The organism is Rhizobium sp. BIGb0125, from assembly GCF_024810055.1.
Lineage (GTDB): Bacteria > Pseudomonadota > Alphaproteobacteria > Rhizobiales > Rhizobiaceae > Agrobacterium.
On the sequence record NZ_JANUDV010000005.1, the window covers coordinates 519043 to 572146 of the forward strand.

General features: G+C 54.8%; 52 protein-coding genes, 1 tRNA gene and 3 pseudogenes (1 of these 56 cut by a window edge). 29 read left to right on the forward strand and 27 right to left on the reverse strand.

The window, feature by feature from the left end:
* Together rdgB and hemW are read left to right on the forward strand one after the other, a co-directional pair.
* Positions 1-445, forward strand: partial view of an RdgB/HAM1 family non-canonical purine NTP pyrophosphatase gene (gene rdgB / locus M2418_RS16835; protein ID WP_259147949.1) — the 3' portion only. 200 nt of this gene lie to the left of the window's left edge; the window shows 445 of its 645 coding nt (coding positions 201-645); its start codon lies beyond the left edge, outside the window; the stop codon is at positions 443-445.
* Positions 445-1650, forward strand: coding sequence for a radical SAM family heme chaperone HemW (hemW, locus tag M2418_RS16840; protein WP_250983682.1), 1206 nt, complete (start codon positions 445-447; stop codon positions 1648-1650). The genes rdgB and hemW overlap by 1 nt, the downstream gene beginning before the upstream one ends.
* Positions 1651-1668: 18 nt before the next feature.
* Here the strand turns inward: hemW and M2418_RS16845 are convergent, their stop codons facing one another.
* Positions 1669-1980 (reverse strand): SelT/SelW/SelH family protein, encoded by a 312-nt coding sequence (locus M2418_RS16845; protein ID WP_250983297.1) that lies wholly within the window; start codon positions 1978-1980, stop codon positions 1669-1671.
* Positions 1981-2110: 130 nt separating this feature from the next.
* Here M2418_RS16845 and M2418_RS16850 point away from each other — a divergent pair, with 130 nt between their 5' ends.
* Together M2418_RS16850 and M2418_RS16855 are read left to right on the forward strand one after the other, a co-directional pair.
* Positions 2111-2560 carry a DoxX family protein gene (locus M2418_RS16850; RefSeq protein WP_250983296.1) on the forward strand — a complete coding sequence of 150 codons (450 nt, stop codon included), beginning with the start codon at positions 2111-2113 and terminating at the stop codon, positions 2558-2560.
* Positions 2561-2681: 121 nt separating this feature from the next.
* Entirely contained in the window at positions 2682-3437 is a 756-nt protein-coding gene (locus M2418_RS16855; RefSeq protein WP_250983295.1) for a type 1 glutamine amidotransferase, read from the forward strand.
* Positions 3438-4050: 613 nt separating this feature from the next.
* Here M2418_RS16855 and M2418_RS25805 read toward each other — a convergent pair.
* The gene (locus tag M2418_RS25805) at positions 4051-4143 is read right to left on the reverse strand and encodes a hypothetical protein (RefSeq protein WP_352230562.1); all 93 of its coding nucleotides are present in this window, start codon (positions 4141-4143) and stop codon (positions 4051-4053) included.
* Here M2418_RS25805 and M2418_RS16860 point away from each other — a divergent pair.
* Together M2418_RS16860 and M2418_RS16865 are read left to right on the forward strand one after the other, a co-directional pair.
* Positions 4142-4876 (forward strand): GH25 family lysozyme, encoded by a 735-nt coding sequence (locus tag M2418_RS16860; RefSeq protein ID WP_405049440.1) that lies wholly within the window; start codon positions 4142-4144, stop codon positions 4874-4876. The two genes, M2418_RS25805 and M2418_RS16860, sit on opposite strands and share 2 nt — an antisense overlap.
* A 150-nt stretch (positions 4877-5026) precedes the next feature.
* Positions 5027-5380, forward strand: a complete 354-nt coding sequence (locus M2418_RS16865; protein WP_192486625.1) for a hypothetical protein — start codon at positions 5027-5029, stop codon at positions 5378-5380.
* Positions 5381-5515: 135 nt separating this feature from the next.
* On the opposite strand, the gene lepA is transcribed toward M2418_RS16865, so the two are convergent.
* The 3 genes from lepA to M2418_RS16880 form a co-directional block, all read right to left on the reverse strand.
* Positions 5516-7354: a translation elongation factor 4 gene (lepA, locus tag M2418_RS16870; RefSeq protein ID WP_259148043.1), complete on the reverse strand. Its 1839-nt coding sequence runs from the start codon at positions 7352-7354 to the stop codon at positions 5516-5518.
* Between the two features lie 61 nt (positions 7355-7415).
* Complete coding sequence (locus M2418_RS16875; RefSeq protein ID WP_259147956.1) at positions 7416-8285, reverse strand: carbon-nitrogen hydrolase family protein; 870 nt, start codon at positions 8283-8285, stop codon at positions 7416-7418.
* A 3-nt stretch (positions 8286-8288) separates the two neighbouring features.
* The gene (locus M2418_RS16880; RefSeq protein ID WP_259147958.1) at positions 8289-8888 is read right to left on the reverse strand and encodes a GNAT family N-acetyltransferase; all 600 of its coding nucleotides are present in this window, start codon (positions 8886-8888) and stop codon (positions 8289-8291) included.
* Positions 8889-8996: 108 nt separating this feature from the next.
* On the opposite strand from M2418_RS16880, the gene M2418_RS16885 reads away from it, so the two are divergent.
* The 3 genes from M2418_RS16885 (at position 8997) to M2418_RS16895 (ending at position 10670) form a co-directional block, all read left to right on the forward strand.
* Positions 8997-9398 carry a ketosteroid isomerase-related protein gene (locus M2418_RS16885; protein ID WP_259147960.1) on the forward strand — a complete coding sequence of 134 codons (402 nt, stop codon included), beginning with the start codon at positions 8997-8999 and terminating at the stop codon, positions 9396-9398.
* Between the two features lie 111 nt (positions 9399-9509).
* Positions 9510-10079, forward strand: a complete 570-nt coding sequence (locus tag M2418_RS16890; RefSeq protein ID WP_259148045.1) for a helix-turn-helix domain-containing protein — start codon at positions 9510-9512, stop codon at positions 10077-10079.
* 72 nt (positions 10080-10151) lie between these two features.
* Positions 10152-10670, forward strand: coding sequence for an N-acetyltransferase (locus M2418_RS16895; RefSeq protein WP_259147961.1), 519 nt, complete (start codon positions 10152-10154; stop codon positions 10668-10670).
* A 45-nt stretch (positions 10671-10715) separates the two neighbouring features.
* Here M2418_RS16895 and M2418_RS16900 read toward each other — a convergent pair whose 3' ends face one another.
* Positions 10716-11789 (reverse strand): dienelactone hydrolase, encoded by a 1074-nt coding sequence (locus M2418_RS16900; RefSeq protein ID WP_259147962.1) that lies wholly within the window; start codon positions 11787-11789, stop codon positions 10716-10718.
* Between the two features lie 183 nt (positions 11790-11972).
* Here M2418_RS16900 and M2418_RS16905 point away from each other — a divergent pair.
* Positions 11973-13098 (forward strand): annotated as a pseudogene (locus M2418_RS16905) (helix-turn-helix domain-containing protein).
* Here M2418_RS16905 and M2418_RS16910 read toward each other — a convergent pair.
* Positions 13062-14165 (reverse strand): TRAP transporter substrate-binding protein, encoded by a 1104-nt coding sequence (locus M2418_RS16910; RefSeq protein WP_250983287.1) that lies wholly within the window; start codon positions 14163-14165, stop codon positions 13062-13064. The pseudogene M2418_RS16905 and the gene M2418_RS16910 overlap by 37 nt on opposite strands.
* A 416-nt stretch (positions 14166-14581) precedes the next feature.
* Between M2418_RS16910 and M2418_RS16915 the strand changes: the two genes are divergently transcribed.
* Positions 14582-16975, forward strand: coding sequence for a phosphoketolase (locus M2418_RS16915; RefSeq protein ID WP_259147963.1), 2394 nt, complete (start codon positions 14582-14584; stop codon positions 16973-16975).
* A gap of 54 nt (positions 16976-17029) precedes the next feature.
* Here the strand turns inward: M2418_RS16915 and M2418_RS16920 are convergent, their stop codons facing one another.
* A complete protein-coding gene (locus M2418_RS16920) occupies positions 17030-17497 on the reverse strand; it encodes a group III truncated hemoglobin (RefSeq protein WP_259148046.1) in 468 nt (155 codons plus the stop codon).
* A 150-nt stretch (positions 17498-17647) separates the two neighbouring features.
* On the opposite strand from M2418_RS16920, the gene mbfA reads away from it, so the two are divergent.
* Positions 17648-18631: an iron exporter MbfA gene (gene mbfA / locus M2418_RS16925; protein ID WP_259147964.1), complete on the forward strand. Its 984-nt coding sequence runs from the start codon at positions 17648-17650 to the stop codon at positions 18629-18631.
* Here mbfA and M2418_RS16930 read toward each other — a convergent pair.
* Both M2418_RS16930 and M2418_RS16935 read right to left on the reverse strand, forming a co-directional pair.
* A complete protein-coding gene (locus tag M2418_RS16930) occupies positions 18571-20196 on the reverse strand; it encodes an ABC-F family ATP-binding cassette domain-containing protein (RefSeq protein ID WP_259147966.1) in 1626 nt (541 codons plus the stop codon). The genes mbfA and M2418_RS16930 overlap by 61 nt on opposite strands.
* 247 nt (positions 20197-20443) lie before the next feature.
* Entirely contained in the window at positions 20444-20842 is a 399-nt protein-coding gene (locus M2418_RS16935) for a RidA family protein (protein WP_259147968.1), read from the reverse strand.
* 205 nt (positions 20843-21047) lie between these two features.
* Between M2418_RS16935 and M2418_RS16940 the strand changes: the two genes are divergently transcribed.
* A complete protein-coding gene (locus tag M2418_RS16940) occupies positions 21048-21641 on the forward strand; it encodes a TetR/AcrR family transcriptional regulator (protein WP_259147969.1) in 594 nt (197 codons plus the stop codon).
* A 36-nt stretch (positions 21642-21677) separates the two neighbouring features.
* Here the strand turns inward: M2418_RS16940 and M2418_RS16945 are convergent, their stop codons facing one another.
* Entirely contained in the window at positions 21678-22292 is a 615-nt protein-coding gene (locus M2418_RS16945; RefSeq protein WP_259147971.1) for a transglutaminase-like cysteine peptidase, read from the reverse strand.
* Between the two features lie 97 nt (positions 22293-22389).
* A complete protein-coding gene (locus M2418_RS16950) occupies positions 22390-23202 on the reverse strand; it encodes a carboxylesterase (RefSeq protein WP_259147972.1) in 813 nt (270 codons plus the stop codon).
* A gap of 181 nt (positions 23203-23383) precedes the next feature.
* Here M2418_RS16950 and infC point away from each other — a divergent pair, with 181 nt between their 5' ends.
* From infC to pheT, 6 genes are all read left to right on the forward strand, one after another.
* Positions 23384-23920, forward strand: a complete 537-nt coding sequence (gene infC / locus M2418_RS16955) for a translation initiation factor IF-3 (protein ID WP_250983679.1) — start codon at positions 23384-23386, stop codon at positions 23918-23920.
* Between the two features lie 159 nt (positions 23921-24079).
* The gene (rpmI, locus tag M2418_RS16960; protein ID WP_192486610.1) at positions 24080-24283 is read left to right on the forward strand and encodes a 50S ribosomal protein L35; all 204 of its coding nucleotides are present in this window, start codon (positions 24080-24082) and stop codon (positions 24281-24283) included.
* A 40-nt stretch (positions 24284-24323) separates the two neighbouring features.
* Positions 24324-24728 carry a 50S ribosomal protein L20 gene (rplT, locus tag M2418_RS16965; RefSeq protein ID WP_192486609.1) on the forward strand — a complete coding sequence of 135 codons (405 nt, stop codon included), beginning with the start codon at positions 24324-24326 and terminating at the stop codon, positions 24726-24728.
* A gap of 226 nt (positions 24729-24954) precedes the next feature.
* Positions 24955-25833 carry a serine/threonine protein phosphatase gene (locus M2418_RS16970; protein ID WP_192486608.1) on the forward strand — a complete coding sequence of 293 codons (879 nt, stop codon included), beginning with the start codon at positions 24955-24957 and terminating at the stop codon, positions 25831-25833.
* Positions 25826-26908, forward strand: coding sequence for a phenylalanine--tRNA ligase subunit alpha (gene pheS / locus M2418_RS16975; RefSeq protein ID WP_259147977.1), 1083 nt, complete (start codon positions 25826-25828; stop codon positions 26906-26908). Before M2418_RS16970 ends, pheS begins: the two co-directional genes overlap by 8 nt.
* Before the next feature lie 12 nt (positions 26909-26920).
* Positions 26921-29344 carry a phenylalanine--tRNA ligase subunit beta gene (pheT, locus tag M2418_RS16980; RefSeq protein ID WP_259147979.1) on the forward strand — a complete coding sequence of 808 codons (2424 nt, stop codon included), beginning with the start codon at positions 26921-26923 and terminating at the stop codon, positions 29342-29344.
* Between the two features lie 79 nt (positions 29345-29423).
* Here the strand turns inward: pheT and M2418_RS16985 are convergent, their stop codons facing one another.
* Positions 29424-30317, reverse strand: coding sequence for a DMT family transporter (locus tag M2418_RS16985; protein WP_250983279.1), 894 nt, complete (start codon positions 30315-30317; stop codon positions 29424-29426).
* Positions 30318-30597: 280 nt separating this feature from the next.
* On the opposite strand from M2418_RS16985, the pseudogene M2418_RS16990 reads away from it, so the two are divergent.
* Positions 30598-31347 (forward strand): annotated as a pseudogene (locus tag M2418_RS16990) (helix-turn-helix domain-containing protein).
* A 9-nt stretch (positions 31348-31356) separates the two neighbouring features.
* Here the strand turns inward: M2418_RS16990 and M2418_RS16995 are convergent.
* Positions 31357-32358 (reverse strand): aldo/keto reductase, encoded by a 1002-nt coding sequence (locus M2418_RS16995; protein WP_259147981.1) that lies wholly within the window; start codon positions 32356-32358, stop codon positions 31357-31359.
* 115 nt (positions 32359-32473) lie between these two features.
* On the opposite strand from M2418_RS16995, the gene M2418_RS17000 reads away from it, so the two are divergent.
* Positions 32474-33364 (forward strand): LysR family transcriptional regulator, encoded by an 891-nt coding sequence (locus M2418_RS17000; RefSeq protein WP_259147982.1) that lies wholly within the window; start codon positions 32474-32476, stop codon positions 33362-33364.
* Here M2418_RS17000 and M2418_RS17005 read toward each other — a convergent pair whose 3' ends face one another.
* The 4 genes from M2418_RS17005 to M2418_RS17020 all read right to left on the reverse strand — a co-directional run bounded on the left by M2418_RS17005 (position 33365) and on the right by M2418_RS17020 (position 36441).
* Positions 33365-33808, reverse strand: a complete 444-nt coding sequence (locus tag M2418_RS17005) for a GNAT family N-acetyltransferase (RefSeq protein ID WP_259147984.1) — start codon at positions 33806-33808, stop codon at positions 33365-33367.
* Entirely contained in the window at positions 33808-34758 is a 951-nt protein-coding gene (locus M2418_RS17010; protein WP_259147986.1) for an aldo/keto reductase, read from the reverse strand. The genes M2418_RS17005 and M2418_RS17010 overlap by 1 nt, the downstream gene beginning before the upstream one ends.
* Before the next feature lie 118 nt (positions 34759-34876).
* A complete protein-coding gene (locus tag M2418_RS17015; protein ID WP_405049441.1) occupies positions 34877-35884 on the reverse strand; it encodes a GlxA family transcriptional regulator in 1008 nt (335 codons plus the stop codon).
* Entirely contained in the window at positions 35881-36441 is a 561-nt protein-coding gene (locus tag M2418_RS17020) for an isochorismatase family protein (RefSeq protein WP_259147990.1), read from the reverse strand. Before M2418_RS17020 ends, M2418_RS17015 begins: the two co-directional genes overlap by 4 nt.
* Before the next feature lie 184 nt (positions 36442-36625).
* On the opposite strand from M2418_RS17020, the gene M2418_RS17025 reads away from it, so the two are divergent.
* Complete coding sequence (locus M2418_RS17025; RefSeq protein ID WP_259147991.1) at positions 36626-37612, forward strand: Gfo/Idh/MocA family protein; 987 nt, start codon at positions 36626-36628, stop codon at positions 37610-37612.
* A 25-nt stretch (positions 37613-37637) separates the two neighbouring features.
* Here the strand turns inward: M2418_RS17025 and M2418_RS17030 are convergent, their stop codons facing one another.
* Positions 37638-38024 (reverse strand): GtrA family protein, encoded by a 387-nt coding sequence (locus M2418_RS17030; RefSeq protein ID WP_259147992.1) that lies wholly within the window; start codon positions 38022-38024, stop codon positions 37638-37640.
* Complete coding sequence (locus M2418_RS17035; protein WP_259147993.1) at positions 38021-39025, reverse strand: glycosyltransferase; 1005 nt, start codon at positions 39023-39025, stop codon at positions 38021-38023. Before M2418_RS17035 ends, M2418_RS17030 begins: the two co-directional genes overlap by 4 nt.
* A gap of 123 nt (positions 39026-39148) precedes the next feature.
* Here M2418_RS17035 and M2418_RS17040 point away from each other — a divergent pair, with 123 nt between their 5' ends.
* Positions 39149-40993, forward strand: a complete 1845-nt coding sequence (locus M2418_RS17040) for a hypothetical protein (protein WP_259147994.1) — start codon at positions 39149-39151, stop codon at positions 40991-40993.
* Positions 40994-41022: 29 nt separating this feature from the next.
* On the opposite strand, the gene M2418_RS17045 is transcribed toward M2418_RS17040, so the two are convergent.
* Positions 41023-41253, reverse strand: a complete 231-nt coding sequence (locus M2418_RS17045) for a hypothetical protein (protein WP_250983269.1) — start codon at positions 41251-41253, stop codon at positions 41023-41025.
* Between the two features lie 189 nt (positions 41254-41442).
* Here M2418_RS17045 and xseA point away from each other — a divergent pair, with 189 nt between their 5' ends.
* On the forward strand, positions 41443-43044 hold the full coding sequence (xseA, locus tag M2418_RS17050) for an exodeoxyribonuclease VII large subunit (protein ID WP_259147995.1): 1602 nt from the start codon (positions 41443-41445) through the stop codon (positions 43042-43044).
* Between the two features lie 49 nt (positions 43045-43093).
* On the opposite strand, the gene M2418_RS17055 is transcribed toward xseA, so the two are convergent.
* Positions 43094-44296 carry a mandelate racemase/muconate lactonizing enzyme family protein gene (locus tag M2418_RS17055; RefSeq protein ID WP_192486594.1) on the reverse strand — a complete coding sequence of 401 codons (1203 nt, stop codon included), beginning with the start codon at positions 44294-44296 and terminating at the stop codon, positions 43094-43096.
* A 62-nt stretch (positions 44297-44358) separates the two neighbouring features.
* On the reverse strand, positions 44359-45066 hold the full coding sequence (locus M2418_RS17060) for a FadR/GntR family transcriptional regulator (protein WP_259147996.1): 708 nt from the start codon (positions 45064-45066) through the stop codon (positions 44359-44361).
* A 542-nt stretch (positions 45067-45608) separates the two neighbouring features.
* Between M2418_RS17060 and M2418_RS17065 the strand changes: the two genes are divergently transcribed.
* Positions 45609-46472 (forward strand): EamA family transporter, encoded by an 864-nt coding sequence (locus M2418_RS17065; RefSeq protein WP_259147997.1) that lies wholly within the window; start codon positions 45609-45611, stop codon positions 46470-46472.
* Positions 46473-46475: 3 nt separating this feature from the next.
* On the opposite strand, the gene M2418_RS17070 is transcribed toward M2418_RS17065, so the two are convergent.
* The 3 genes from M2418_RS17070 to M2418_RS17080 form a co-directional block, all read right to left on the reverse strand.
* Entirely contained in the window at positions 46476-47723 is a 1248-nt protein-coding gene (locus tag M2418_RS17070; RefSeq protein ID WP_259147999.1) for an aminopeptidase, read from the reverse strand.
* Positions 47724-47875: 152 nt separating this feature from the next.
* Positions 47876-48352: a Cys-tRNA(Pro) deacylase gene (gene ybaK / locus M2418_RS17075; protein WP_259148000.1), complete on the reverse strand. Its 477-nt coding sequence runs from the start codon at positions 48350-48352 to the stop codon at positions 47876-47878.
* 11 nt (positions 48353-48363) lie between these two features.
* Positions 48364-48714 (reverse strand): ArsC family reductase, encoded by a 351-nt coding sequence (locus tag M2418_RS17080; protein ID WP_259148001.1) that lies wholly within the window; start codon positions 48712-48714, stop codon positions 48364-48366.
* 181 nt (positions 48715-48895) lie between these two features.
* On the opposite strand from M2418_RS17080, the gene M2418_RS17085 reads away from it, so the two are divergent.
* From M2418_RS17085 to M2418_RS17100, 4 genes and pseudogenes are all read left to right on the forward strand, one after another.
* The gene (locus tag M2418_RS17085; protein WP_192486587.1) at positions 48896-49063 is read left to right on the forward strand and encodes a hypothetical protein; all 168 of its coding nucleotides are present in this window, start codon (positions 48896-48898) and stop codon (positions 49061-49063) included.
* A 298-nt stretch (positions 49064-49361) separates the two neighbouring features.
* Positions 49362-50000, forward strand: coding sequence for a 5'-methylthioadenosine/S-adenosylhomocysteine nucleosidase (locus M2418_RS17090; RefSeq protein WP_259148003.1), 639 nt, complete (start codon positions 49362-49364; stop codon positions 49998-50000).
* An 82-nt stretch (positions 50001-50082) separates the two neighbouring features.
* On the forward strand, positions 50083-51645 hold the full coding sequence (gene guaA / locus M2418_RS17095; RefSeq protein WP_259148004.1) for a glutamine-hydrolyzing GMP synthase: 1563 nt from the start codon (positions 50083-50085) through the stop codon (positions 51643-51645).
* A gap of 800 nt (positions 51646-52445) precedes the next feature.
* Positions 52446-52670 (forward strand): annotated as a pseudogene (locus tag M2418_RS17100) (LysR substrate-binding domain-containing protein); the annotation flags it as partial.
* A gap of 340 nt (positions 52671-53010) precedes the next feature.
* On the opposite strand, the gene M2418_RS17105 reads toward M2418_RS17100, so the two are convergent.
* Positions 53011-53087: transfer RNA gene (locus M2418_RS17105), tRNA-Met, on the reverse strand.
* Positions 53088-53104: the final 17 nt, after the last annotated feature.

A 53104-nucleotide genomic window follows, 5' to 3' on the forward strand; every position in this document is an offset into this window, starting at 1 on the left:
TCTTCCAGCTCTGTCCGATGACTCCGGTCTGGTGATTGATGCGCTCGACGGCGCCCCCGGCGTTTACACCGCCAATTGGGCAGAAACCGCCGATGGTACGCGCGATTTCGCCATGGCCATGGAAAAGGTTGAAAAGGCGCTTGCTGACAAAGGTGTGACAGATCCAAAGGATCGTGCTGCCCGCTTCGTCAGTGTTTTGTGCCTTGCTTGGCCTGATGGTCACACGGAAATGTTCCGTGGCGAGATCGAAGGAACTGTTGTGTGGCCGCCACGCGGCACGGCAGGTTTCGGTTACGATCCGGTGTTCCAACCGGAAGGTTTTGACACGACGTTCGGTGAAATGCCGTCTGAACAGAAACATGGCTGGAAGCCAGGCGACGCGACTGCACTTTCGCACCGTGCCCGCGCCTTCAAGCTTTTTGTTGAAAGCTGCCTCGAAGCATGATGACCAGCGCCGGGAGCGGTACTCTATCTGCACCCGGTGCTACTCTATTGCCTGATACCGGGGAACCCGGTTTCGGAATATATGTGCATTGGCCATTTTGCGCGGCCAAATGTCCTTACTGCGATTTCAATAGTCATGTCCGCCACAAGCCGGTCGATCAGGAGCGTTTTACAGCTGCGTTTCTGAAGGAAATGCAGACCATGCGCACGCTTGGTGGCCCTAAGGTTGTCAGCAGCATCTTTATGGGTGGCGGCACGCCATCACTCATGGAGCCTTCGACCGTCGGCGCCATTCTTGATGGCATCGCCAAATACTGGCATGTGCCCGACGGGATTGAAATCACTATGGAAGCCAACCCGTCCAGCGTCGAGGCTGAACGCTTCCGCGGCTACAGGGCCGCGGGCGTCAATCGCGTGTCGATGGGCGTTCAGGCTCTCAACGATCGGGATCTGAAGTTTCTGGGACGTCTGCATGACGTCGCGGATGCGCTGAAAGCCATCAAGCTGGCGCGCGAGATTTTCCCACGCATGTCGTTTGACCTGATCTATGCACGTCCCAATCAGACGGTGGAAGAGTGGGAAAAGGAACTGGCCGAAGCAATTTCCTACGCGGTGGACCATCTGTCGCTTTATCAGCTGACAATCGAAGAAGGCACAGCCTTTTACGGGCTGCACAAGGCCGGAAAACTGATTGTGCCGGATGGGGAGCATTCTGCCGTGCTTTACGAGGCAACGCAGGAGATTACCGCCCGTCACGGCATGCCGGCCTATGAAGTTTCCAATCATGCCCGCCCCGGCGCTGAAAGCCGCCATAACCTGACCTATTGGCGTTATGGTGACTATGCTGGCATTGGTCCCGGCGCGCACGGACGCCTTTCGCAAAGCAAGGTGAAACTGGCGACCGCCACAGAGCGCAACCCGGAAGCGTGGCTTGAACTGGTTGAGCGGCAAGGCCACGGCATGATCGATCAGGAAATGCTGGGTTATGACGAGCAGGCAGACGAATTGCTGCTGATGGGCCTGCGCTTACGCGAAGGGATCGATCTGGTGCGCTGGCAGTCGCTGTCCGGGCGCGAACTGGACCCGGACCGCGAAGATTTCCTCATTCAGCATGGTTTCGTCGAGCGTCTCGGCAATTCGCGCATTCGCTGCACGCCGTCAGGTATGTTGATCCTCGACAGCGTGGTTGCAGACCTCGCTTCGTGAGGTCATACATTCCGCAAGTCAGGTATCCAGCCCCTCATCGGCTTTCCGATCCGTATGGCCAAGATCACGTTCGGGATCGATCACGTCACGAATACGCTGCTTTAGATCTTTGGGTCCGGGAAACCCGCCATCTCGCTTGCGCTCCCAGATAAGAGTGTCATTTACCGTGATCTCAAAACGGCCACCGGTCGAGGGAACGAGTGCAACTTCGCGGAGGTCCTGACCAAAGGTTTGCAGCAATTCCTGCGCCATCCAGCCGGACCGCAGCAGCCAATTGCACTGTGTGCAATAGACGATGGCAACACGGGGTTTGGCGGTCGTATCGTTCACGGGCTTCTCCATCATCAAATCTCGTTCACGGAAATATTAACAAAAATAATCATGTTTTGACACGATGCTTGATTGTCTTCACGTCATACAGCTTTAGAGAAAACACCATGTTCAATTCATGGAGTTTCTTATGACGAATAAAATTCAATCATCGCAGCGTCTCATCGTTCCGGCTATCGCACCCGTCTATAACAGCACCCATCAAATCGTTGAAACCATTCTGCGTGTTGCTGCCGGTGTTCTTCTTGTGACGCATGGCTACGGCAAGATCATGGACCCCTTTCGCGCCGTTGGCATGGTGGAAAGCCTTGGTTTTTACCCCGGCGTGTTCTGGTCACCTTTGCTGGCCGCGACAGAGTTTTTCGGCGGCATTCTGATTGCCATTGGTCTTTTCACGCGTCCTGCAGCTTTTGCCGCAACTATCGTTTTGCTTGTGACCGTTTACTTCCACGGCATCGTCAAAGCCGAGGGCTTGGCGGGCAGTGAGAAGTCGATCCTGTGGGCCGCTATCTTCCTGTTCTTTGCAGTGCGTGGCGGCAACAGCCACTCCGTGGATGCCAAGCTGAAAAAAGTGTTCTGATCTTTCTGACGCGCACAGAAAAATAGCTTCGACCAAAGGTGGCCAGCGCTGCCTTTGGTCTTGTCAAGCGACCAGTCGCATGGTCAATTTAGCGCGCTAAATTCGCTTACAGGTAGACTTCATGCGCGTCGCAATCATTGAGAACATGGCAGGTACACCCCACGGACAAGTGGGCGCCGCCCTGGCCGAGGTTAACGCCGAGCTTGACGTGATCAGCGTTTATCTCGGCGAGGCTGTGCCTGACAATGCAGACAGTCACGATGCGCTTGTGGTGTTCGGCGGCGAACAAAGCGCCGTGGACGACGAAAAATATCCCTACCTGCCCAGACTTGCTAAATTGATGCGTGACTTTACCGAAGCGGATAAGCCGGTTCTCGGTATCTGTCTCGGCAGCCAGTTGTTGGCGCGTGCCCATGGCGGCGAAAACCTGCTGAAGGTGACGCGTGAATTTGGCTGGGAAAATATAGAGGTCAACGAAGAAGGCCGACAGGATCCAGTGTTTTCCAGTGTTGGCGATAACTTCCGTATTTTCCAGTGGCACTATGACAGCTTTACATTGCCACATGATGCGGTGCGGCTAGCCTCCAATGGCGCAGCAATCAACCAGGCTTTCCGGATTGGCCGCGCCTCCTACGGTACCCAGTTTCACTTCGAGGCAGACACCTCGGTGGTTGAGGGTTGGCGCAGCAATTTTGCCGACAGCATTGAAACGATTTCACCGGGCTGGCTGGCCGGTTATGCCGACCAGAAGGCACAAAACGGCACACAGGCTGACGTGGCGGGACTTGCCCTGGCCCGCGCCTGGGTAAAGCTGATCGAGCAGAATGACAACACCACGCAAAAGCAGGATCAGCAACCGGTTCTCGCCGGCTCGTAACGCTCAAAAACCGCGGTTCCGGCCTTATTGTCATTTTTTCAGCAAGCTTTGCGTGTGGTTGACAAGGCCTTAACGGCGTTCACCCACATTCATCAATCCTGCCACATTTCGCGGGCCTGAATTTCAAGTCTCTAAAAATGAATGGATTTTTACCATGTGGTCTCGCCACATTTCCTAACAGATCATCATGGTTGGCAGGTTCGGTTTCCGCTGAATGCGGCGCCGAAACCTCGGAAAATAGCCGTTTTACGGCCATAAACACATTCTGGTCGGACGCAATTTAATCTTTCTTGATAATTGTTCTTTAATCCTAGCAGAACGTTAGCGAGGAGGCTTTTCTCGTATTTTCTGTTTTGTTTTGAGTACGGATTCCCATGCGTTCATCTGTTGTGCCAGCATTGCTCCTTGCCTGCCTGACACTGTCCGGCTGTACATCCAGTTCTGGGCCAGAGAGCATCATGACAGGTGTTTCCTCTCCGTCCAGAGAAGTCACCAGCTCTGTAACTCCGACATCCGGCCCCATTCCTTCGGCGACAGTTGGCGCCGCACAGGCCTCCGGCTCGAATGAGCATCAGGAACTGCTGGCATGGGGCGGTCCCGTGCCGGAAGAACCTCAGGCATTTTCCGTTGTCGCGCCAAACGTTGGCATGCCGGTTCCCGACCAGCGCCCGGTCACGATGGCGATGGCAGCAAGCCCGGCGATCATGGCAGGCCCACAGGTACGCTCTCGGATCTATAGCCGCCAGTTCCGTGACGCTAAGCCGATCAATTTCGGCAAGGTTACGCCTAATCATTACGCCGTGCACGGCGTCGACGTTTCGCGCTGGCAGGCCAATATCGATTGGCAAAAGCTGCGCACACAAGGCGCAAACTTTGCCTATATCAAAGCAACCGATGGCGGCGACCATCTTGACCCGATGTTCAAGACCAATTGGAGGCTGGCCAAGGAAGCAGGTATTCGTCGCGGTGCTTACCACTTCTTCTACTGGTGCCGCCCGGCCAGCCATCAGGCCGAATGGTTCATTCGCAACGTGCCGCGGGACCCGGATGCCCTGCCGCCGGTGATCGACGTTGAATACAACGGTGAGTCCAGTTGCAAGATGCGTCTTCCACGCGCCAAGGTTCTGGAAAAGATGCAGGTGTTTATGGACATGCTGGAACGCCATTACGGCCAGCGTCCGGTTATCTACACCGCACCTGACTTCTACAAGGATCACCTGTCCGGCGAATTCCTCAACTATCCATTCTGGCTTCGTGCCGTTGCCCAGCATCCTTCCAAGGTTTATCCGGGCCGCAAGTGGGTGTTCTGGCAGTATTCCGGTTCGGGCCTGTCACAAGGCGTGTCCGGCAAGATCGATCTGAATGTGTTCAACGGCAGCATCGAAGACTGGCATCGCTGGGTCGCCAGATCCGGCCCGGCTCGCACCGCCAGCCGCTAGGGTTACCATTAAGACAAACTAAAAGCGCCGTGGATAGCCCCGGCGCTTTTGTCATTTATGGCCAACGTTCCTCATGTTTTAAACCCTTGTTGACCGCAACTGGAACTCTTTTGCCGATCACGCGTTCTTGATCCAGAAGGAGGAAGTAACATGACGTATGATCCAAATGACAGAAATCCTGAACTTCGCCCACGGCCGGATTTGAATCCAAATGTGCCACCGCATATTGATCCAAATCTGGCACCGCCAGCACGCTCATCATCATCATGGGTTCCGTTCGGCGCTCTGATTGTGCTCATTCTGGCGGGTGTATTTATCTGGTCGCAGATGGGTGGTCCAACAACGGACCCAACAACAACATCGTCAACGACCACACCGCCAGCCGCAACGGAGCAGGCTCCCGCAGTTCAGCCTATGGCACCAACAACGCCAGCTGAGCCGCCAGCCAACAATGCTGCGCCTGCTGCCCCAGCAACGGGTGGTGGCACATCGACCACCCCATAACCTAACGGTTACCGGGAGGAGCGAGAGCTGTCCGTCTTTCGAGGCGGGCAGTTTTCTTTTTACAGACTGTCTATTCGGAACAAAAAAGGGAGGCGTTCACCTCCCTTTTTTGTTGTGGATTTTGATGTGTAACGCTTAGTCGTCGCTCATCTTCAGGGCAGCAATGAACGCTTCCTGCGGAATATCAACCTTGCCGAACTGACGCATGCGCTTTTTGCCTTCCTTCTGCTTGTCCAGAAGTTTGCGCTTACGGGTGGCGTCACCACCATAGCACTTGGCTGTCACGTCCTTGCGCATGGCTGAAATCGTTTCACGGGCGATGACGTTTCCGCCAATAGCCGCCTGGATCGGGATCTTGAACATGTGGCGAGGGATAAGATCCTTCAGCTTTTCGCACATGTCGCGACCGCGCTTTTCGGCAGCGGTACGGTGCACCAGCATAGAAAGCGCATCCACCGGTTCGCCGTTGACCATGATCGACATCTTGACGAGGTTGCCTTCACGATAACCATCCAGATGGTAATCGAAGGACGCATATCCCTTGGAGATGGATTTCAAGCGGTCGTAGAAGTCGAACACAACTTCGTTCAGCGGCAATTCATAGGTAATCATCGCACGCTTACCGACATAGGTGAGTTCGGTCTGGACGCCGCGGCGATCCTGACAGAGCTTCAAAATGCCACCAAGATAATCGTCCGGCGTCAGAATGGTCGCCTTGATCCATGGTTCACGAATTTCGGCAATCTTCACCACATCCGGCATATCAGCCGGGTTGTGCAGCTCGCGCTCGGAGCCATCGGTCATCGTCAACTGGTAGACCACCGAAGGTGCAGTCGCGATCAGATCGAGATCGAACTCACGTTCGAGGCGCTCCTGAATAATTTCAAGGTGCAGAAGACCAAGGAAACCGCAGCGGAAACCGAAACCGAGAGCGGCGGACGATTCCATTTCAAACGAGAACGACGCATCGTTGAGGCGCAACTTGCCCATGGCGGCACGCAGGTCTTCGAAATCTGCCGCATCGACCGGGAACAGTCCGCAGAAAACCACAGGCTGGGCGGGCTTGAAGCCCGGAAGAGCCTTTTCGGTCGGGCGCTTATCTTCAGTGATGGTATCGCCAACGCGCGTATCCGCCACTTCCTTGATCGAGCCGGTGATGAAACCGATTTCGCCCGGGCCGAGGCTATCGACAGCGACCATCTTAGGTGTGAGGACGCCGACGCGCTCCACCTGATATTTCGCATCCGTGCCCATCATGCGGATGGTTTGACCCTTGGTCAAAACGCCATCAAGCACGCGCACCAGAACCATGACGCCGAGATAGGTGTCGTACCAGCTATCGACGAGAAGCGCCTTCAGCGGGCCCTTTTCACCAAGCTCACTCTTCGGTGGAGGCAGCTGATGGACGATGGCTTCCAGCACGTCTGGAATACCAAGGCCGGTCTTGGCCGAGATCAAAACAGCTTGGCTGGCATCAATGCCAATGACTTCCTCGATCTGTTCCTTGATACGATCCGGCTCTGCAGCGGGCAGATCGATCTTGTTCAGAACGGTAACGAGCTCGTGGTTGTTATCGATCGCCTGATAGACGTTGGCCAGCGTCTGGGCTTCTACGCCCTGCGATGCATCCACCACCAGTAGCGAGCCTTCGCAGGCAGACAGAGAGCGCGAGACTTCATAGGCAAAGTCGACGTGGCCGGGGGTGTCGATAAGATTGAGAACATAGGTCTCACCATTGTTGGCCTTATAGTGCAGACGCACGGTCTGGGCCTTGATGGTAATGCCGCGTTCGCGCTCGATATCCATATTGTCGAGCACCTGCTCGGACATATCGCGTTCGGCAAGACCACCGGTCGACTGGATCAACCGGTCGGCCAATGTCGATTTGCCATGGTCGATATGGGCAACGATCGAGAAGTTGCGGATATGGTCAAGCGGGATGCGGTTCGGATTTGTGCTCATGCCCCGGGCTATAGCAGGGGCTTCGATAGTCGAAAAGTGGGAATTCGTTAAAAGGCCACTAAATATGGGCCTTTCATACGTCAAATTGCTCCGGCCAGTCACGGCGGGTGGCCACCTGCCCGTCGGTTCGCAGTTTTGCGACGGCGCCGAGATCGATGTCAGTGATCAGCCAATGGCTATCGACCACATTGTCGCTTTCGCTTTCTGCCACAATGCCCGAAGGCGGCATGCCGTAGTCAGAGGGAACGTAGAGAGCTGCGCGGCCACGATTTTCATCAACCGCTGGTGACCAAGGTGCTTCACCCGCTGTTGGGGAGGACAGTACGGCATACTGATTTTCCAGCGCGCGGGCCTGCGCGCCGATGCGCACCCGGAATGCACCAGCCAGCGTGTCAGTGCAGCTGGGTGCCAGAACTAACTCAACACCCAGTTCCGCCAGCTTGCGTCCAAGCATCGGGAATTCGTTATCGTAACAAATCAGGATGCCGAGTTTGCCAACCGGCGTGTCAAAGGCCTTAAGCCCCTCGACACCGGCGGCAATGTTCCATTTTTCCCGTTCAAACCGGGTCATGATCTGCTTGTCCTGATACCCGATGAGCCCGTCCGGTCCAAACAGCCAGGCACGGTTGCGGTATTTGCCATCTGGGTCCTTGACCGGCGCGCTGCCCGGCTGAAACACGATACCGTGGCTGCGTGCCAGTTCTTCACACAGTTCCAGCCAAGCCGGCAGCAGGGGCTGCAGCGCATCGATGGACTTGTGCAGATCGGAGCGGATATCAGCCGGCAGCAGGCCGGTCAGTGTCAGCGCGGAATATTCAGGTAAAAGCGCAAGTTCGGCACCGTCCTGCGCCGCTTGTCGTATCAAAGCGCTTAAATGTGCAACGTAATCTTCCCAGCTTTCGATGAGTTCAATGGCGTATTGGCAAGCGGCAAGTCTGGTCATGAATTACGCCTCGATCTTTCGCATCCAGAAGGAAAGGGTTTTCGGGCTTTTTGCCGTTTCATCCAGATCCTGCCAGGTGAATGTGGTGCTCAGTTCCGGCTTATGGACGTAACCGCGATTTTCCCAGAAACTGTTGAGTGGTTTGTAGTCTGTGGGCCGTCTTGGATGATCCACAGGACGTTCCACCGCACAGAAGGTGCAATAGTCAAAACCGCCAAGCCGTTTTGCCTGCGCCTCTCGCTCTTCAAAAAACCGAACACCAGCGCCCTGCCCGCGATATTGTGGCAGAAGCACGCTCTCACCGAAATAGAAGATTCGATCAGGATTATAACCGGCTGCGATGAAAGGCTTTTTCACCTCATCGGTCTCTGACGCCATTGGAATTCCCGTCGACATACCAACGACTTTGCCGTCATCCAGCGCCAGCACCACAACGGCACCTTGTGAATTGGCATAGGTGGCCAGATATTCCCGCTCATGCTCGATCGTGCCGTCATACAGATAGGGGAATTCCCGGAAAACACCGATACGCAAACGGGCGAGGTCATCAAAATAAGGTGCAATATCGGCACCGGATGCGGATTTGATTTCGAGTGCTTTCATGTCAGTTGAGATACTTTCCGATATACAGCATTTTCACCTTGGTTGTGCCCGGTTATATCGTGACGACCAAAGTGAGCCAAGTTCTGTTGCAGACCCATGGAGATAAAGATGACAGCAGTCGCCACCATCCACGCCTATTACGATGCTTTCAACCGTCAGGACATGGATGCTTTCCTGGCCCTGCTCGACGAAAACGTCGTTCACGACATTAATCAGGGTGAGCGCCAGACTGGCAAGGCGGTGTTTGCGAAGTTCATGGATCACATGAACCGTTGCTACAAGGAAACCCTGACCGACATGGTGATTATGGCCAGCGAAGACGGCAAACGCGCGTCTGCAGAATTTGTCGTCAACGGTGAATATCTGGTGACCGATGAAGGTCTTCCAGAGGCCAATGGACAGAAATACGTGCTTCCGGCGGGTGCCTTCTTCGAATTAAAGGACGGTAAGGTTAGCCGGGTAACAAACTATTATAATCTGAATGACTGGATAGCTCAGGTCGGCGCATAAGACTATCAAGAACGACGAACCTGCTTTCACGCAGGTTCGTCACTTTTCGAATATTCCACTATAATACCAATTGACTCCATTATAAGAGAATGCAAATCTCTGATCATGGACATGGAAAACGACATTCTCGAAAAATCGATTGGCGAGCGGGTCCGCACGTTGCGTGCTGAAAACGATATGACGCTCGACCAGCTCAGTATTGCTTCGGGCGTCAGCCGGGCGATGATCTCGCGTATTGAACGCGGCGAGGCGAGCCCTACCGCGTCGCTCCTGGCCCGGATTTGCGCCGCACTTGGCCTTTCGCTGTCAGGCTTTTTTGCTGAAGACGAGACAGTCACTCCAATTGTCCGCAAGGCAGAACAGAAAATCTGGCAGGATCCGGAAACCGGATATGTACGCCGCGCCATTTCACCGCCGCGCGTCGGCTCGGATGTCGATATTGTTGAGGTGGAGTTTCCGGCTGGCGCAAAAGTCAGTTTTCCACCGCACTCTGCTTCGCATGGCATGACCCAACATGTCTGGCTGCTGCAAGGCACGCTGGAAATGACGACACAACAGGATGTCTATCTCCTTGCGCCGGGCGATTGCCTGTTCATGCCGGTTGGCGAAGGTCACGTTTTTCACAATCCGGGTGAGCAGCCCGCCCGCTACTGCGTCGTTTTGGACCGGCGAGCCCGCTGACACGCCGATAAAACTCATCACAAATTTCTCAACGACACTCCCTCATCGATTTACATTTATCGACAGGTACCTATGGCAACGATCCGAATTCTAGATGCAGCAAATACATTAAACGCCCTGCCTCACCTGTGCGAGGTTTTGTCGGATTGTGTCAATGACGGGGCATCGGTTGGTTTCATGCTGCCCTTCACTCCGCAAGACGGGGCAGACTTCTGGCGGAATGTGGCTACTGGCGTCGATATAGGTGACATCATCCATGTCGTCGCGGAGGTTGACGGCGTTGTTGTCGGAACCGTTCAGGTGGGTCTGGCGTCAAAACCAAACCAGCCACATCGCGGCGACCTGATGAAACTGCTCATTCATCGTTCGCAACGCAGACAAGGACTTTCTCGTCTGCTGATGGATGCGGTAGAAGCAGAAGCTGCCAAACGCGGGCGCACGCTTCTCGTTCTTGATACGGCAACCGGTAGCGATGCTGAAGCAATCTATCCACGGTTCGGCTGGCAACGGGTAGGCGTTATCCCCGATTACGCTCTGTTCCCCGATGGCCGGTATTGCAGCACGACGATCTTTTACAAACGCATCGCATGATAAAACGCCGGGTTTTCCCGGCGTTTTGATTTACTGACATTTGGTTCAATGGCCGTTTTTCAGGGTGCGGGTGAAGGTATTGACAATGGTTTTAATCAGTTCCTGATGAATTTCAGCACGGTCCCGCAGACCGGTATCGCTGCAAATGGGGTCCAGTTCACCAATGGATTCAAGAAAAGCATTGGCGTCCTTTTTGCAAACCGGCAGAAAGCTAAAATGGTCAGCACCGCCGAGCCGAACATAATTTGCCGAGGAGATCTGATGTGACAGCTCATCCGCTTTGACGGCAACCGGAACCTTGCCCTCATCGCCGAGATTGATGAAAGTCAGTGGGATGGTCACGTCCTTGATGCTGTCGGGCTGGATGACTGTGGCCAGAGCGGGATCAACAAGAACCGCCGCCTTTATGCGCGGGTCCCTGTTGGATTGCTCAAACCGTCCCTTGTCGACGGTGCGCAAATCAAGCTTTGGCACGGATACCGCTTCATCATTCACATAACCGCGCCCACCGGCAAACCAGCGGCAATCCATCATGTCTGAATAGTCTTCACAATAACGCACAAACGAATCAAGATCGGCACGCAAACCGGAAATTTCCATGGCCGCCGCACCACCCAGCGAAAAACCCAAGACACCGACACTGCTCTGGCTGATGGAAGACACCCAGGCGTTGTCGGTGGTCAGGCTTGTGACAAGGTTTGAGAGGTCTTGCGTACGCTCCCAGATTTTTGGCGTGTCCTGTGGTGTCGAATAACCGCTCGTGGTGCCGGGATGGTTGGTGCCAGCCACGATGAAACCGGCCTCAGCCAGTTTCACCGCAATCCATGCCATGCCTTCGACCCTCGAACCTGAGCCATGAGACAACAGGACGAGCGGAAACTGGCCAGTTTTGATGGTGGCATCCTTGAAAGCCTGTGAACCTTCAAAAATTCGGTTATCGCTAACCAGTGTTTTTTCGCCGTCCCCCGCTGACGGGTACCACACCGTCACCTCGAGATTGCTGTTACGCTGTGGGGAAAAAACATTGATGTCGCGCACACCGACCTGCTCTGCAGAAAAGGCACCCGAGCCAGCCGTGCAGGCCATAAAAAGGGCAGCGATGGGAAGTTGAAACCGCATGAAAAACCTCGTTGAGTTGGATGAACGATGGCTCATGCTGGCAAAAATCAGATATTTAGCGTCCTTAATCATGATCAAGGTCGTACCGGAACGCGATCTGGTCCATTCATTGAATACTCAACCGGAGCAATCGGCTCATCTGCTGCACTTCGCGCATAAACTTCGTTCGTCAAGGCCTTTAACGTGCTGTTTATTCCCCTGCCCTTTGTCGTTGCCCTGTTGCTCGGTCTCACCCTGATCACATTGTTCAGGGCCCGTGAAAAAAAAACGAACCGGCCATTTCTGGCGCTGATCGGCCTTTGTGTGCTGCAATCGATTTCCGTCGGAGTGCGCTGGGGTTACGGTGTCGAGGACGTGCGTTATGTTTTGCCTATTATTGCCGGATGCCTGCCACCGCTTGTCTATGCCAGCTTCCGCAGCCTGATGAATGACCAACCTGCCACCCGCAATTTTACCCTGACCGGTATTGTCGTTTCTCCGCTGATCATTCTGTTGCTGATGCTGGTTTATCCGCTGGCGATCGACTTTGCGCTGATTACTCTGTTCGTCGGCTATGCGGTTGCCATTATCGCATTGGGTCGTTCAGGCCCTGATGGTTTGGACGAGGCGCGTTTTGCGAGTGTAGTGCCTGCCCACCGCGCGCTTTACATCGCCGCGGGCGCGCTGTGCCTGTCTGCCTGCTTCGACTTTCTAGTGCTGCTGGACTTCGAGTGGACACGCGGTGCCAATGTCGCCGCCATCGTCAGCAATGCCAATCTTCTAGGCCTTTTCTTGATCGGTCTGACGGCGTCGGTTGCAGAAGGCAGCAAGGTCGAGCCGGAGGCTGGCACAGAGGCGCTCAGCGAAGCGTCTATTCCACCTTCCACTGAAGACCGTGAAGTGATGGAGCGGCTGGAGCATATCATGCAAAAGGACAGGCTGTACCGCGATGAGAATCTCAATCTCACACGGCTGTCGCGCCGACTTGGCCTACCCAGCCGACAGATTTCCAATGCCATAAACCGGTCTGCCAATATGAGCGTATCGCAATACGTCAATCAGCTGCGTATCCGGGAAGCCTGCCGTCTTTTGGAAGAAACCGAGCAATCGGTGACCTCGATCATGCTGGATGCCGGTTTCCAGACCAAATCCAACTTCAATCGCGAATTTCGCCGCATAACCGGCCTGAGCCCGGTAGCATGGCGCGAGCGTGAGGTGTGGAAACTGGTCTCCACCCACAAAAACGGTCACCCGGATCAAACCGGGTGACCGCATAACAATTACCGTCGATGATTACAGCGTGCCATTGCGCTGCTGGATCATCATGTAGGTGTCGTAGGTGTATTCAGCGATCTGCGCCCAGAGATAGGCGTCCTTCTTGAAAGCCTGCTGGCTGTCATAGATTTTCTTGAAGGCTGGGTTGGATGCGGAAATTTCAGCGTAGGTTTCCAGTGCTGCCTTGTGGCAAACATCGAGAATTTCCTGGCTGAACGGACGCAGCACAGCACCCTGTGCGACCAGTTCCTTCAGTGCCTTCGGATTATGAGCGTCGTAACGCTCCAGCATGCTGGCGCTTCCGGCCGCGCAGGCGTCTTTCAAGATGCGCTTGTAGTTTTCTGGCAGGCTGTTGAACTTTTCGAGATTGACGAAAGCATGAACAGCCGGGCCGCCCTCCCACCAGGCAGGGTAGTAATAATACTTGGCGACCTTGTAGAAGCCGAGCTTCTGGTCGTCATACGGCCCAACGAATTCGGTCGCGTCGATCGTGCCCTTTTCAAGCGCTGCATAAACATCACCGCCCGCGATCTGCTGCGGCGTGACGCCTACCTTCTGCATGACCTGACCGGTCAGGCCGGCGATCCGCATTTTCAGACCCTTGAGGTCATCGATGGTGTTGATCTCCTTGCGGAACCAGCCACCCATTTGCGCACCGGTGTTGCCGAGCAGGATAGAGTAAATGTTGTGCTGGGCTAGGAATTCGTTGAGCAGTTCATTACCGCCAGCCTGATTGAACCAGGAGTTTGTCTGGCGTGCATTGAGACCGAACGGAACCGACGTGCCAAGCGCGAAGGTCGGGTCCTTGCCCACGTAATAATAGGAGCAGGTATGCGCCATTTCGACCGTACCGGCCGTCACCGCATCAGCAGCCTGCAAAGCTGGAACGATCTCGCCGCCGGCAAAGTGTTGGATGGTAAAGTTACCGCCGGTAGCTTCCTTCACATGGTCAGCAACAATCTGGCCCGCGCCAAACAGAATATCCAGACCCTTGGTAAAGGATGAGGTCATGCGCCATGTGATTTTAGGGTTTTCTTGAGCGATGGCCGGAGCGGCCAATGCAGTTGCCGTGACACCGGCGCCAACCGCGCCTGCATTGCGGATAAAAGATCTGCGATCCATGTTGGTTTGCCTTGTTATGAAGAGTTTCATAAGGCGAACCGCCGGGTACGCCTCCCACAGTTTACTAATCATTTCTTCTTCGTTGCTTCAAGTGGGAAAATCGATCCTTTCGCAAAAGGCGGCTTTGGTGTTCCGAATCTTGCGCGGACAGCATTTTAACAGCCGAGGATTGCAAGACTACGCCATATGATTGTAGCCTTCGGTCGCTAATCATAGACAAACCGCAACGTCACTTGATTTGCGTCAAGGAGAAGCCGGCCCAAGCAGTATCTTCTACGCATGGAACTGCACCAGCCCGCAAAGTGGGTTACGATTTTTGGGACCAGTCTGGTGCGTCGCAGTGAATTTTCTGGAGAATTTTGTTGCGTCCAATCGGGGCGTAACTCTCCAAAACATCACCAGAGTGAGGAGCACGTATGACGCAGGCAACAAAAGCAGTATCCGGTGAAAAAACATTGACGGCAGATGAGCTTTCGCTGATCGATCGCTACTGGCGCGCCGCTAACTATCTGTCCGTCGGGCAGATTTACCTTCTCGGCAATCCCCTTTTGAAAGAGCCTCTACGCGCAGAACACGTCAAACCACGCCTGCTGGGACACTGGGGCACCACCCCCGGTCTCAATTTCATCTATGCTCATCTCAATCGGATCATCAAAGCGCGCGACAGCAACGTCATCTATATCTGCGGCCCGGGCCACGGCGGGCCAGGCATGGTAGCCAGCACCTATCTCGAAGGGATCTATTCGGAAATCTATCCCGGAATTACTGAGGATGAAGCCGGGATGCTGAAGCTGTTCAAACAGTTCTCGTTCCCCGGCGGTATTCCCAGCCACGCGGCACCGGAAACACCGGGTTCGATCCATGAGGGCGGCGAGTTGGGTTACGCGCTGGTTCACGCCTATGGCGCAGCCTTTGACAATCCTGATCTGGTCGTTGCCTGCGTGGTGGGGGACGGCGAAGCCGAAACCGGACCACTGGCGACCGCCTGGCATTCCAACAAGTTCCTGAACCCGGCAAGTGATGGGACCGTGCTGCCAATCCTGCATCTGAATGGCTATAAAATTGCCAATCCGACCGTGCTGGCACGCCTGTCCGACGAAGAACTGACACATCTGTTTACCGGCTATGGCTATGAGCCGTTTTTTGTCGAGGGGCATGAGCCGGAAGCCATGCACCAGCAAATGGCGGCAACGCTGGATGTCATTTTTGATCGCATCAAGACAATCAAACAGAACGCGCAAAGAGACGCGTCCCAGCGTCCGCGTTGGCCGATGATCATCCTGCGTTCGCCCAAGGGCTGGACCGGGCCCAAGATGGTGGACGGCAAGATCGTCGAAGGCCATTGGCGTTCGCATCAGGTGCCGGTGGCCAATTGCCGGCAGGAAGCCGGGCACCGCAATATCCTTGAAGATTGGTTGAGGAGCTACAATCCGGAGGATCTGTTTGACACAAACGGCACCCTGAAAGAGGAACTGAAAGCGCTGGCACCGCAGGGTGAGCGACGCATGGGCGCCAACCCACATGCCAATGGCGGATTATTGCGCAAGGAATTGCATACGCCGGATTTCCGGACCTATGCCGTTTCCGTCACCACGCCCGGTGCAACCGAGGGGCAAGCGACCAAGGTTCTCGGCGATTATCTCAGAGATGTTATCCGGCTAAATGAAAGTGAGAAGAACTTTCGTATCTTCGGGCCAGACGAAACGGCGTCAAACCGTTTGGGTAGTGTGTTTGAGGCCACCGACCGCGTGTGGATGGCGCAGACGCTGGAAACCGACGACAATCTCGCCCCGCAAGGCCGGGTGATGGAGGTATTGAGCGAACACCAGTGCCAAGGGTGGCTGGAAGGATATTTGCTCACCGGCCGACACGGTTTATTCTCTTGCTACGAAGCCTTTATCCATATTGTCGATTCCATGTTCAATCAGCATGCAAAATGGCTGAAGGTTTCGCGTGAACTGGAATGGAGAAAACCGGTTTCGTCACTCAATTATCTGCTGACGTCGCATGTCTGGCGGCAGGATCATAATGGGTTCTCCCACCAGGATCCGGGCTTCGTTGATCTGGTTGCCAATAAAAGCTCGGAGATTGTGCGGGTCTATCTGCCACCGGATGCCAATACCCTTCTGTGGGTTGGCGACCATTGCCTGAAAACATGGGACCGGGTGAACGTGATCGTGGCGGGCAAACAGCCTGCCCCGCAGTGGTTGGCCATGGAAGAGGCCGAGCGTCATTGCGAAGCAGGGCTTGGCACATGGGAATGGGCCGGCACCGAGGACGGGCTGGAACCAGATGTGGTGATGGCTTGCGCCGGCGATGTGCCGACCATGGAAACACTGGCGGCGGTTGATCTGTTGAGGCAAGCATTGCCACACCTGCGCATTCGCGTGGTGAATGTGGTGGATCTGATGACACTGCAGTCACCGCAACATCATCCGCACGGCATATCCGACGAGCAGTTCGACCGGATATTCACCACAGATCGGCCGGTGATCTTTGCCTATCACGGCTACCCCTATCTCATTCACCGGCTGGTCTATAAGCGCACCAATCACCCGAACTTCCACGTGCGTGGTTTTATTGAAGAAGGAACGACCACAACGCCGTTTGATATGGCCGTGATGAATGAGTTGGACCGCTATCACCTGGCAATCGAGGCGATCAACCGGTTGCCGGTTCTCAAGGAAAAGGCCGCAGATGTCGTGACCGCGCTTCATGAAAAGCTGATGCAGCACAAGATGTTTGTGTGTGAACACGGCGAGGACATGCCGGAAATCCAGAACTGGAAATGGCCTTATCCCAAACCATAGTCAGAAAATAACCGATTGGGCGCGCGCTGCCGAGGGGCGTGCCCCCTTGCCCTGTCAGATCCGTTTTATCGCGGGATCATCCAGTGCCGGATTGTAAAACAGTGACAATGTCAGGCTGCGGGCGATACGCTCGGCCGTTGCCATGAACCAGTCATGCGCTTCACGGCTGGGGGCGATGTCACTCAGCGTTTCCGAAAAGAGCGCCAGCCATTGCGGAAACAGACCGGACGTCATGCCCTGTACGCCAACATGCGCCTGCACCGGTTTTCCCGCATAACCACCATTCTTGAATGCGATGGCCGACCAGAAACTCTTCATCTTGGCCATATGTTCAGGCCAGCGGCCGTGCAGCCTGCCATCAAACACCGGCCCCAGCTCCGGGTGAGCGAGAACGCGACCGTAAAAGGTCTCAACGAGATGATCGATAAAAGCCGCATCGATCCCCATCCGCGCCATCTCATCCTCGGCACGGCGCTGAATTCCAGCGTTGTGGGCGGCTCTTGCCTGTAGATCATCGCTCATGCTGGTTCCGGCGGTTCTTTCTGCACTCATGTCTTTCTGCCAGCCTCATATGGTCTTCATGGGCAATTTTCGCAATGCGACCTTTTGCATCCCTTGCTTCCCAGCGCGACATTGAATATATTTAGAATAATTCTAAACTAGGACATTCCCATGTTGCGCTCGCTGTTTGCCTCTTCAAAACGTGATTTTTCTTCGCTGAGCGAACAGGAGATATTGGCACTGGCCATTGCGAGTGAAGAGGACGACGCCCGGATCTACCGCGCCTATGCCAGCATTCTGAAGCAGGATTACTCGGCATCAGCCAAAATTTTCGACGACATGGCCGAGGTTGAGCAGACGCACCGCAATATGCTGATCGACATGCACATACGCCGGTTTGGCGACAATATACCGCTTATTCGCCGTGAGCATGTCAGCGGGTTTTATGACCGCAAACCGGACTGGCTGATCAAGAACCTGTCGCTTGAGAAAATCCGTATGCAGGCCGAGCTCATGGAACAGCAGGCGGCGAATTTTTATGACCAGGCGGTCGCCCGCGTGTCCAACGCCGATACCCGCAAACTGCTTGGCGATCTAGCAGATGCGGAACGTGGACACCAGGACATCGCCGAGATGCTGGAAAACAAACATCTGGCCGACGGCGTTAATGAGACCGAAAAAGAAACTGCGAAACGCCAGTTTCTGCTGACCTATGTGCAGCCGGGTCTTGCCGGTTTGATGGATGGTTCGGTTTCGACACTGGCGCCGATTTTCGCGGCGGCCTTTGCCACCCAGGATACCTGGCAAACATTCCTCATTGGCCTTTCCGCCTCCGTCGGTGCTGGCATCTCCATGGGCTTTACCGAAGCGGCCCATGATGATGGCAAACTTTCCGGACGAGGATCACCGCTCAAACGCGGCCTTGCCTCGGGTATCATGACCGCCGTTGGCGGCCTTGGCCACGCATTACCCTATCTCATTCCACATTTCTGGACGGCCACCGCCATAGCGGCCGTCGTGGTCTTTGTTGAACTGTGGGCAATTGCCTTCATCCAGAACCGCTTTATGGAAACGCCATTCATGCGGGCAGTCTTTCAGGTGGTGCTGGGTGGATCGCTGGTGTTGGCAGCCGGTATAATCATCGGCAATGGCTGATAACGGTTTATACCGATTGCCTCCAGAAACACCTCGTCATGGCTGACGACCAGCAGCGCGCCGTCATAGGCGCGCAATCCCGCTTCTAGGGCTTCGATCGCCTCCACATCCAGATGGTTCGTCGGCTCATCCAACACCAGCAAGGGTGGCGGCGATGAACCACCCAGTGTGCAGGCAAGCCCTGCCCGCAAAAGCTGACCGCCACTGAGACTTCCGGCAATCTGCAGGGCAGCGTCGGCACGGAACATGAATCTCGCCAGTGCGGCCCTGCATTGATTGTCATCGGAATTCGGGTTCAGCCGGCGGAAGTTATCAAGAATTGAGGTCGCGCTATCCATCAGGCTGACCTGTTGGTCGAGCATGGCCCAGGGGGTGAACACACGCACCTGACCGGCCCACGGTTTCAGCGCACCTGTAACCAATGACAGAAGGGTAGATTTTCCCGCACCATTTTTGCCTGTGATGGCAATACGCTCCGGTCCGGTGATGGTAAAACTGACATCGCGCAGAACGGGTGCTTCAGGCTGATAGCCTGCTGTGACGTTTTCCATCTGCAGGACCATTTTGCTGGCTGGCAGACCGGTTGACGCCAGTGTTACCACCAATGGCTGGAGGATTTCCTTACGACGTCGTGCCGTTTCCAGTGCTGCTGTAGCTTCAGTCTGGCGGCGCTCGGTCAATCGCGCATAGCCTCCACTGGTACTTTCGCTTCGCCCTTTCATGGCGCCAAGCAAGATACGTGGCTGATCACCCTTGGCGGCTTTCTGCTTACCCGTGCTATCCTTGCGTGCCTTGGCTTCTGATCTCGCCTGCGCTTTGCGTGCAATGTCGTTAAGCTGCTTTTCGGCCTCGGACATATCCTGCTCGATAGCGGAAAGCTCCAAGGCTTTGGCTTCACGATAATCGCTCCAGTTGCCACCGTAACGATTTGCGCCAAGCGACGTCAATTCCACGATGCAGTCCATCGTATCCAGCAATTCACGGTCATGGCTGACGACAAGTACACCGCCGCGCCATGTCGACACAAAATCGATGACCGCTTGGCGTCCTTCACGATCCAGGTTGTTGGTAGGCTCGTCCAGAACGATAAAGTCAGGTTGCGTGAAGATCAGTGCCGCAAGGCCGGCACGGGTTCGTTGCCCACCGGACAAGCTGGAAAGCAGGGTTTCAGCGGTGACAGCAAGGCCGAGAAGATCAAGCGACGCGCGCATGCGATCTTCCAGCGTCCAATCGGCATCCGCCAGTTCTTCCATTGTCGCTTCGCCATTTTCAGCACGGCGAAGAATGGTGAGAGCACCAGACACGCCAAACAGATCCGCAACGGTTTCATCAGCTGCGATCTGCACAATCTGCTTCATGGCGCCAACGCTGCCAGAGACCGAGATATCACCCGCCAGCGGCTGCAGTTCACCGGTTATCAGTTTCAGAAGTGTCGATTTACCGACGCCGTTGCGGCCGACAAGGCCGGTCCGTTCTGCCTCGAAAGCAAGCGTAAGGTGGGAAAAAAGCGGGCGCCCCTCAGGCGTCGACCAGCTTAGATTGGAGAGTGTTATCGAAGTTGACATGAACAAGGACTTTCCCGTGAACAACAAAATTTGTGACTGTTGTTGCCGGGTTGAAATCCATGTTGCACACATCCTGTAAGCATTAAAACTGGACCATATAATAGGATCCAGTTTCCTTGGCTTCAAGAAAAATGGTTTGTGTGCCAAGTCTTACCGCACAAATCCCGTCGCTGTGAGTGATGAAGGCGGGTGGGCATGGGCCGGTAAAGCACGCAAATACCCCACGTGCTTCACCGGGAACAAACAATCAGTTCGATTGCGGAATGCGGGCAATGACCTTGATTTCGAAGTCGAAACCGGCCAGCCAGCTCACACCGACAGCGGTCCAGTTCGGATATGGCTTTTCCGAAAATGCCTTGTTCTTGGCGGCCATCACCACCTCGAACTGGTTGGCAGGGTCGGTGTGAAATGTCGTGATATCGACAATATCATCAAAGCTGCTGTTTGCTGCTTTCAGGACCGCTTTGAGATTGTCGAAAGCTAGCTGCACCTGCTTTTCGAAATCCGGTTCTGGAGATCCATCTTCACGGCTGCCGACCTGGCCGGACACAAACAGCAGATCACCGGATCGGATTGCTGCGGAGTAACCGTTGATTTCATAGAGTTCTTGCCTGCTGGCAGGGAAAATAGCATCGCGTTTGGTCATTGTGTGCTCCTTTAAAACGCACTCGTCCAATTCCAGAACACGGGTCTGCCTTACGCAGTGGCGTTCTTGGATAAATCGGTCGATTTTTCATTGCTTTAGTGAGCGGGACGCAGCATTGATATACGGCCCGTATGCCAATATATGTTAGCATACATCGCGTATGTCAATATACATACGGACCGTATGTTAATTTCAGGAGAGCCGAATGGCTGCGAAAACACGTGCCCAGATGGTTGAAGAAACCCGCGCCAAGCTCATCACTGCAGCGCGAAAAGCTTTCGCAACAAAGGGTTATGCCGCCGCGTCCATGGACGACCTGACGGCCGAAGCCGGTTTGACGCGTGGCGCGCTCTATCACAATTTTGGTGACAAAAAGGGCCTCCTATGGGCCGTCATCGATCAGATTGATGGTGAGATGCTGGCACGGTTGCGCATCGTCCAGGAGGATGCAGCGACGCCCTGGCTCGCATTGCTCGCTGAAAGTACCGCTTATATCGAAATGGCCCTAGAGCCTGAAATCCAGCGTATCATGCTGCTGGATGGTCCGGCGGTTCTGGGTGACCCCGCAAATTGGCCCAACCAGACGGCTTGCCTGCAACGGATTGAAAAAACCGTTCAGGGCCTGATTGACGATGGAACACTGAAAAAAGTCGATGCAAAGGCTGCGACATGGCTGCTGAATGGCGCTGTGCTGAACTCAGCACTGTGGATTGCCGCCGCTCAAAATCCGGAAGAGGCATTTCCAAGAGCTGTCGATGCTTTCCAGAATCTGGCCTCGGGATTGCTGGCCGACACATAAACTGAAGCCTGCACAGGCAGGCTTCACTCGAGATAGTTATCGCAGAGCACCAACCAGAACGTCGCGACCATCTTCGATGGAAACCCAACGGCCAGAGTTAAACGAGGCCTGGCGCTTCAGGTATGTGTATTGTGTGTCTGTCCAGAGTTTTACCTCATCCGACAGGTTGTCGAGAATGAAGTCACCTTCAGTGGTGCGCAATGTCAGTACAGCGTGTCCTTCGCCATCAGGCTTGCGAACGACGGTGATCAGAAGGTCGGGCACGGAAAATCCGTTCTCGATCAGCATCTTTCTTTTCAAAAGAACATAATCTTCGCAGTCACCGGCCGTGGTCGGATATTCCCAGACCTCATCGCGACCATAGATTTCCTGATCTGTCATGGCGATGATGCTGTTGTTGACCGACGCATTGATCTCGCGCACCAGCTTCCAGCCATATTCGGTCACACGTGGTGGAGCCGTCAGTTTGCTGCGCACATTGCACTCGGCTGCGTATTTCTGACAGAACTCATAATGGCCAATTGGCTGCGAGGTAACACCGCCTGTCACCATAGACAGGCTGCCCTTGTTTTCCGCCTGCACGGAAGCCGCAGAGAATAATCCCGCGACAGCTGCTATCAACAGCGCACGCGCCAGCGGTGCTTTCATCATGAAACCGTCCCTTACATTCTTAACAAAACGTTAAAATGAGGGACGGCTTTGAGTCAATCATTAGCGATTGCTGAAGGCAGAGAGATGTTGAATATGGTTAAGACCGTTGCGGTTTTGCCGAAAACGCCATGTCTTTTACCGCCTGCAGCATACGCTCGATATCCTGCGGGCGTGAAAGCCGGTGGTCGCCATCCTGTATCATGGTCAAAACCACATCATCGGCCGGCAGAAACTGCATCAACCTTAGAGCATGGGTGTAAGGCACATCAGGATCTTGTCCACCCTGCAGAATATGCACCGGGCAACCGGTTTCGATAATGCCCTTGAGCACCCGATTTTCGCGGCCATCCTCAATCAGCGCGCGGGTAAAGATATTTGGTTCAGGGCTGTATTCGGAAGGCTCCTCGAAATAACCACGGTCTGCAAGCGAGGCTTTTTCTGCATCCGACAGGTTTGGCTCGATCAGTTCGGCTGTAAAATCCGGCGCCGGGGCGATCAAAACCAGACCGTCTATCGTTGCTGTCTTGAGCTTCTTTAATTCCTGCACCAAGCGCAACGCGATCCAGCCGCCCATCGATGAACCGATGGCAATGATGCTTTTCGGTTTCTGATCTGCGATCACGGCCAGCGTCTCATCCAGCCAGCGCGAAATGGTGCCCTTGGTAAAATCCCCGCCGGAGACGCCATGACCGGAATAATCGAACCGAATGCAGGCCAATCCATGTTCACTTGCAAAACGATCAAGCTCGACGGCTTTGGTTCCGGACATGTCTGAACGATAGCCACCCAGCCACAAAAGGGTCGGACCTGTAGCACCAGCCTTGGCAGGACGAACAATCATTCCTATATTGCGTGCATCATCATCGTTACCGACAGTGATGTATTGAACCGGATTTTCGCTGTTTTGCATGCCTGCACTCCTCGATTTTGACGTCTTGTAGAGCAGATTCGCAAAAACCGCGACAAGTGGTGATTTTTTCCAGCACTTATGCTATTGACTTCGCCACGGCAATCACGACATTTCCGCCATTTGCTTCGGCAGGAGGTCATTGCCGCAGCCAATCCGGAAAACAGTTCAGGAGAATACGACCATTCGCAGACCTTTCAAAGCCGATGCCCCCGTCAAGGAGGGCCCGCGCTCCAACCGGGAAATTCGGGTTCCCCGCGTTCAGCTCATCAATGAAGAAGGCACAAACCTCGGCCCGATGCCGACGGATCAGGCCCTGAAACTGGCAGAGGAGGCCGGTCTCGATCTCGTTGAGATTTCGCCGAACGCCGAACCGCCGGTATGCAAGATTCTCGATCTCGGCAAACTGAAGTACTCGACCCAGAAAAAGGCCGCTGAAGCTCGCAAGAAGCAGAAGATTGTCGAAGTCAAAGAAATCAAGATGCGCCCCAACATCGACACCCATGACTATGAGGTGAAGATGAAGGCTATCAGCCGTTTCTTCGAAGAAGGCGACAAGGTGAAAGTGACCTTGAAGTTCCGTGGCCGTGAAATGGCGCACCAGGAACTCGGCATGAAGCTTCTTTTGCAGGTTAAGGAAGACACATTGGCGATTGCCAAGGTAGAAGCCGAGCCGAAACTCGAAGGCCGTCAGATGATGATGGTTCTCGCCCCCAAATAATAAAGCCTGACAGGGCTTTTTATAAAGAGTTGCGCTTTTGGCCGACTGCGGTTATAAGCGCGCGTCCGAACGGTCCGGCAGGGCATGCCGAGGCCGTTCCAGAATAGCTTGAAACAAGGCCTCATCCGCCAGTTTCGATACAAAAAACGGAGTAGCAAAATGCCCAAGATGAAGACTAAATCGGCTGCCAAGAAGCGGTTCAAAATCACCGCAACCGGCAAAGTCGTTGCAGCCGCTGCTGGCAAGCGCCACGGCATGATCAAGCGTTCCAATAAGTTCATTCGCGACGCGCGCGGAACCATGGTTCTCGCCGAGCCTGACGGCAAGAAAGTCGTCAAGAACTACCTGCCGAACGGTCTCTAAGACTTTTCCGCGTATTTGGACACTTTAAGGAGATCATGATATGGCTCGCGTAAAACGTGGCGTTACTTCCCGCGCCAAGCACACCAAGACACTCAAGGCCGCTAAGGGCTTTTACGGTCGTCGCAAGAATACTATCCGTACAGCTAAGGCTGCTGTCGACAAGTCCAGACAGTATGCAACACGTGACCGCCGCGTCAAGAAGCGCAACTTCCGCGCTCTCTGGATCCAGCGTATCAACGCCGCTGTTCGCGAATCCGGCCTGACCTACGGCCGCTTCATCGACGGCCTGAACAAGGCTGGCATCGAAGTTGACCGCAAGGTTCTGTCTGACCTGGCAATCCATGAGCCGGCAACGTTCGGCGCACTCGTAGACGCTTCCAAGAAGGCTCTCGAGTACCTCAAGGAAGCCGGTACGAAAAACGAGTTTGAAGCTGCTGTAAACTAATACGGCGCTGAACATCTTCGTTCTTATTAAACCCGCGCCGGTTCATCCGGCGCGGGTTTTTTCTTTCGATGACATGCGTCCGGAGCATTGGACCGAAAACGCCCAGCGGTTCTCGATCTGATGCCCAATGACAGCTTGGAGCGACGGAACTTAATCCAGTTCATCTCTCGCCGCTCTGCACATGAAACAGGGAGGATCGCCAGCATAACGCGACGATCGGAGGCTTATGTTAAATGCAACGGATATGGACACGAAAAAGCGTGGGTTCCGCGTCACGCTGAAAGATACGGATATTGCCGCCCTTATGCAGGCACTGCTGGCCAGTGACCGGCGCATCCAGCGGCTTGAGCTTGACAGCGGCGCCGTCTGGATCAAACGTCAGGGAACGGAGAATTCCTCCTGGTGGATTTCGCTGCAGGCTTTCCTGGCAAAACTCCTGCCCTATTCATTTCTCAAGCCGTCACCACTTCTCAAACCTGCCGCCATGATGGCGCGGGAAATCCGTCGCATGGAGCGTTTTGCCGAAAAGGGCTTTCCTGTTGCAGAGATTGTCTATGCGTCCGATACCGCAATTGTGCTTGGTGATGTCGGCCCGACCGTCGAGGTCATGCTCAAGGGTTTGAAAAACGCCTCTCCGGCAGAAAATGACGCACTGCTGGTCAAGGCAACAGAAGCGCTTGGCGCACTGCATGCCACCGGTCTGTGCCATGGACGCCCACATGTGCGCGATTTCTTCCTGCGTGACGGCCGCATCGGCTTCATGGATTTCGAAGAAGAGCCGGAAGCTGTCATGCCGCTTGAATCTGCGCAGGCCCGCGATCTGTGGCTACTGTTTCTGATCGTTGCGACCCGCTCCGTCGAACAACAAAAAACCTGTGATGAAGCCTTCCGCCTGTGGCGGAAGCAGGCCCCTGCCGCCACCGTTCAAGAATTGCAGCGTCTGGTGACCGTTCTTGCGCGATTTTTACCGCTTGCCCGGTTGATCGGGCGCGTGCGGATGGGTAGTGATCTGCGACGCTTTATCATGGCGACCGACTATCTGAAGAATGCTGTGAAACCGCAAGCCGCTGGAACATATCCCGGCGAGGCAGGAAAAGATGACTGAACTTGATACTTTGAAATCGCAATTGATGTCGGAGATCGCCGCAGCCGGTGATGAGGCAAGCATTGAAGCTGTGCGTGTTTCGGCGCTGGGCAAAAAGGGTTCGGTTTCCGAACTTCTCAAAACCCTGGGCACAATGACACCGGAAGAGCGCCAGACACGCGGCGCGGCCATCAACCAGCTGAAGAATGAAGTCACCGACTTTATCACTGCGCGCAAGAGCGAACTAAAAGATGCAGCCATCACGGCCCGCCTGAAAGCGGAAACAGTCGATGTCAGCCTGCCTGTTCGTCAGTCCCCTGCCGAGCGCGGCCGCATCCATCCGATCAGCCAGATCGTTGATGAGATCACCGCGATTTTTGCCGATATGGGTTTCTCGATTGCCGAAGGTCCGGATATCGAAACCGACTATTACAACTTCACGGCTCTGAATTTCCCGGAAGGCCACCCTGCCCGCGAAATGCACGACACCTTTTTCCTGCCTGCCAATGACAAGGGCGAGCGCAAGGTTCTGCGCACGCATACCTCGCCAGTCCAGGTGCGTACGATGGAGGCCCAGAAGCCGCCGATCCGCATCGTCATTCCGGGCAAGACCTACCGTCAGGACTCTGACGCCACCCATTCGCCGATGTTTCATCAGGTCGAAGGTCTGGTGATCGACAAAAAGGCAAATGTCAGCAATCTGCGCTGGATTCTGGAAGAGTTCTGCAAGACCTTCTTCGAAGTCGACAGCGTTGTGATGCGCTTCCGCCCGTCATTCTTCCCGTTCACGGAGCCGTCTTTCGAGGTGGATATCCAGTGCGACCGCTCCGGCCCGATCGTCAAGTTCGGCGAAGGCAAGGACTGGATGGAAATTCTCGGCTGCGGCATGGTGCATCCAAATGTGCTGCGCGCCGGCGGACTGGAGCCGGACGAATATCAGGGCTTTGCCTGGGGCATGGGCCTCGACCGCATTGCCATGCTGAAATACGGCATGCCTGATCTGCGTGACTTCTTCAACGCCGACGTTCGCTGGATGAACCACTATGGCTTCCGCCCTCTCGACATCCCGACCCTGTTCGGCGGCTTGAGCCAGTAAGGAGAAAAGACGATGAAATTCACACTCTCCTGGCTGAAAGAGCATCTTGAAACCGATGCCACGCTTGATGAAATCTGCGAGCGCCTGACAGCCATCGGTCTTGAGGTTGAAGACGTGGATGACAAGGCGGCCTACAAGCCCTTCGTTATTGCCAAGGTTCTGACGGCTGAAAAACACCCAGAGGCAGACCGCCTCAAGGTATTGAGCGTTGATGCCGGTGACGGCAAGCCGGTTCAGATCGTCTGCGGTGCACCCAATGCACGCGCCGGTCTCGTTGGTGCGCTGGCGCGTCCGGGCACCTATGTTCCGGGTATCGATGTGACCCTTTCGGTCGGCAAGATCCGCGGCGTGGAAAGCCACGGCATGATGTGCTCCGAAAAGGAACTCAACATCTCCGACGACCATAATGGTATTATCGATCTACCGGAAGATGCGCCAATCGGCACATCCTTCGCAGCCTATGCCGGTCTTGATGACCCGGTTATCGAAATCAACCTGACGCCAAACCGTCCGGACTGCACGTCGATCTACGGTATTGCCCGCGATCTGGCCGCATCCGGCCTTGGCACGCTGAAGACAAAACCGGCACCGGCTTTCAAGGTCGAGGGCCTGACACCGGTCGACGTAAAGCTGGATCTGGAAGACGCGGCCCTTTGCCCCGGCTTCTCCCTGCGCATCGTCCGTGGCGTGAAAAATGGCCCCAGCCCAAAATGGATGCAGCAGCGCCTGATGGCGATTGGCCTGCGCCCGATCAACGCGCTGGTTGATATCACCAACTACATGACGTTCGATCAGGGCCGTCCGATGCACGTGTTTGACGCTGCAAAGGTCAAGGGTAATCTGGTGGTCCGTCGCGCTCAGGAAGGTGAAACTATCCTGGCGCTTGACCAGCGAGAATACAAGCTTGGTCCCGCCAACATTGTCATCGCTGATGACAATGGTCTGGAATCCATCGGTGGCATCATGGGCGGCGAACATTCCGGCTGCGATGAGAACACCACAGACGTGCTGATTGAATCGGCTCTGTGGGACCCGATCAACATAGCCAAGACCGGTCGTACACACGGCATCATCACCGATGCCCGTTATCGTTTCGAGCGCGGTGTCGACCCGCAATATATGGTTCCGGGCCTTGAGCGCACCACGGAACTGGTTTTGGAACTGTGCGGAGGCACAGCGGGTGAAGCCAAGATCGTTGGTTACAAGGGTTTTGAACCCAAGTTCGTTGACTTCCCGCTGTCCGAGGTCAAGCGCCTCACCGGTCTCGACGTTTCGACGCAAGAAAGCCTTGAGATCCTCAAGGGGCTTGGTTTTGGCATTGAAGGTTCGGGTGAGCGCGTTAGCGTTTCAGTTCCATCATGGCGTCCAGACGTGGAAGGCAAAGCCGACCTGGTTGAAGAGGTCATGCGTATCCATGGCGTGGACAACATCAAGCCACAGCCACTGGAAACCCTTGGTGCCGTCAACGGCCGTATCCTGACCACGCTTCAAATTCGCACGCGCACCGCGCGCCGCGCATTGGCCAGCCGTGGCATGCTAGAAGCCGTGACATGGTCGTTCATTAAGGAAGCACAGGCCAAGCTGTTTGGTGGCGGATCTCCTGCCCTGAAGCTGGCTAACCCAATTGCGGCCGACATGTCCGATATGCGGCCTTCGCTGCTGCCAGGTCTGTTGACCGCCGCTCAGCGTAATGCCGACAAGGGTCATGGCGACGTTGCCATCTTCGAAGTGTCCGGCACCTATGAAAACGACACGCCGGAAGGTCAGCGTCGTGTTGCTGGCGGCGTTCGTCGCGGCACAGCATCGCTTTCCGGCGCTGGCCGCATGTGGTCCAACGCATCGAAGGGCGGCGGCAAGCCGGTAGACGTCTATGACGCAAAGGCTGATGCACTGGCCGTGATTGAAGCTTGTGGATTGCCAATGTCCAATGTCCAGATCGAGGCCGGTGGACCGGACTGGTACCATCCGGGCCGTTCTGGCACCATCAAGATGGGGCCGAAGATTGTGCTTGGGTATTTCGGAGAATTCCATCCGAAAACACTCGGTGAACTCGACGTGGCGGGCGTCTATGCCGGTTTCGAGATTTATCTCGATGCCATGGCAGAGCCTAAGAAGAAGGCCACCCGCACCAAGCCGGCGCTTGAACTTTCGCCATTTCAGGCTGTTAAGCGCGACTTTGCTTTTGTGGTCGACAAGTCGGTGGAAGCTGGTGCGATCATCAAGGCTGCAACAAGTGCGGACCGCAAGCTGGTGACCGGTGTGAACGTGTTCGATATTTTCGAAGGCGCATCCCTTGGCGAGAACAAAAAGTCCATCGCAATCGAAGTTCAGATCCAGCCGGTCGACAAGACCCTGACGGATGAGGATTTCGAAGTACTAACTGCCAAGATCGTCGGCAATGTCGAAAAGACAACCGGCGGCGTGCTGCGCGCCTGAGACAGCATTGATTTTAAACGATCAAGGCCCGCGAAAGCGGGCCTTTTTGTTTTGGTTGGCTGTTGTTGCGGCAGACGTTTCAAGCCGTCGCCGTTTTTCGGGGTGTAGGTTGTTTTGCAAAGATCACCACATTGCCGGCCAGCGTCAGCAGCAGGCCAATGCCGCCAAGCAAAGTCCACTGATACCCTTCATAAAGCGTCGAAAGCGACAGCGCGACCACTGGAAACAGCACGGTGGCATAAGCGGCCCGCGACGATCCGATGCGCGCGACCAGCATCAGATAAGTGGTAAAGCCAACGACGGAACCAATGGCAGCGAGATAGAGCATGGCCAGCAGGTATCGTGTGTCGGGCGGTGCAACGACCGGCGTTCCAGTGACCGCAATCAAACCCAACAGAATGATTGCCCCATAGGTCATGCCCAAGGCATTAGCTGTGGCCGGTGTAATGCCAGCCGCACTGTTGCGGCGTGACACCATGTTGCCGAGGGAAAAGAACAGCGTGCCGAGCGCCGACAGGCTGACACCTTTCCACGTGTCGACATTGTAGTGGATGAGGATATCAGGCCCAAACAGCAACACCAGACCCGATGCGCCGAGAGCTGCCGCCACCAGTGTGCGCCCGGTAATCGCATCGCCGAAAAACAGCCGAGCATTAATGGCGTTGTAGATCGTCGCCAGCGAAAAGATCACCGAGATCAGGCCCGATGGCACGTAGCTTGCGGCATTGTAGAAACAGATGAAGTTGAGGCTGAACAGGCAAAATGCCTGCGCCAGAATAAAGGGCTGATTTTTCAGTGCCGGAATTTTCAGTTTTCCCATCACTATCAGGACGATGAGAAACAGAACTGCTGCGGTGGCAAAGCGGTAAAAGACCGAAACCAGGACCGGCACCGGCCCGACCTGCATGGCAATTGCGATCCAGGTGGTGCCCCAGATCAAGACGGTGGAAATAAATAGAATGATGTTGGCCATTTGGTCCTCGCGGTATTGCGAGAAAGATATGCGCCGCCCGTGAACCGCATTCTTGCATATTCTTGCGGTGAAATGATCTCGGCTTACCTGAACCGTTGCGTAGATTGTGACAGGACCCAAACTATTCGGTAGAATGGCCTCATCGTCAGGGTTCATCATGCAGGCTCAACCGCAATCCGTTTTCAGTTTTCTCAAGGCGTCGCCTTCCGCAGATGTGGTTGGTGCGATCGATCTTTCGTTTGGGCGCTCGGCAGCAATCTGGCGCAATGCGCATGACCGCATGAAATATGAGCGGACTGGCGGACACACATTCAGCCTTTACCTGCAAGGCGGCACCGGCACGCGGCGGTTGGACAATGGCGGTGTGAACGGTTGACCGGGGGCCTTGTGTGTCATGCCGCAAGGCGCCTCGTCGGAATGGGAAATCACTGATACCTTCGAGTTTGTGCATCTCTACGTAGAGGATGACGACCTGCGCCGTTTCTATACGGAAATGTTTGATCAGGACGCCAGATTGATGGTGTTGCCCGAGGCAACCTTCGACAATGCGCCTGAAATGGCAAAGGCTTTGCGGCGCATTGCAGAGGCAACCCGGCAAAGTGATAGGATGGCCGCAGATGCCGCCGTGACCAGCGTATTGACTCAACTGTTTACCGATCCGCGTTACGGCGGAAAGCAGTTCCCTTCGATCAAGGGTGGCCTGACGCCAGCGGTACGGCGACGGCTGATTGATTATATCGATGCCAATCTTGGTCAGACGCTGGCCCTGCATGATCTGGCAGGGATTGCCGGCCTCAGCGAATTTCATCTGCAGCGCATGTTCCATGCCAGCTGTGGGGTTTCCCCACATGTCTGGGTGATGCACAGACGCATCGCCCAGGCCAAAGTGCTTTTGGCAGGACGCGATCCGATTGCTCAGATCGCGTCCGCCTGTGGTTTCAGCAGCCAGAGCCATTTGACACGGGTGTTCAAGTCCCTTGTCGGCACCACGCCTTCAGCCTACCGCCAGCGTGTCCTCACTCACGCCTGAGGCCGCCTGTCAGCGGCTTGCCATCGAAGCCAGTTGCTGCGGATAACGACCGCCTGCAACTTTTGCCGGCGACAGCATATCGCCAAGTTCCTTGACCTCTTCTTTGGTCAACACAACATCTGCCGCAGCAATGTTCTTTTCCAGATTGGCAATCTTGGTGGTTCCGGGGATTGGCACGATAAAATCACCCTGCGCTAGGACCCAGGCCAGAGCCAGTTGACCGGCTGTTACACCCTTTTGTTCTGCCATCTCTTCCAGCAGTGCAACCAGCGCCAGGTTGGCATCGAAATTCTCCGCCTGAAAACGCGGAAGCGAACGACGGAAATCATTATCCGACAATCCATCCAGCTTTTTCAGTGCTCCGGTCAGGACACCGCGACCAAGTGGGCTGAATGGCACAAAACCGATACACAGCTCGCGGCAGGTGTCCAGCACGCCATTTTCTTCGACATCGCGTGTCCAGAGCGAATATTCGCTTTGCAATGCCGTGATCGGATGTTCGGCATGTGCCTTGCGGATGGTATCGGCACTGGCTTCGGAGAGACCGAGATATTTGACTTTGCCCTGCTTCACCAGATCAGCCATAGCGCCCACCGTCTCTTCAATCGGCACATTGGGGTCGACGCGATGCTGATAAAACAGATCAATAACATCAACGCCGAGACGTTTCAGCGAGGCTTCAGCCACGGCGCGGACATTTTCAGGGCGGCTGTCGGTGCCCACCATCATCTGGCCGGCCGGTTTGCTGGTATCAATCTTGAAACCGAACTTGGTGGCAATCACCACCTTGTCGCGGTAAGGCTGCAGCGCCTTGCCGACAAGGATTTCATTGTCGTAGGGACCGTAAACTTCCGCTGTGTCGAAAAAGGTGACGCCCAGTTCCACCGCCCGGTGCAACGTGGCAATCGAACTGCTGTGATCTGCCGAGGGACTATAGGCGTGGGTCATGCCCATGCAGCCAAGGCCAAGCGCCGAGACAGAAAGATCTTTTCCGAGAGTTCTGTTTTTCATTTTGTCCGTCCTTTCAGGAAGGAAATATTCTTTGAGGAACAGACACACCATATGACGATGCGCGGATAAAAATAATCGCTGCAAATTCGCGTGGGTTGTTCTAAATAATAGAACAATGAATCGTGTTCAGCTTTCACAACTGGCCGTTCTGGCCACCGTCGCAGAAGAAAAAAGCTTCCGCAAGGCGGCCGCTGAACTGGGCATTGCGCCATCCGCGGTCAGCCATGCGGTCTCTGCACTGGAGGCTAGCCTTGGCCTGCGGCTGCTTCACCGCACCACCCGCAGCGTTTCACCGACCGAAGAAGGCCGGCGGCTTCTTGAAACACTGGCACCAGCCTTGAGCGATATAGACACCGTCATCAGCACGCTTGCCGAACAGGGTGGTCGCCCGGCCGGACCGTTGCGCGTGACCTTGCCGCGCCTTGCAGCAGAAGAATTGCTGATGCCGCGGCTAAGCGAGTTTCTGGAGCTTTATCCCGACATTTCTCTTGAAGTCGCCACCCATGATAGCTTTGAGGATATTGTCGCCAAAGGTTTTGATGCCGGATTCCGGCTGGGCGAAAATCTGGAAGCGGACATGATTGCCGTTCGTGCCAGTGGCCCGTGGCGCGGCGCGATTGTCGCGTCACCTGGTTATTTCGAGCAACATCCAGCTCCCCAACATCCCCGCGAACTGATGCAACATCGCTGCATAAGCCGTCGTTTTTCAAGTGGGCGGATTTATCGATGGGAGCTGGAAAAGGACGGAAAACCGCTGGTCGTTGATGTGCAGGGGCAACTGATCCTTTCAGACCAAAACCTCATTTGCCGTGCGGCAATTGACGGTGCAGGTCTTGCTTTCGTGTTCGAACAACGGGTCGAAGACCACATAAGGGTTGGCCGTTTGGTGCGTGTGCTGGAGGACTGGTGTGCACCGTTTGACGGTTTTTATATCTATTACCCCTCGCGCCGGCAGATGCGGCCGGCGCTGAGGGCCTTCGTCGATTTTTTCCGCTTCAAGGGCTGATCAGAACTTGAGGCGGTAGCGGATATGGCCATCGCTTTCGACATAGCTGTCATAAAGCTTGCGAGCGCGCTGATTGTTTTCATCGGTATGCCAATAGAGGCGTGACCAGCCCTTTTCCTTGCTGATGGCAATCAGATCATCAATCAGGGCGCGGCCGATACCCTTGCCACGAATGGTCTCATCGATGAACAGGTCTTCCAGGTAACAATCCGGGGTCTTAACCCAGGTGGAGTCATGAAAATGGTGAATGGCAAATCCCACCGTCTGCCCATCTAGGACCGCCAGACGCATGGACAGACGCGAGACCGGGTCAATCACCCGGGCCCAAGTATGAGCCGTTACCTCTTCAGCAAGATCAACATTGTAAAAGGCGAGATAATCGCGCCACAGTTTTAGCCAGTCGGCCTGATCCTGTGGCTGGGCATCACGAATTTGCAGGCTCATTATGCACCTGCCTTATCGAGAAGCGCCATCATGTCGTCTGTCAGTTTCAGGTCTGTTGCCCGCTTGAAACTCTCCAGCTGCGACAGGCTTGTGGCGCTGGCTATCGGTGCTGTCACAGCCTTTTTGCGCAGCAACCATGCAAGAGCGATATCTGCCAGCTTTGCACCGGTTTCGGCAGCCACTGTGTCCATCGCACCGAGAACAGCCAGTCCGCTGTCATTGACGTAACCTTCTACCCGATACGAGCGTGCAGCACCTTCCGTATCGACCTTGGCGCGGTATTTCCCGGTCAGGAAGCCAGCAGCAAGGCTGTAATAGTTGATGACGCCGATATCTTCCTTCACGCAGAGGTCGGCCAGCGGGCCTTCAAAATCGGCACGGTTATAGAGGTTATATTCCGGCTGAAGCACATCATAACGTGGCAGGTTGGTGCGTGCGGCAACATCCAGCGATGCCTGAAGCTGTTCGGCACTATAGTTCGAGCAACCGACTGCGCGGATCTTGCCCTGCTCTTTCAGCCGCGCAAATGCGCCAAGGGTTTCCTCAAGCGGTACGTCTTCATCGGGCTTGTGGGCCAGATAAAGGTCGATGTAATCGGTCTGCAGGCGCTTGAGCGATGCATCGACAGCCTCGTTTATCCACTTGGCGCTCAGACCTGTCTTGCGCTCATTATTATCGAAGCCGACTTTGGTGACGATGACAGCATCTTCGCGTTTTACCGAACTCTGTTTCAACCAGTTGCCGATGATTGCTTCTGACTCACCACCCTGATGGCCGGGAACCCAGGCGGAATAAACATCTGCCGTGTCGATGGCATTAAAACCCGCGTCAAAAAAAGCATCCAGAAGCTGGAAAGAGGTCTTTTCGTCGGCAGTCCAGCCAAACACGTTACCACCGAAAACAATGGGTGCGATGGATAGGCCGGTGCGGCCAAGGGCGCGTTTTTCCACGTCAAATACTCCTTTTCAAAACTGCTTTTGCCAAACTAGCAATCCTGCGGAGACATAACCATTGAATTTCCCTGATGGGATACTGCCTGCCCGCGTGATGAATCGCGGCGGTCACATCTCACGACAGATGCGAACGGTAATGACTGGGTGAGTGGGAATTATGTTCAGACCACACACGGCGAAGATGACGTGTCGAGGCAAAACCGGAGCGTTCCGCCACGCTCTCCATGTCCAGTCGCGAATTGCTGATCAGATCGCGCGCCAGATTTACCCGCATCAGGTTGACATAGTCCACCACGCTCATGCCGGTATGTTCGCGAAACAGCCGCGAGAGATGCCGCTGGCTGAGACCAGAACGTCCCGCCAGTTGCGGTAAAGACCACTCTTCAGCGGGAGCAGCCATAATGGCATCCTGCGCCTTATGGATTGACGGATGAATATGGTTGCGACCGCTCAGCCATGGCGAAATCTGCGGATCATGGCCACTGCGTCGGAGATAGACGACCATGGTTTGCGCGATGCGCGCCGCGACAATGGGTGTCGTCAGACCCGACACGATATGCAGCAGCAGATCAATGCCGGTCGAAATTCCCGCACTTGAGAAACGTTTGCCATCCTCGACAAACAACCGGTTTTCCAATACCTGCGCCAGAGGTGCTATACGGCGCAGATCATTTATACAGTCGGCATGGGTGGTGCATTGGTGTCTGTCGAACAGTCCAGCTTGCGCTGCGATCAATGCACCGGAGCAGATGGAAATAATGACGGTATCGTCTCTGACGGTGCTGCGCAGCCAATCGGCCAAAGCACGCCTTTCCCGGCTGATATCACTGTCTGAACCGGCACCGGGCGGCGTGACAGAAGAACTGCCTGAAATCAGCACCATGGTATTATCAGGCAGCTCGTTTGGCAGAGTCTCAAGCCCCGCCAAGGTCAGGCCAATGGTGGTGGACTGTGTTTCGCCTGACGCGATGAAGTGGCAATCAAAATGAATGTCGTTTTGCTGTTGATTGGCATAACGCAGCACCTCCAGTGGGCCAGCGACGTCCAGCAGCAGAGTTTGCGGCGGCAGAACCACAAAGACAGAAATAATTGTTTTTGGAGCGCCGCCGCTTGTGTTCATCATGCTGTTGCTTTCGTTCCTGCCAAAGCGTCATCGACCGTGGCGATACGCGCAAAACGTCCGGCGAGGACCAACTCGGTGCGTTTGGCAATCTGCTCGGGCGAAAAAACTTCACCGGAAGCATGTGTCATCGGGAAGGTTAGCGTCGCCTCGGTTACGTAGTCCACGCTGTAACCAATATCGGAGCCATGGCGGGTTGTCGTTTCGCAGCATTGCTCAGTGCGAATACCCGAAACGATCAATCGCGTGATGCGATTTTCTTTCAGCCAAGCGTCAAGCTGCGTGCCGACAAATGCCGAATGGCGGTTTTTGCGAAAAGTCACGGCGGGGTTGATCTGAATGCCATCAAGCGTGCGGACAAATCCGTTTTCTTCGGAAAATGCGTGGTCACCATCAACGTGAAAAATCTGGACGACCGGAATACCAGCAGTGTCTGCACCATCGATCAGCTTCTGCTGTGCCGAAAGATAGGTATTCAGACCGCTTTCCTCGAAATACGGTGTGTGCCGGAACGATTCCTGCACATCGATCACCAAAAGCGCTGTTTTCTCATCGGACATTTTCTGTATCTCCAGTTTTCAATGGATACAATTTTTCGCATTTCAACAAAAGTAAAAAGGCAGCTACACGCCAAATGCAGGACATATCCAGCCATCAATGCGATCAACATATCCGGTCTTTCGTCTTCGGTTGCTTGTCTATCACCGCATGCTAAGGTGCGGTCCACATTGTAGGGAGATGAGCATGCTACGTTTTGGAATTCTGTCGACAGCGAAAATCGGCCGGGATCTGGTTATTCCTGCCATTCAGGATGCAGAAAATTCCGTTGTCACAGCGATTGCCAGCCGCGATCTTGCCAAAGCACGTCAATTGGCAAACCGCTTTTCGGTGCCACACGCCTTTGGTTCCTACGAGGAAATGTTGGCCTCCGACGTCATCGATGCCGTCTACATTCCTTTGCCCACTTCCCAGCATGTTGAATGGACGATCAAGGCCGCTGACGCTGGCAAACATGTATTGTGCGAAAAGCCGATTGCCCTGAAGGCCGCTGACGTCGATAACCTGATTGCCGCGCGTGATCGCAACAAGGTATTGGTGTCGGAAGCCTATATGGTGACCTACGCTCCTGTGTGGCTGAAAGTGCGCGAACTGCTCTCCTCTGGCGCGATTGGCACGCTGAAACATGTGCAGGGCGCATTTAGCTATTTCAATCGCGATCCAGGCAATATGCGCAATATTCCGGAACTTGGTGGCGGCGCCCTTCCCGATATCGGCGTATACCCCACCATCACCACCCGTTTCACAACCGGCAAGGAGCCTAAGAGGGTGCAGGCCGTGGTGGAGCGTGACCCGGTTTTCGGAACCGATATCTATTCCAGCGTCAAAGCTGACTTCGGTGATTTTGAACTGAGCTTTTATGTCTCGACGCAGATGGCCAACCGACAGGTCATGGTGTTCCACGGCACCGAAGGTTTCATCGAAGTAAAATCACCCTTCAATGCCGACCGCTACGGCGCCGAAGAGGTCGAGTTGACCAACCAGAGCCACGGCCTGTCACAGATCTTCCGTTTTCAGGACAGCCGCCAGTACCGATGCGAAATTGAAGCCTTTGCGGCCGCAGCAAAGGGTGGCGATGCCGACGTCGTGTCACTCGAAAGCTCTAAAAACAGCCAGCGTTTTATCGATGCGATTTATCGCGCGGCTGACAAGGATGGTTGGGAAACGGTGTAAACCGTTTCCTGTTCCTCGAACACTATCAGCCACCTTCGCGACGGCGAAAGACGAACCTTGAGTAACCGAAGTAGCTGAATGCCATTGCCGACAGCGATGACAGAAATAGCGCGATGAACGGTTGCAGGTCGGGATTGCGCAGCAAAAGAAGAGCGTAAATGCCGTAATTGATGAGGGCCGCGACGATGCCAACAAAGGCATATAAAAAGCCCTCATGCAAAACACGGCGATCCGACTTGCCAAAGGTGACATGGCGATTGACAAGCCAAGTGAACAGCATGGCGGTGGCAATCGCAAAAATACGGGCGATGAAGGGACCAATTGGCGTATAGGCTATCAGCAACAGCGTTACGCCGGCATCCACGGCAAAACCCGAGCCGCCCGCTATCACAAACCAGAAAAGTTTTTTCACGCCACCCTCACATCCTTGTCGTTGCCGTTCTGGCGCGGGACAGGTGTTTCGGCAAGGGCTTTGGGCGATATTTGTTTCTGAGTCAGATAATGGATGCGCAGCTGTTCATTACGCGAGCGCGCAACGGAATCGAGAACCAGACCGGCTGTAAAGATCAGGAACGAAATCATCAGCAGAGCCATGGATAGAACCCAGGTCGGCATTTTCGAGACCAGACCTGTGGCGAAATACTCCGCCAGAACCGGCGTCATAAAGGCCATGCTGATCGACAGCGTTACAGCGCTTATAATCGAGAAGAATGCGAAAGGCCGCGTCTCCTTCATCAGCATGGCGAACATCCACAGAATGCGCAGACCGTCCTTGTAGGTGGAAAGTTTGGAGTGCGATCCTTCCGGGCGGCGACCGTAATCCAGCTCCAGCTCACATACCGGTAACTTGAGACGCGACGCATGCACCGACATTTCGGTTTCAATTTCGAAACCTGCCGACACTGCCGGAAAGCTTTTTACGAAACGTCGAGAAAACGCCCGGTAGCCGGAGAAAATATCGGTAAAATCGGTGCCAAAAATACTGCGATACAGGATATTGAACATACGATTTCCGGCAGCGTGGCCCTGTCGCCCGGCATCGGCCTTGACGCCACGTCGTGTACCGACGACCATATCGGCGCGTTCTGTCAGCAATGTGCGGATCAGTTCTTCGGCATCTGCTGGAGAATAAGTGCCGTCTCCATCCGCCATAACGTAGATATCGGCTTCGATGTCTGCGAACATGCGGCGCACAACGTGACCTTTGCCCTGACGGCGCTCACGCAGAACTTCCGCACCCGCCAACATAGCCTGCAGGGCCGTCCCATCAGTGGAGTTGTTGTCGTAGACCACGATGCGGGCACTTGGCAGAGCCTCGCGAAAACCTCTCACGACACCGGCAATTGTTGCCGCTTCATTATAGCACGGCAATAACACGGCCACGGTTACATCGCTGCTGGGCGCAAAGGTCATGATTTCTACTCAATACAACAGAAAATCTTCAGCCGGAGAACAAGAACCAGCCCGTTTTACTATTTCTTGAGAAGGTTAAATCTAGGTTGAAGAGACTAGTAAACACATACGGAAAATAACAGCATGACAGACGAGACCCTGCCGGGACTTTCGAGGGAAACATGCAGGTCCAACCTGACAGAGGCAAACGGCAGCACTCTCTCCAATGGGCGTTTCTGGCTTATTGTGCTGGCCTATTTCCTGATCACGGCCGGTATTATTTTCTTCGGTAACCTGTTCACGGCAACGGATTATGTCGGCCTCGATAATGACGACACAATGCGTCTGGTGGAAGTACGCGACCTGCTTGCCGGTCAGGGATGGTTTGACCTGATGCAATATAGGCTTGGCCTTACCGGCGGAACGCTGATGCACTGGTCGCGCGTCATCGATGTGCCCATCGCCGCCTTGATCAGCTTTTTTGGCCTGTTCCTATCGCCTGAAGGTGCGGAGAGGGTCGCACTTGCTGTCTGGCCACTTTCGCTGCTGTTTCCGCTTTTTGCAGCAACGGCTCTTGCCGGTCGTCGCATGGGTGGAGAAGCCACCATGCATATCAGCCTGCTGATGGCCGCCCTGCTCGCCTTCGGCAGCAGTCGCTTCTATCCCGGTGCGATTGACCATCACAATGTGCAGCTTGTGCTGATGATGGTGATTGTCGCCATGCTTCTTGACCCCAAACTTCGAGCCTCAAACTACGCGGTGGCCGGTGCTTGTGCCGCCTTTGCCATTGCAATTGGTGCAGAAACAACGCCGCTGATTGCAGCAACGGCTCTTGCGGTCGCCTTGTCGTGGGCCATCATTGGTGAAGCATTCCGCGCTGGTGCCAAGGCGTTCGGCCTTTCTCTGACGCTCACGATATCAGCCCTGTTCTTTCTAACCGTTCCATCGTCATCCTATTCACTGGTAACCTGCGACAGCCTTTCTCTCGGCTTTTACGGGCTGTCCGCAATCGGTGGAACGCTACTTTTCCTTTCCGCCAGCGCCGCCTCAACTCTTTCCAGGACAAAACGCTTCGCACTTCTGGCGATCAATGGCGTTGCCATTCTCAGCACAGCATCGGTGCTGGCACCACAGTGCCTGCAAAGCCCACTTGCAAACCTCGATCCGCTGCTGGTCAAATTATGGCTCAACAATGTGGGTGAGGCGCGCAGTTTCGTTGCGCAGGCACGGATCGAGCCGGAGGGACTTGGTGCATTTTATGCGCCGGGCTTGCTGGCTATGGGGCTCTGCCTTTACCGAATTACCAGCGGTCACAAGGCCCTTCCTCACGCCGTGCTGTTTCTTCTGATCCTGATCTGCTGGGTAATTTCATTGATCCAGCTTCGCGTCGCAGTTTTCGCAAATCTGATTTCCATTCCCGTTCTCGCGGTTACGATTGCGAACCTGCGCGAAGCAGCAATGCAAAAACGGTCTTCTGGTGCAAGCTTCGGCTATCTTCTGCTGTTTGCCATTTCCACGCCGCTGATCTGGGCTCTGGCGGCCTCTTGGTCGATTACCGGGTGGAATATGATTAGCGGTCGCACAGTTGCTGCCGTCGGAGGTAACACAGCCTGCGTGAGCAGAGGCGATTTCGCGCAATTGGCACACCTGCCAGCTACCGTTGTCGCGGCCCCTGTCGATAGCGGCGCACCTATCCTTCGATTTACCGATCACAGGGTGCTCAGCGCACCTTATCACCGCAATCAGGGTGGCATGCTGGCAGAAATCCATATCGGCCTGTCATCGCCCACGGAAGCAGAGGCTTTCCTGCGTGGTGCAGATGTTGGCATTCTTGCCTTCTGCCCCAGTGATATCGGCACGAAAAATCTTGTCGAAGCGGCACCGGATGGGCTGTACGCGTCGCTGGCGCGTGGTGTTGTCCCGGATTATCTGGAGGCTCTGCCCAAGGATGAAATGTCCAGCCTGCAGCTTTACACGGTTCGCCCCTGAGGCGGACCTGTTGGGTGATGACTTGAGTGTTAGGCGGCGCGCAGTCTGTGAACCAGCAGCATGCCGCAAAGCAGGCTGATGATACCGGTATTGTATCCGGCAACAGCGATCACCAACGGCAAGAAGGCGACAGGACCGGCTGAGACAAAAGCTGCAGCTGCGAAGGTGCCACCGATCATCAAACAGATGAGGATGATGCAAAATGCCGAGCGAAGCATAACGGCTGTCATGCCCAAAACCATGGCGGTTAAGAAGATCATTTGTCCGCCTCCTGTGCGACTTTAACTGACCTCAAAATGGCCCGCATATCCTAAAGAAACATTGCGATAGGTCATGGAAGCAAGCAGGTTTCAGCCCTTTGTAGGGTTATGGTTTCACCGTCATTAATCGTCACGTTACAATCTCTCCATAAACGTTCACAAACCGGTCATCATTGGCTAGAAACGGGAATGAGCAATTTTTTCGAGAGCGATTCTGGCAGCAATCTCACCGAGTTTTCCGTTTCGGAACTATCCGGTTCCATCAAGCGGACGGTTGAGACGGCGTTTGATCATGTGCGGGTGCGCGGTGAGATTTCCGGTTATCGTGGGCCACATTCTTCGGGCCATGCGTACTTCTCCTTGAAGGACGACAAGGCGCGGATCGATGCAGTGATCTGGAAAGGCAGTTTCAGCAAGCTGAAGTTCCGGCCGGAAGAAGGCATGGAAGTGATTGCCACGGGCAAGATCACCACATTCCCTGGCTCGTCCAAGTACCAGATCGTTATCGAAAACCTGGAACCGGCCGGCGCCGGTGCGTTGATGGCGCTTCTAGAAGAACGTCGCCGCCGGCTTGCTGCCGAAGGGCTGTTTGATCAGGGGCGAAAACAACTGCTGCCGTTCATGCCCAGGGTTATAGGCGTCGTAACTTCGCCCACCGGAGCAGTTATTCGCGACATCCTTCACCGTATTGCCGATCGTTTTCCGGTTCACGTCATTGTATGGCCGGTGAAAGTGCAAGGTGACGGTTCGGGAGAGGAAATTGCAAATGCCATCAGGGGCTTTAATGCGATCGCCCCCGGCAGCGCTATTGCCAGACCGGATGTCCTGATCGTTGCGCGCGGCGGCGGCAGCCTTGAAGACCTATGGAGCTTCAACGACGAAATTGTGGTTCGTGCAGCCGCTGACAGCGATATTCCGCTGATATCTGCCGTTGGCCACGAAACCGACTGGACGCTAATAGACCACGCAGCCGATGTGCGTGCACCAACACCAACCGGTGCTGCCGAAATGGCGGTTCCTGTTCGTGCAGATTTGCAAGCGCAGCTTGCTGGACTTGCTGCACGACTTGCTGGTTCAACGACACGGCAAATGGACAATCGTCGCCAGGGTCTGCGGGCGCTGGTTCGTGCATTGCCTTCGCTAGACCAGCTTCTGGCCCTGCCCCGTCGTCGTTTTGACGAGGCTGCCAGTGGACTTGGTCGCGGGCTTGAGTTGAATACGCTGAACAAGCGACGCGCCTTTGAACGCATCGCCTCGGGCCTGCGGTTGGACATGCTGGTTCACCGCCTGCAAGTGCAGCGTCAGGCGCTTACTGAGCGTATGCAGCGGGCTGATCGGATTGTTGAACGTCGGCTGTTGCAGGCTACCGCTCGCGTATCGTCGTTTGATTCCGCCCTACGCACCTTGCCTGTGCGGCTGCTGGGGCAAGTTGAACGCCAAAAAGAACGGGTTACGGGTATTTCGCGGCGCGCCGATACAGCGGTTCTGCACCGCATGGCACAGAACCGCTCAGGACTGGCGGCACATGAGCGTATTCTACAATCTCTGTCTTATAAAAATGTTCTGAAACGCGGTTATGCTGTCATCCGCGATGTGGAAAACCGTACATTAACGCGCGCCGAAGCCGTAAGCAGCGGCATGTTTGTGTCAATGGAATTTGCCGATGGTCGTGTGTCAGCCGTTACCACGGATGAGACCGGGGCTGCATCTCCAACGGAGAGGTCGGCGCCTAAAAAGAAGACGGCAAAGCCAGCATTATCCACTCCGACGGATCAGGGCAGCCTGTTCTAAAGGTCATCGCGCAAAGCTGGCTGGCAACTTTGCGCGATGAATGATCGGTTTAGATCGAATTGGCATCCGAGAAACGACGGCTGACGGTGAAGGCCTTTTCGAGATCCGGGTGCAGTTCCATGCCGAGGCCGGCACCGGGTGGCACAGTGATCATGCCGTTTTTCACTTCAGGCAACGCCGTCACCAGATCGCGGTACCAAGTCTTGTAGAAGGCACGGACACTTTCCTGAACCAATGCGTTTGGCGCGTTGAGCGAGAGGTGGGTAGAAGCGCACAGCACAACCGGACCGGTGCAATCATGCGGCGCGACCGGCAGATGCCAGGCTTCAGCCATGGAAGCGATCTTGCGGGCTTCTGAAATACCACCGCACCAGCTGATATCCAGCATCATCACGCCAGCGGCACCGGTTTCCAGCAGGTCACGGAACGCCCAACGAGAGCCGAGCGTTTCAGACGCCGAAATTGGTGCTGGCGATACGGCAGCGTAACGTGCGAGGCTGGACAGGCTGTCCATTTTGATCGGGTCTTCGTGCCAGAAGGTGTTGTAGGGCTCCAGTGCCTTGGCAATCTGCATGGCGGGCAGAAGTTGCCACATGGAGTGGAACTCCACCATGATGTCCATTTTGTCGCCAACGGCCTTGCGGATTTTCTCAAACGGTACCAGTGCGCTTTTCAGATCCGGCATCGAGATATACTGACCACGGGTCTTTTCGGCGGCCGCGTCAAACGGCCAGATTTTCATGGCTGTGATGCCTTCTTCCAGCAGTGAATGCGCAAGCTCATCGGCATTGTGCAGGAAGCCGTTGAGATCGTCATATTCCTTGCCGCCGGACAGGCCGTAATTACCGGTCTGCTGACCGGTCGCCTTTTTGATATATTCCGTGCCTGCGCAGGTGTTGTAGGTGCGGATTTCTTTGCGGCTGAAACCGCCAAGGAGCTGAGCAATCGGCTGGTTCGTTACCTTGCCGAATATATCCCAAAGCGCGATGTCAAAAGCCGAGTTTCCGCGTACTTCGGCACCGGAAGACCGGAAACCGAGGTAACCCACCAGATCCTGCGCCAACAGGTCGATCTCCAGAGGGTTACGCCCAATCACTCGTGGTGCAATATATTCATGCACATAGGCTTCAACGGTCTCAGCGCCGTAGAAGGTTTCACCCAGACCGGTTATGCCTTCGTCCGTGTGAACCAATACCCATAGAAGGTTTGCCCGTTCCGCGACGCGGACGGTTTCAAGTTTCGTAATTTTCATGGATTTCCTCCTGGAAAGCGGTTCAGGAAAAAATCAGCTGCCCCTGAACCGAATAAGACAGATTATGCTATTCCTGCTGCGATGAGCGCGTGCACGCTCTCGTCGAAATGTTTCGCCATCAACGTCGCGGCGATTTGCGGATCACCCGCGGCAATGGCCTGCCCGATGGCAATGTGAAGTTGGCCTGCCGCATGGCGTTGCTCGTCCGATGTGCGGCTTTTCCAGCCAATCGGCCATGTCTGGCGCGTGACATTCTGGAACGCACCAAGAATGAGCTCAAACACCGGATTTTTAGAGGCTTTTGCAACGGCAAGATGGAAGGCGAGGTCGTGTTCCATGACCTTTTCATTGTGGCCAAAATCCACTTCCATCTGGTTGGCATGGTGCAGAATGTCCAGCGCCTCGCTGTCGGTGCGACGCAGCGCAGCCAGCGTAACCGTCCGCACCTCGATGGTACGACGAACATCGTAGATCTGCTGAATAGTGATCTGTTCGGTATGAATGCCATGTTCGAACATCAGCGACATTGCACCATGATCAAGCGTGGCAACTGTTGCACGCTTGCCGGGACTCATATCAATCAGCCGCATGGCGGAGAGCGACCGGAATGCCTCACGCACAACGGTGCGCGACACACCAAGCTGCTGCGACAGCATCATTTCGCTTGGCAATTTTTCACCCGGAGCCAATTCATTTTCTCTGATATGGCGGGTGATGGCGCTGATGGCACCACTGACAAGGCCAAGGTCCTGCGAAACCTCTGTAAACATTTCCCCTCCAACCTGTACTACAGGTTTACGGATTATTGCGTACAAGAGTTCGTTGATATGCGCAAGGTCACGTTACGGCATAATTCGCCAAATCGTAGCCTAATTTAGGAAAAAGTTATGCAGAGAATTGCCGAATAGCAGGAATCGCAATGCACTATCGACGGCAAAACCAGTGACAGATTGTCTAGCCTTGCTCGAACTCACAGGACGACCGTTGCAGGTTCTTGTCGTGTTCAAGCGCACGGTCATATCGCCGATCCAGCAAATCGACGATCAGGACGACACAATCCGTTTTCTTCCTCGGCCACCTTACCTCGACAACGCTAAATGCAACTGACTGAATGCAGCAGAGATACAGATTTCTCAGAAGGTGGCTCAGGTCAATTCAGCCGCTACACTGCCAGCGCTCTGCGAACGCGTTCAGGCGTTCGCATTTGGCCAGCATACAGCCTCCAAACTCCAAACTGACTGGCCGCCAATATTATCTTGACATCAAGACAAAATACATGAATTCTAATTTATCTTGATGTAGAGATTGTTTTATGATGCGAAATTTCCGATACACAACCGATGTTGCAGCGACAGCCATTGCCCCAGCGATCTGGGGCAGCACCTATTTCGTCACCACGTCGTTCTTGCCGCACGGCTACCCATTAACTGTTGCTATGCTACGTGCCCTCCCCGCCGGCCTGCTTTTATTGTTGCTGGTGAGAAAACTGCCCAACGGTATCTGGTGGGGGCGCAGCTTCCTTCTCGGAAGCCTCAACTTCTCGTTCTTCTGGGCCATGCTGTTTGTTTCAGCATATCGATTGCCCGGCGGTGTCGCCGCTACAGTTGGCGCAGTTCAGCCTTTGATCGTGATTGCCCTTTCACGCGCCTTCCTTGGCACGCCAATCCGTTTTCTTGCGAGTGTTGCTGGCCTGATCGGCATAGCGGGCGTGGCACTGCTGGTTCTGACACCGCAGGCTGCACCTGATCCCATCGGTGTCGCTGCGGGTCTCTTGGGCGCAGTGTCGATGGCGTTTGGCACGGTTCTAACGCGTCGCTGGCAACCGGCAGTTTCCAGTCTAACCTTTACAGCGTGGCAATTGACGGCCGGCGGAATTTTGCTTGTACCAGTGGCGCTCCTGCTGGAGCCAGCCCTGCCGATGCCCAGCACCGCAAATATTCTGGGTATTGCCTATCTCGGCCTGATAGGTGCAGCATTCACTTATCTGCTCTGGTTCCGCGGGCTTTCCCGTATTGAACCGTCAGCCGCTGCTTCTCTTGGCTTTCTTAGCCCACTGGTCGCAACATTGCTCGGCTGGCTGGCGCTTGGCCAAAGCCTAGCGCCAGTCCAAATTGTCGGCTTTATCATGGTGCTGGGCAGCGTCTGGTTAAGTCAGCGCAGCCAGATGCCCCGATAAAGATCAGGCCCATTCGCCCTTGCGCATGACGGGCACCTTCGTACCGTCTGCGCGAACACCATCGATATCGACCTTGTCGGAACCGATCATCCAGTCGATGTGAATAAGGCTGGAATTGCCGCCCTGTGCCTTGATCTGCTCCTTACTGAGCGAGGCACCATCAAGGAAGCACTTGGAATAGCACTGGCCAAGGGCAATGTGGCAGGATGCATTTTCATCAAACAGCGTGTTGTAGAACAGAATGCCGCTGGCTGAGATGGGTGAGGAATGTGGCACCAGCGCCACCTCGCCCAACCGGCGAGCGCCTTCGTCGGTATCCAGTACCTTGTTCAGGACCTCTTCACCCTTGCTTGCCTTGGCCTCTACGATACGGCCAGCCTCAAACTTTACCTGGATGTTGTCGATCAAGGTGCCCTGATGCGACAAAGGTTTGGTACTCGAGACATAACCATCGACCCGCAGCGCATGCGGTGTGGTGAACACTTCTTCGGTCGGAATATTCGGATTGCAGGTCACGCCATTTTTTGCCGTCGATGCACCGCCGTGCCATTCATGGCCATCAGCAAGGCCGATCGTCACATCCGTACCGGGGCCGGTAAAGTGCAGGCTGGCGAAACGTTCGCCATTCAGCCACTTTGAACGCTTGGCAAGGTTGGCATTGTGCTGAACCCACGCAGCGACTGGATCAGCCACGTCAACACGCGAGGCCGCAAATATCGCATCGGCCAGTTTCTTGACCGCCTCGTCTTCCGGCACATCGGGAAATACCAACTTGGCCCAGGAAGGGTTGGGGTAGGAAATGATGTTCCAGTTGATATCAAAGTTGGAAATCTTCTCCAAAGCAGGTTTGTAAGCCATGGAGTTGGCCTTGTTGGCGCGAGCAACTTTTGCCGGATCTTCCGCCGACAGCAGCATTGGATTGTCGCCGGAAATAGCCAGGCGTGCAGCGCCGTTTGCATAGGCTTTTGCCATGCCTTCGTACAGCCAGCCGGACGCTCTGTCGAAATTGCCATCGCTGGCATGGCGATAGCGCGCCAGCGTGGTTTCCTCATCCGAATAGAATGTCGTCACCAATCCGCTGCCAGCCAGATAGGCGTGCTTGGTCAAAAACCTAACCAGAGGCAGGGCAGCGAGCGGCGCCGTGATGACCAGATCCTGATCCTTCTGCAATTGCAGACCCACCTTGACGGCCACTTCGGCCAGCTTTTCAAGTTTGACAGGATCAATGGATGACGAAGATGAGAGTGTCATGATTTACCTCGAACTTTGTTACCAGAACGGAACGCAGGGCTGGATTCTTAGAGCCTGCGGCCCGACTTGGGAACCATGAACGTGATAAATTTCAGGCGGTGAACAATCACCTCTCTCCGTCGACCCGCAACACCACCCTGTCTTGAGAATAACTATTCCGCGACAATCGGGGCGACAATGGCATTGAGTGTTGTGACAGCATCTTGTGGCGACAGGCGCACCTGAAGGCCACGCTGACCACCATTGATGTAGACATACGCCTCAGTCATCGCCTGCTGCTCAACTGCTGTTGGCACTTTCTTTTTCTGTCCAAACGGGCTGATACCCCCGACGTGGTAACCGGTGATGCGCTCCGCTTCCGCAGGCTTCATCATCTGGGCCGACTTGCCACCAAAGGCCAATGCCAGCTTTTTCATGCTGACTTCCTTATCTGACGGAACTACGACGCATACAGGTTTGCCGTCCAATTCAGCCATCAATGTCTTGAGAACGCGATGCGGAGGCTCACCGATCGCCTCTGCCGCCTGCAGACCGATGCGATCCGCCCCGGGGTCATAGTCATAGTTGACGGTCGAAAACGTGATCTTGTTCTGGCTGAGAGCCTGCGTCGCTCGCGTGGTCTTGGACATTATTTCTCACTTCAAGCGGAAAACAGGCGCTCGTAAATTTCAGGCTTAAAACCGACTGTTACGGTTCCGTCCTTTTCGAGCACCGGACGTTTGATCATCGAGGGTTGTTCGAGCATGAGGGCAACTGCCTTACCTCTCGACAAATCAGCCTTAGATGAATCGTCCAGATTTCTGAAGGTCGTGCCGGCGCGATTTAGCACCGTTTCCCATTCCGCCTTGTCACACCAGTTTTCAAGGTGCGCACGGTCAATGCCTTCCGCCTTGTAGTCGTGAAAACGATAATCGATGTTGTGCACTTCCAGCCACGTGCGGGCCTTTTTCATCGTGTCGCAATTCTTGATGCCATAAATGGTGGCTGTCATCGGCTTCCCGTATTCTTGATCAAACAGATGCAATCCATAACAAATTCTAGCGACTGTGCAAATTTCCCGATCAGCTTTTGCGCGAGATCAAACATTTCTGCATGGCTTGCCTGCTATATCATCGGTTGTAAACAGTCTCTTCAAGCACCATTATTAGGGCGTACAAGAAACGGAGAGTAAAATGCGTAATATCGCAAAGAATTCGCGTAATTTCATTGGCCAGACGATCGCTATTTTTGGTGCCGCTGCATCGGTTTCTGCCGCTGTTCGCGCTCACCGCAAGCCAGCGCAGTCCGACCTTGAAGCCCTTGGTATCGATGCTGCTGCTTTCGATAAGGTGCAGCTTTAATTCCGAGTTTACAGCCTATTGCGTGGCGGGACACCTGTCTCGCCCTGTTGAGAAAAATTCGGCGCGTCTAGCCTGAAAAACACTTGAAGCCTCACCATATTGCTTAAAACCACGCAAGGTGACGCACTGAAAATATAATGATATATATTTTCACTTTATTTCTCGTATAAATTTTCGTTAACGATATACTTGGATCGCATGAGGCCGCCGTCATACGCCGCGCCTAAACCATGCGCTAGGCATCGTCATATTCATCGGCTAAAAAAAGACCTTTCAGCACGTCGAAAGGTATAGTCATATGGATTTTCAACTTCTTGATATTACCGGGAAATCAATCCTTTTTGCCATGGCAGCAGAAGCGGAGTACGGCCCACACCTCAAAGCAAGAATATCGCCACTGATGATTGGCGTTGGACCGGTCGAAGCTGCTGTGTCCCTGACCGCCGCCCTGTCTCTGCTCAAGACCAAAGGTGAGCTGCCTGACCTTGTTGTTTCACTTGGCTCTGCCGGCTCGCGCAGTTTGGAGCAAACAGGTGTTTATCAGGCAACATCCATTTCCTACCGCGACATGGACGCATCACCCCTCGGTTTTGAGAAGGGCCGCACTCCATTTCTCGACCTTCCAGCAGAAGTAAAGCTACCGTTTTTCATTCCCGGAATTGAGGGTGCTCGACTATCGACCGGAGGCAACATCGTGTCCGGTTCCGCCTATGATACGATCGACGCGGATATGGTGGAGATGGAGAGTTTTGCCGTGTTGCGCGCCTGCCAATATTTCGGCATTCCGATGGTCGGCCTGCGAGGAATTTCCGATGGCAAGGCAGAGCTTCACCACGTCAATGACTGGACGGAGTATCTTGATATCATCGATGAGAAGCTGGCGCTGGCCATTGATCGGCTGACATCTGCGGTTGAACATGGCCAGATTGCCCTTTGAACCATTGCCTCACCGCAGAAATTCTGCTGTTTGGGGTCATCTGACAGTTGCCTAATCTGCCGGATTTCTTTAAAGGCTCGCCATGGAAAACACAGCACATCCCGACAGCGTTCTCATCATCGATTTCGGTAGCCAGGTCACGCAGCTCATTGCGCGCCGTGTCCGTGAAGCCGGCGTGTATTGCGAAATCGTTCCCTTCCAATCAGCTGAGGACGGTTTCAAACGTCTGCAGCCCAAGGCGGTTATCCTTTCCGGCAGCCCAGCCTCGACACTGGAAGACGGTAGCCCACGCGCTGCACCAGTCCTGTTCGACAGCGGCGTACCAGTTTTTGGTATCTGCTATGGTCAGCAGACCATGTGCATGCAGCTTGGCGGCAAAGTCGAAAGCGGGCATCACCGCGAGTTCGGTCGTGCGTTCCTCGAGATCGACAAGGACTGCGCGCTATTTGACGGCGTCTGGTCTGTTGGCTCCCGCCACCAAGTGTGGATGAGCCATGGTGATCGCGTAACGGCTCTGCCAGACGGTTTTGAGGTGGTAGCGACTTCTGCTAATGCGCCGTATGCATTCATCGCCAACGAAAAGAAGAAATATTACGCCGTTCAGTTCCACCCGGAAGTCGTGCATACGCCCGATGGCGCTAAACTGATTTCCAACTTTGTTCACAAGGTTGCAGGCATCAAGGGCGATTGGTCGATGTCGGCTTACCGTGCCAAAGCTGTTCAGGCTATCCGTGACCAGGTTGGCGACAAGCGTGTTATCTGTGCCCTCTCTGGCGGCGTAGACAGCTCTGTCGCAGCGCTGCTCATCCATGAAGCCGTTGGTGACCAGCTCACCTGTATCCTCGTGGATCATGGCCTGATGCGCAAGGACGAGGCAGCCAATGTGGTTGCCATGTTCAAGGAACACTACAACCTGCATCTCGTTCACGTTGACGCTGTTGATCGCTTTATCGGCGAGCTCGAAGGCGTCAGCGATCCTGAGACAAAACGCAAGATTATTGGTCGCCTGTTCATTGAGACCTTTGAGGACGAGGCCAAGAAACTTGGCGGCGCCGATTTCCTCGGCCAGGGCACTCTTTACCCTGACGTTATCGAAAGCGTCTCCTTTACCGGCGGCCCGTCCGTGACCATCAAGTCGCACCACAATGTCGGCGGTCTGCCTGAGCGTATGAACATGCAGTTGGTTGAGCCGCTGCGCGAACTGTTCAAGGACGAAGTGCGCGTGCTTGGCCGTGAACTTGGCTTGCCGGACAGCTTTATCGGCCGCCATCCTTTCCCAGGCCCTGGTCTTGCCATTCGTTGCCCGGGCGGTATTACCCGCGAGAAGCTCGAAATCCTGCGCGAAGCTGATGCCATCTATTTGGATGAAATCCGCAAGGCTGGCCTTTACGATGCTATCTGGCAGGCGTTTGCCGTTTTGCTGCCGGTTCAAACCGTTGGCGTCATGGGCGATGGCCGCACATACGAATTTGTCTGCGCCCTGCGTGCGGTAACCTCCGTAGACGGCATGACAGCGGATTTCTATCACTACGATATGGAATTCCTCGGCCGCGCCGCAACGCGCATCATCAACGAAGTACGCGGTATCAATCGCGTTGTTTATGATGTGACTTCGAAGCCACCAGGCACGATCGAGTGGGAATAAGGCTCGTCTTTTGACAGATGCTTCTTGAACCAAGTAACTGAGGGCCGCCGCTGGAGATATCCATCGGCGGCTTTTCTCTGGCCGGCGCTGGGGGCATTTTTCCTGAATGGGCTTGTCGGGAGCAGAAGTGAAATCCGGCCGTCTAGTGCTGCCGCATTCTCCTCGCCTATTCTCTTTTCGCTGGAGATTTTTCTTTGACTTCGTGTTGCTCGACGCCTTTTTTCGCCTCACCCTATTCACTCCAGTCGACACTTCTTCTTTGAAGTGTCGTTCCTTGCCAGTTTCTTCAAACGGTGCTTTTTCAAAGCAGGTGGCTCCGGCCTTTTAGATTCCGGCTGTATTTTTTTACCCGATTAAACCGGGACCTATTCTGATACGCTGGCCGCCTGTTTTCTGCTTTTGCTTCATCGCGATTTGTACGCCTCTCTCTGAGCGTTTCGTTCGTCCACTATGACATAGGAGCTGGCTCGTTGCGCAGCGGTTCCTATGCCTCTGTGGCCCGTCCGACTTTTGCTTTTAGGTGATTGAGGTTTGCCCCGTGATGTAGGTTTGCGCCTTCCAGTTCGCCTCCGGAGGCCGCGCGCGCAGAGTTATTCTGCGACCTGGTTGAGAGGCGGCGCTTACATTGCGGTCATTGTCGCCCTCTGAGGTGCAAGCAAGTCGATCGATCAGCTCTATTCCGCCCTGCCTTTCGCGCCGGGCCGATCATAAGAAGTGGTGCAGCACGTTGTGCTGCCTTTTTTGGCGCCGGCCGTCGTGTTGTTCGGTCTCCGCTGCGTGCCTACAATGATTTCGTCAAGGCGATGCGGCGATTGTGCCTTGAGGGTTTAGGCTTGGGGCGTGTTGGCGGTTTTCATGTGGAGGAAGATATTGAAGCGGGCAGACTTGTGTCTGTTCTGGACGATTATAACCCAGGCGATGTCGAGGTTATCTGGTGTGTCTATGGTGGTTCGAGACCATTATCTGGCCGGGTACGCGCCTATTTGGATTTTCTGAGCGAGCATGTTGTGCGAGCGTGGCCTTGATTTTCTGGTGGGACGTCTACCATTGGTTATTGAGCGTTTTGTCGCCGGCGGTTTTTCGTGGCTTTGACTTTCGCATTGGGCAGCTTTGGTGTGCCTTGGTCGTTGTGCTTTGAGCAGGGTTATTTTCGCGGGCGCGTAGGTGCCGGCAATGGTCTGCGGTTTCTTTTAGTTTTTAGATTTTGATTTTTTGGGGGATGTTTTGGTGATTTGGTTGCGGGGCAGGATTTGGGATTTTTCTGTCCCGTTGCGTCGGCTGTGCCTCCTTGCGGGCCCCTGAGGAGGCGTTAACTCCTCGACGCGTTACCAACAAAAAAGCCCGCTTGCTGCGGGCTTGTTTTATTGGTTGCGGGGGCAGGATTTGAACCTGCGGCCTTCAGGTTATGAGCCTGACGAGCTACCGGGCTGCTCCACCCCGCGTTACCAGGTTTTTGCCA

Bases quoted from the DNA above. Each gene is read 5' to 3' on its own strand.
- ybaK (WP_259148000.1), bottom strand. From the start codon at position 48,352: ATGTCCAAGACCACGCGAGCGACGCAGGCTCTCAGCCAGAACAAGATC.
- M2418_RS17015 (WP_405049441.1), bottom strand. From the start codon at position 35,884: ATGATGAACACAAGCGGCGGCGCTCCAAAAACAATTATTTCTGTCTTT.
- pheS (WP_259147977.1), top strand. From the start codon at position 25,826: ATGACTGAACTTGATACTTTGAAATCGCAATTGATGTCGGAGATCGCC.
- M2418_RS16875 (WP_259147956.1), bottom strand. From the start codon at position 8,285: ATGACCAGACTTGCCGCTTGCCAATACGCCATTGAACTCATCGAAAGC.
- M2418_RS16950 (WP_259147972.1), bottom strand. From the start codon at position 23,202: ATGCAAAACAGCGAAAATCCGGTTCAATACATCACTGTCGGTAACGAT.
- M2418_RS17070 (WP_259147999.1), bottom strand. From the start codon at position 47,723: ATGACACTCTCATCTTCGTCATCCATTGATCCTGTCAAACTTGAAAAG.
- M2418_RS17040 (WP_259147994.1), top strand. From the start codon at position 39,149: ATGACAGACGAGACCCTGCCGGGACTTTCGAGGGAAACATGCAGGTCC.
- M2418_RS16985 (WP_250983279.1), bottom strand. From the start codon at position 30,317: ATGGCCAACATCATTCTATTTATTTCCACCGTCTTGATCTGGGGCACC.
- M2418_RS16850 (WP_250983296.1), top strand. From the start codon at position 2,111: ATGACGAATAAAATTCAATCATCGCAGCGTCTCATCGTTCCGGCTATC.
- M2418_RS16900 (WP_259147962.1), bottom strand. From the start codon at position 11,789: ATGCGGTTTCAACTTCCCATCGCTGCCCTTTTTATGGCCTGCACGGCT.
- M2418_RS17085 (WP_192486587.1), top strand. From the start codon at position 48,896: ATGCGTAATATCGCAAAGAATTCGCGTAATTTCATTGGCCAGACGATC.
- pheT (WP_259147979.1), top strand. From the start codon at position 26,921: ATGAAATTCACACTCTCCTGGCTGAAAGAGCATCTTGAAACCGATGCC.
- M2418_RS17060 (WP_259147996.1), bottom strand. From the start codon at position 45,066: ATGTTTACAGAGGTTTCGCAGGACCTTGGCCTTGTCAGTGGTGCCATC.
- M2418_RS16880 (WP_259147958.1), bottom strand. From the start codon at position 8,888: ATGAAAGCACTCGAAATCAAATCCGCATCCGGTGCCGATATTGCACCT.
- M2418_RS17020 (WP_259147990.1), bottom strand. From the start codon at position 36,441: ATGTCCGATGAGAAAACAGCGCTTTTGGTGATCGATGTGCAGGAATCG.
- M2418_RS16860 (WP_405049440.1), top strand. From the start codon at position 4,142: ATGGCAGGCCCACAGGTACGCTCTCGGATCTATAGCCGCCAGTTCCGT.
- M2418_RS16865 (WP_192486625.1), top strand. From the start codon at position 5,027: ATGACGTATGATCCAAATGACAGAAATCCTGAACTTCGCCCACGGCCG.
- M2418_RS16915 (WP_259147963.1), top strand. From the start codon at position 14,582: ATGACGCAGGCAACAAAAGCAGTATCCGGTGAAAAAACATTGACGGCA.
- xseA (WP_259147995.1), top strand. From the start codon at position 41,443: ATGAGCAATTTTTTCGAGAGCGATTCTGGCAGCAATCTCACCGAGTTT.
- M2418_RS17005 (WP_259147984.1), bottom strand. From the start codon at position 33,808: ATGAGCCTGCAAATTCGTGATGCCCAGCCACAGGATCAGGCCGACTGG.
- M2418_RS17090 (WP_259148003.1), top strand. From the start codon at position 49,362: ATGGATTTTCAACTTCTTGATATTACCGGGAAATCAATCCTTTTTGCC.
- M2418_RS16910 (WP_250983287.1), bottom strand. From the start codon at position 14,165: ATGGATCGCAGATCTTTTATCCGCAATGCAGGCGCGGTTGGCGCCGGT.
- M2418_RS16930 (WP_259147966.1), bottom strand. From the start codon at position 20,196: ATGTCAACTTCGATAACACTCTCCAATCTAAGCTGGTCGACGCCTGAG.
- mbfA (WP_259147964.1), top strand. From the start codon at position 17,648: ATGTTGCGCTCGCTGTTTGCCTCTTCAAAACGTGATTTTTCTTCGCTG.
- M2418_RS16855 (WP_250983295.1), top strand. From the start codon at position 2,682: ATGCGCGTCGCAATCATTGAGAACATGGCAGGTACACCCCACGGACAA.
- M2418_RS16970 (WP_192486608.1), top strand. From the start codon at position 24,955: ATGTTAAATGCAACGGATATGGACACGAAAAAGCGTGGGTTCCGCGTC.
- M2418_RS17065 (WP_259147997.1), top strand. From the start codon at position 45,609: ATGATGCGAAATTTCCGATACACAACCGATGTTGCAGCGACAGCCATT.
- M2418_RS17045 (WP_250983269.1), bottom strand. From the start codon at position 41,253: ATGATCTTCTTAACCGCCATGGTTTTGGGCATGACAGCCGTTATGCTT.
- guaA (WP_259148004.1), top strand. From the start codon at position 50,083: ATGGAAAACACAGCACATCCCGACAGCGTTCTCATCATCGATTTCGGT.
- M2418_RS17025 (WP_259147991.1), top strand. From the start codon at position 36,626: ATGCTACGTTTTGGAATTCTGTCGACAGCGAAAATCGGCCGGGATCTG.
- M2418_RS16940 (WP_259147969.1), top strand. From the start codon at position 21,048: ATGGCTGCGAAAACACGTGCCCAGATGGTTGAAGAAACCCGCGCCAAG.
- M2418_RS16920 (WP_259148046.1), bottom strand. From the start codon at position 17,497: ATGAGCGATGATCTACAGGCAAGAGCCGCCCACAACGCTGGAATTCAG.
- M2418_RS25805 (WP_352230562.1), bottom strand. From the start codon at position 4,143: ATGATCGCCGGGCTTGCTGCCATCGCCATCGTGACCGGGCGCTGGTCG.
- M2418_RS16995 (WP_259147981.1), bottom strand. From the start codon at position 32,358: ATGAAAAACAGAACTCTCGGAAAAGATCTTTCTGTCTCGGCGCTTGGC.
- rplT (WP_192486609.1), top strand. From the start codon at position 24,324: ATGGCTCGCGTAAAACGTGGCGTTACTTCCCGCGCCAAGCACACCAAG.
- M2418_RS16935 (WP_259147968.1), bottom strand. From the start codon at position 20,842: ATGACCAAACGCGATGCTATTTTCCCTGCCAGCAGGCAAGAACTCTAT.
- M2418_RS16945 (WP_259147971.1), bottom strand. From the start codon at position 22,292: ATGATGAAAGCACCGCTGGCGCGTGCGCTGTTGATAGCAGCTGTCGCG.
- M2418_RS16890 (WP_259148045.1), top strand. From the start codon at position 9,510: ATGGAAAACGACATTCTCGAAAAATCGATTGGCGAGCGGGTCCGCACG.
- M2418_RS17000 (WP_259147982.1), top strand. From the start codon at position 32,474: ATGAATCGTGTTCAGCTTTCACAACTGGCCGTTCTGGCCACCGTCGCA.
- M2418_RS17080 (WP_259148001.1), bottom strand. From the start codon at position 48,714: ATGACAGCCACCATTTATGGCATCAAGAATTGCGACACGATGAAAAAG.
- M2418_RS16885 (WP_259147960.1), top strand. From the start codon at position 8,997: ATGACAGCAGTCGCCACCATCCACGCCTATTACGATGCTTTCAACCGT.
- hemW (WP_250983682.1), top strand. From the start codon at position 445: ATGACCAGCGCCGGGAGCGGTACTCTATCTGCACCCGGTGCTACTCTA.
- M2418_RS17055 (WP_192486594.1), bottom strand. From the start codon at position 44,296: ATGAAAATTACGAAACTTGAAACCGTCCGCGTCGCGGAACGGGCAAAC.
- rpmI (WP_192486610.1), top strand. From the start codon at position 24,080: ATGCCCAAGATGAAGACTAAATCGGCTGCCAAGAAGCGGTTCAAAATC.
- M2418_RS16895 (WP_259147961.1), top strand. From the start codon at position 10,152: ATGGCAACGATCCGAATTCTAGATGCAGCAAATACATTAAACGCCCTG.
- M2418_RS17035 (WP_259147993.1), bottom strand. From the start codon at position 39,025: ATGACCTTTGCGCCCAGCAGCGATGTAACCGTGGCCGTGTTATTGCCG.